The sequence below is a fragment of the Spirillospora sp. NPDC127506 genome, from assembly GCF_040302145.1.
Classification (GTDB): domain Bacteria; phylum Actinomycetota; class Actinomycetes; order Streptosporangiales; family Streptosporangiaceae; genus Spirillospora.
Genome location: NZ_JBEORG010000015.1, coordinates 1 through 54,874, shown reverse-complemented (window position 1 = coordinate 54,874; position 54,874 = coordinate 1). Strand labels below are relative to the sequence as shown.

The window sequence follows — 54,874 nt, the reverse complement described above, 5'->3', positions numbered from 1 at the left end:
GCTCGCGGAGGTCGGCGCCCAGGGCCTGGACCGGCGCGTCTCCGTCCCGCCGACCGCCGACGAGATCCAGGGGCTCGCCGAGACGGTGAACGCCACGCTCGAGCGCCTGGAGGAGGCGTCCAACCGGGAGCACCGGTTCGTCTCGGACGCCTCGCACGACCTGCGGAACCCGATCACCGCCCTGCGGACGCGGCTGGAGGTCGCGCTGGACGAACCGGACGGCTACCCGTGGAAGACGATGGTCCGGTCCGCGCTGGCGGACGTGCAGCGGCTGAACGACATCGTCGCCGACCTGCTGGAGCTGTCCCGCCTCGACGCCCGCACCCCGCAGCCGGTCGAGCGGCTCGACCTCGCCGAGCTGGCGCGCCGCGAGCTGCCGCTGCACGGCGGCCGCGTCCCCATCGACGCCCGGCTGGAGCCGGGCGTCACCGTCACCGGGAACGGGGTGCGGCTGCACCGGGTGCTCGGCAACCTGCTGAACAACGCCGAACGGCACGCCCGGTCGCAGGTCACGGTGACCGTGCGGCGGGACGCCGGCGACGCGGTCCTGGAGGTCGAGGACGACGGCCCGGGCGTCCCCGCGGAGGCCCGCGAGCGGGTCTTCGAACGCTTCGCGCGGCTCCCGGAGTCGCGCGCCCTCGACCCGCACGGCACCGGGCTCGGCCTGCCCATCACCCGCGAGATCGCCGAGATCCACGGCGGGTCGCTGCGCATCGCCGACAGCCCGCGCGGCAGCCGGTTCGTCCTCCGCCTTCCGCTCAGCTGAAACCCGCCGGGAGGATCTCGGCCGCGTCGGGTGTTATCTCGTTCATAAGTGAGAGGGAGCCATGAGCGAGGATCTGGGCTACGGGTGGGAGAGCGAACTGCTGGATCTGCCCGCGTACCTGAAGCGGACCGGATATGACGGCACTCTGGAGCCGACCGCGGCGACGCTGCGGGCGCTGCATCGTGCGCACGTCACGTCCATCCCGTTCGAGAACCTGGAGATCATGCTCGGCCGGCCGGTCGAGCTGTCGCTGGACGCCGTCCAGGCGAAGCTGGTCCAGCGGCCGCGCGGCGGCTACTGCTTCGAGCACAACCGGCTGTTCGCGGCGGTGCTGGAGAAGCTCGGGTTCGAGGTGACGGCGCTGCTCGGGCGGGTCATGCTGGGCGCGGCGAGCCTCCGGCCGACGACGCACTCGCTGCTGCACGTCCGCGCGCCCGGCGAGCCGCGCGACGAGCCCGGCTGGATGTGCGACGTGGGGTTCGGCGCCGGGCCGTTGGAGCCGCTCCGGTTCGTCGACGGCGCGGAGGCCGTCCAGGACGGCTGGGGCTTCCGGCTCCGGCGCGGCCGCACCATCCGGACGTGGAGCCCCCACACCGCCGGCTGGGAACTGCACCAGACCTCGGAGAACGGCTGGGTCCGGCGGCACATGTTCGCGATGAACGAGGCGCTCCGCATCGACTTCGACGCGCTCAACCACTTCGTCTCCACCAGCCCCCGGTCGCCGTTCACGGCCCGCCCGCTCACGCAGAAGTTCTCGTCCGACGCCCTCCGCGTGCTGGACGGGACGACGCTGACCGTCACCCGCCCCGGCGGCTCCCGCCACACGCGCGCGCTCAAGCCCGAAGAGCTGCCGGAAGTGCTGGCGAGGGACTTCGAGATCGTCCTGGACGGCGAGGACCCCGCCCGCCTCGTCGCGTTCGTCCGCGCCCGAACGGAGGGTTGAACCCCGCCGGCCGGGTATCGCCCCAGTTCGAGCCGTGACGGGTTCGAGCCGTGAGGGGTTCGAGCCGTGACGGGTTCGAGCCGTGATGAGGAGGATGCCGATGACCGAGCCGGACGCCGGCCGGAACGAGGCCGACAAGCCGCTCGCCGACCGGCGGGCCGAGGCGGGCGCGCCGCAGGACGCGGACGCCGACTTCGCCGACGAGCACACCCCGAGCCCGACCGACCCGGCGATCGCCGAGGCCGAGACCCCGGGCGGCGAGGACGAGGGCTACAGCCCGCAGACCGAGGTCCCCTGACGGCTCACTCCTCGTCGTCCTTCTCGGAGCCGACCGTGACGCCGATGACGTCGTCCAGCTCGCTCAGGTGCGCGGTGAGGTCCGGGATGGAGCCCGTGCCCTCCAGCACCACCGACACCACCGCGTTGCCGGGACGGCGCCGCTCGGGCGGTTCGCGCCGGTCGCGGCGCTCGTCCCGGCCGCGGTCGGAGTCGTCCGGCAGGTAGTCGCGGTCGACGTTGACCTCCAGGATCACGAACCCGCGCTGCGTGCACTCCATCAGGACCCGCCGCAGCGCACCCCGCCCGTCCCGGTAGACGAGCCGCATCCGGGCGATGCCCGCCGGGCGGAACCGGTGCAGCGGCAGCCGCCGCGTCACGGCGCTCAGCCCGTAGACGACGAGGAAGTGCATCGCCGTCACCGCGACCGCCAGCACCCACAGCCCGCCGCCCGCCGCCATGCCGACCGCCGCCGTCACCCACACGACCGCCGCGGTCGTCAGCCCGCGCACCGCGTCCCGCCGGACGAAGATCAGCCCGCCGCCGATGAACCCGATGCCGGACACGATCTGCGCCGCCACCCGCGACGGGTCGAGCGACACGTTCCCCGGGACGTTCTCGAACCCGTACTTGCTGACCAGCATGAACAGTGCCGCGCCGACGCCGACGAGGGTGTGCGTGCGCAGCCCCGCGCTCTTGTTCCGCAGCCCCCGCTCCAGGCCGATGGCGGCGGACAGCACCATCGCCAGCAGCAGTTCGCCTATCTCGACGAGTCCCTGGCCCGGCGACAGCTCGATCACTACTTGTCCCTACCCTCCCGCCGCGTCCCACAAGCCACGCATGTGCGGGCCGCCCCGGTCTGCCCCGGAGCGGCCCGCGAGCCTTCCGCCTAGTCGGGGTTCGGCGTGCGGTCGCCTCCTAGGCGCTGGACGGCTGGGGACGCAGCGGGTCGTGCCCCACGCTCATCAGCGCGTGCCGCCACTGCTCGTCCCGCTCCGCGTTCGGCGGGCGGTTCTCCAGGCGGTCCTCCACGAAGTCGACGACCTCCGCCATGAGCTCGGTGTCGCTCTCGGTCAGGTCGACCTTGCGCTTGCGCAGGATGTCGACCACGCGGGCGCCGAGCTCGTTGACCCCCGGGCCGGGACCGTCCGCGGGGAACGCCTCCTCGCCGGAGGCGTCCGTGAGCAGCCACGTCCGCAGCTCGTCGGAGGTCATGTTGACGAGCCGGTGGAAGTCCTCCCAGGCCAGCTCCGCCTCGGCCGGTATGCGATCGTTCATGGTAGCTCCCTGTCGGCTGTACACGCCCGCCCTACCCGGTCACCGGCGCCGCATTCGTACCCGCCCGGCATCCCGGCCGTGCTGCCCGGCGAGCGGACCACCGCGCCCGTCGTGGACTACCTGCGCACCGGCGTCGACGGCGGCACGGTCATCCCGGACGGAGCGGACCCGGCGGTGAAGACGATGCGGGTGCTGATCGAGGACTTATGTAGTCCTCCAGGCGCGCGACGGCGAAGCCCTGCTTCCCGATGCGCTTGAGCATGTGGGCGAACATCTCGGTCATCGTCTCGCCCTTGAGCTGCTCCGGCCCCCTGAAGTGGGCCAGCAGGATGTCACCGGGGTGCAGTTTCTTGTTGGCGTCGTCGTACTGCATGTCGTGGATCTGCATGGACGCGCGCCACATGACGATCCCGTCGATGCCGCACTCGCGGGCCGCCTGCTGCATGGCCCAGTTCCACCGGCCGTAGGGCGGCCTCAACAGGGTGGGTTCCGTCCCGTACTGCTTGGTCAGCGCCTCCTGCGCCCCGCAGATTTCGTGCTTCTGACCGTCCAACCCGAGCAGCGGCAGGACGGGATGGGTCAGCGTGTGGTTCTGGACGTGATTGCCAAGCGCCTGCAAGGGCTTGAAGTACGCGTAGTCGTCCCGGACGACGTCATCGGTGAGGAACATGGTGACCGGCACCTTGAGGTCGGTCAGCATCTGCACGAACCTGGGGTCCTTCTCCTGCCCGTCGTCGATCGTGATGAAGACGACCCGCTCCTCCGTCGGAACCCGGTCGAAGACCTTCACCGGCCCCTTCCCGCCGAGCTTGAGGGGCTTGTCCTCCGGCGGGGCGGGCGCCGGCGGCAGCGGCTTGAGCCCCCACCCGCGCCACACTGCGGCCTCGTCCCGCACGACGGGAGTCACGCTGGGCGCGGGCCGCGCGGGCGGCGCGGGCCGGGCCGCCCTGCCCTCGACGGCCGGCCGGCAACCCCCGAACGCCGCCACCAAGACGGCGACCGCCGCCACACGAACCGCCCGCACCCCGAAACCCTCCCCCGCCCGGCTGATCAAAACCTATCGGCCCTCGTGAGGCGGCCGGACACCGCTGTGCCAGACTCCTATCCGGCAGCCGAGACGAGGAGCGACATGGAGCTGATCCACTCCGGGAAGGTGCGGGACGTCTACGCGGACGGCGACGAGCTGATCCTGGTGGCGTCCGACCGGGTGAGCGTCTACGACGTCGTGCTCCCCACGGAGATCCCCGACAAAGGCAAGATCCTGACGCAGCTCTCCCTCTGGTGGTTCGAGCAGTTCGCCGACATCATCCCGAACCATGTCATCTCCGAGGACGTCCCCGCCGAATGGGCCGGCCGCGCCATCCGCTGCCGCCGGCTCTCCATGATCCCCGTCGAGTGGATCGCCCGCGGCTACCTGACCGGCCTCGGCCTCAAGGAGTACCAGAAGGACGGCACCGTCTCCGGCATCTCCCTGCCCCCCGGCCTGGTCGACGCCTCCCGCCTCCCGGAGCCGATCTTCACCCCGACCACCAAGGCCGCCGAGGGCCACGACGAGTTCATCACCTACGCCGACGTCGTGGCCGAGATCGGCGCCGACACCGCCGCCCGCCTCAAGGACGTCACGCTGGAGATCTACAAGCGCGGCGCCGCCCTCGCCGCCGAGCGCGGCATCATCATCGCCGACACCAAGCTGGAGTTCGGCCGCGCCGCCGACGGCACCCTCGTCCTGGGCGACGAGGTCCTCACCCCCGACTCGTCCCGCTTCTGGCCCGCCGACGAGTGGGAGCCCGGCCGCCCCCAGCACTCCCTCGACAAGCAGTTCGTCCGCGACTGGAGCAGCACCCTCGACTGGGACCGCACCCCGCCCGGCCCCGCCATCCCCCAGGACGTCGTGGACGCCACCCGGGCCCGCTACATCGAGGTCTACGAACGCCTGACCGGCACCCCCTGGCCCTCCTGACGGCGGACGGTTCCGGCGCCGCCGGCGGTCAGAAGCGGGCGGGGTCGCTGGAGGAGACGATGTCGTGGCCGAGCGGGGTCAGCGAGATCGGGATCAGCTTGAAGTTCGCGATGCCGAACGGGATGCCGATGATCGTGAGGCAGAGCAGGACCCCGGTGACGAGGTGGCCGAGGGCCAGCCACCAGCCCGCGACGATGATCCAGATGACGTTGCCGATGAGGGAGCCGACGCCCGCGCCGCGCTTGGGGACGGTCGTGCGGCCGAACGGCCAGAGCGCGAAGGCCGCGATGCGGAACGACGCGATGCCGAACGGGATCGTGATGATGAGGACGCAGCAGATGATCCCGGCGAACACGTAGCTCAGCGCCAGCCAGAACCCCGCCAGAACCAGCCAGATGACGTTCAGCAACGTCCGCACGAGGGCCCTCCCGACACCGGCGCCATTGACGTCGAGCATAGATCGCCGGGCGGGAGGGCCGTCGCCGATCCGATCAAGTCCGCCGGGGCGTCAGAAATGGCCGTCCAGGGCGGCGAGGAGGGCGCGCTTGGGCTTGGCGCCGACGATCTGCCGGACGACCTCGCCGCCGCGGTAGAGGTTGAGCGTGGGGAAGCCCAGGACGCCGTAGCGGGTCACGATGTCGGGGTTCTCGTCGCCGTTGAGCTTCGCGACGGTCAGCCGGTCGCCGTGCTCCGCGTCGATCTGGTCAAGGATCGGCGCGATCATTTTGCAGGGCGGGCACCAGTCCGCCCAGAATTCGACCAGTACCGGCTTGTCGGCGCGGAGCACCTGCTCGTCGAAGTTCGCGCCGGTCAATGTGATCATTCGTCGCCTCCGTGGAGAGGGCGCAGCCCGGGCAGGCCCGCGCCAGCTGGCCGGCCACGTCCGCGCGCAGGCGGATCAGCGCGCGGATCTCGGCGTCGATCTCCGCGAGCCTGCGCTGGTAGACCGCGACGGACTCGGGGCAGGACGCCCCGTCGGCATGGCCCGCGCGCAGGCAGTCGACGAACGGGCGGGTGTCGTCCAGCGTGAACCCGGCCGCCAGCAGCGACCTGATCTCCTCGACGAGCCGGACGTCCGACTCCTCGTACTGCCGGTACCCGTTGGACGCGCGCCGCGCCGGCAGCAGCCCCTGCTGCTCGTAGTAGCGCAGCGTGCGGGTGCTGACGCCCGCGCGCGCGGCGAGTTCCCCGATCCGCATCCGTCCCTCCCTGTGGCCGTTTTCGACGCTACGCCTTCACACCGGCGTCAAGGTCAAGCCCGGTTCCCGGGGGCGGCCCGGCGCCGGGCCGCCCCCGGACCGTCACCGGCCCTGCAGGCCGCGGACGTTGTCGCCGAACGTCCAGCCCTTCGAGCCGTCCCAGTTGATGGACCAGGTCATCAGACCCTTCAACTGCCCGTTGAAGTGGTTCCATGCCTGCCCGACGAGGCCCGTCGACATGTAACCGCCGCCGGCGCCGGGCTGCGCGGGCAGACCCGGGACCTGCTTGTCGTACGGCACCCGGATGGTCGTGCCCTGGATGACGAGGCCGTTGTTCAGGCATTCGGTCTGCTTCACGAAGCCCTCGACCGTCCCGGCGGAGTAGGAGTCACCGGAGCACCCGTACATGCTGCCGTTGTAGTACTGCATGTTCAGCCACCACAGCCGGCCGTTGTCGGCGTACTTCTTGATGATCGGCAGGTAGGCGCCCCAGATGGAGCCGTAGGTGACGCTGCCGCCGGTCACGTACGCGGTCTCGGGCGCCATCGTGAGCCCGAAGTTGGACGGCATCTGCGCGAGCACGCCGTCGATGATGCGGATCAGGTTCGCCTGGGACGTCGACAGCCGATTGATGTCGCCGCTGCCCGACAGCCCCGTCTCGATGTCGATGTCGATGCCGTCGAAGTTGTACTTCTTCAGGATCGGGACGATCGTCTGGACGAAACGGTCCGCGACGCTGCTGGAGCTGAGGTCGATGCCCGCGGTCGCACCGCCGATCGACATCAGGATGGTGGCGCCCGCCGCCTTGGCCGCGCACATCTCAGCGGGGGTGGCGACCTTGACGGTCGAGTCCATGCCGTCCTCCCACAGGACGGTGCCGTCCGACCGGATGACGGGGAACGCAGCGTTGATCACGTTGTAGCCGTGCTGCCTGATGACGGGGTTGTCGATCGGAGTCCAGCCGAACGGCGGGTGGACGCCATTGGACGACCCGTCCCAGTTCTCCCAGTACCCCTGCAACACCTTGCCGCTGGGCCTCGACTTCACGGCACAGGTGCCGTCCCCGGGCGGCTGGGTGGTCGGCGGGGTCGTGGTAGGCGTTGTCGGGGGCGTGGTGGGCGGCGTGGTTGGCGGCGTGGACCCGTCACACGCCCCGAGGTCGCGCCACAGCGTCGGCGTGGACGCGGGGTTCCAGTTGGCGCCAGGCCACGCGGTGTGGGCGACGATCGCCTCGTAGCCGTGTCCGCTGTAGGTGACCTTGTCGCCGACCTTGTAGCTGTTGCCCTCGGCCCAAGCGGGATAGCCGCAGGCGACCAGAACGGTGGACTGAGCGGACGACGGCGCGGAAAGCACCACCATCGCACCCAGTGACAGGGCCAGCGCCGCCAAGGCCGAAGCCAACGCGGCGATGGCAGGGGACCATCGCTTGTACGTGATTCTCACGGGGACGACTCCTCCAGAACGGGGACAGAGGAGCCGGTGCAAGAGCCGAACAAGTCCCGCGAACGGAACTCTCCCAGGCGCAAGGCGCAAACGACCGGCATGGACGCCACCTGAAGAGTAACCGCGCCGCCCTACGCCCGGAAGCCCCCGCCCCAACCGGCGCCCCCACGCGTACGCACGTGCCGGTCGCCGTGCCGGCCCGCGAGCCAGCGGGCGGGGGGAACTCCCGGCTCACGGCGGGCCGGCCCGCTCGCGTCGGGCAGACCGGGCACCAAGGCGAGCGAGGCCGGCGACACCGCCGCCCCGGCGATGAACACTGTGCCGTAGCCCAGGCGGGTGCTCAGCCATACGCCCAGCGGCATGGCCACGACGGCGGGGACCCCGACGGCGACGCCGTACAGCCCGAGGGCCTCACCGCGTCGACTCTGCCGGCGTGGACGTGGCCGGCCAGGTGTCGGCGGTAGAACGTCGTCTTTCCGGACGCCTGGAGGCCGATCAGGATGGCCGATTCGGGCATCAGCGTGGCGTCAGGGCGCGTACCAGGTCGGCGGCGGGGGCTTCGGTTGTCCTGTGGAAGGACTCGCCTGCCCACAGGTTGACGCCTTCCGGGTCGCCTTGCGCGACGGAAGCCTTGCGCAGCGGCGATGTCACGTAGTGGACATCCGGGTAGGCGGCCGGTGCGTGCGGTGAATGTTCCGTGAGGAAGCGGTTGACCAGGCCGCGGGCGAGGCGTCCGCTGAAGGCCCGGGTCAGTGCGGTGGAGGTGAAGCGCGGGTCGGACAGGGCGGCCTTGTGGACGGCGTTGGCGCCGCTCTCCGGGCAGCGGACGAAGGCCGTCCCGAGCTGGGCCGCGGCGGCGCCCAGCCCGAGTACCTCGCCGACGTCGGCGGACGTCGCGAGGCCGCCGGCGGCGATGAGGGGCTGGGACGTCATCGCGCGCACGGAGTGCAGCAGGACGCGCAGCGGCAGCGGCTCGTCAGCGGTGTTCGTGAACGACCCCCGGTGCCCGCCCGCCTCGGAACCCTGCAGGCAGAGCGCGTCGGCGGACGCCGCTTGGCGGGCCTCGTCCACGGACGTCACGGTGACGATCACCACGGTTCCGCGGGCCTGGAACGCCTGGATGACGTCCGAAGACGGGCAGCCGAAGGTGAAGCTCACGAAGGCGGGCGGATCGGACAGCAGGTCGGCGATCTTCGCCTCGTAGGCGTCGTCGCGGGGGCCCGGGGTGCCGGGGGCGACGCCGAGGCGTTCGGCCTCGGGCGCGAGGCGGTCGCGGTAGGTGGCGACTTCGGCGGCGTCGATCTCGTCCAGGGACGGCATGAAGACGTTCATCCCGAACGGGCGGGACGTCAGCCTCCGGGTCGCGGCGATGTCGGCGCGCATGGCCTCGGGCGTCTTGTAGCCGGCGGCGAGGAAGCCGAGGCCGCCCGCCTCCGACACGGCGGCGGCCAGTTCGGGCGTCGACGGGCCGCCCGCCATCGGCGCCTGCACGATCGGGGCGTCCGTCCACATCGCGTCACCTCGCCTCCGGTCGGGTGGGCGCTCCGAGCAGCCACCGCCAGCGCGGCTGTTCGAGGACGACGACGCCGAGGCAGAGAGCCGTCACGACGATCGCGACCGGCGCCGGCCAGGCCGCCCAGGACGCGGCCACCGCGGCGGCGAGTTGCAGCAGGACCAGCGCGATCGTGACGATCCCCGGCACCGCGACGACCGTGCGGGCCTTGTCGCCGGGTGTCGAGAACACGGTCGGCAGGCCGATCAGCACCACGACCGAAGCGACCGCCAGCGGGACGGAGTGCGGCGCCAGCGCCCACGGCGTCGCGATCCAGGCGATGAGCTCGGCTAGGAAACGCAGGGCGGACGCCGTCCGGCCATCCGGGGCCGCTCCCCCGGGACTCGTTCTCATGGTCCGCACGATAATCCGGTGGGAAGATCGGGCGCCGACCCGGGGTTCCACGAACGGACGGAAGGGGACGGCATGCGGGTGCTGCTGCACTATGACATGGACCATGAGGAGCCCGGCCTCGACATCGTGAGCTGCTCCGAGCAGGACGACGCCCGGTTCGCGGAGCTGCTGCCGGACACCGAGGTCATCTGGCACGTGCTGCGCCCCCTCACCGCCGCCGACATGGACCGGGCGCCGAAGCTCAAGCTGATCCAGAAGCTCGGCACCGGCGTGAACACGATCGATCTGGACGCGGCGAAGGAGCGGGGCATCGCGGTCGCGAACATGCCGGGGCAGAACGCGCAGGCGGTCGCGGAGACGTCCCTGCTGCTGATGCTGGCGGCGCTGCGCAGGGTCGTCGCGTTCGACGCGCGGACGCGGCGCGGCGAGGGCTGGCCCGCCGACCGCTCCCTGGTGGGCGGGGAGATCGCCGGGCGGACGGTCGGGCTGCTCGGCGGTGGCGAGATCGCCACTCTGCTGAGAGGCATGCTGGAGGCGATCGGGGCGAACGTCCTCTACACGTCCCGGCGTCCGCGCCGCGACGACCCGGCCTGGCGGGAGCTGGACGATCTGCTGCGGGCGAGCGACATCGTGTCGGTGCACGTCCCGCTGACCGGCGAGACCCGCCATCTGCTGGACGCCGGGCGGCTCGCGCTGCTGCCGGACGGCGCGATCGTGGTGAACACGGCGCGCGGCGCGGTCATCGACGAGGCGGCGCTGGTGGCGGAGCTGCGGTCGGGCCGGCTGGGCGGCGCCGGCCTCGACGTGTTCGAGCGGGAGCCGGCGGACGCGTCCAACCCGCTGCTCGCCCTGGACAACGTCGTCGTCATGCCGCACGTCGCCTGGCTGACCCGCGAGACCTGGGACCGCTACTTCGCGGTCGCGGCGGAGAACTGCCGCCGCCTGGCCCGCGGCGACGGCCTCCTCCACCGCGTCGTCTAGGGGACCAGGACGGGCTTCACGACCTTCCCGGACGCGGTGTCCTGCTCGGCCTGGTTGATCTGGTCGAGCGGGTAGGCGGTGATGAGCCGGTCGAACGGGAACCGGCCCTGCCGCCACAGCTCGATCAGCTTCGGGATGAACGTCTGCGGGACGGCGTCGCCTTCGATGATGCCCTTCACCGTCCGGCCCATGAGCAGGAGGTTCGCGTCGAGGGTGTACTCGGCGGCGCCGACGCCGACGAGGCCGCAGACGCCGGTGGTGCGCAGCGACGCGACCGCCGTCGAGACGACCGCGGGGACGGCGGTGGTGTCGAACGAGTACTGCACGCCCTCGCCGCCGGAGATCGCCCGGATCTGCCCGGCGATGTCGTCGTCCGCCCCGTTCAGCGCGTGCGTCGCGCCCAGCTCGCGGGCCAGGTCGAGCCGCGACTCGTGCAGGTCGACGGCGACGATCGTGGCGGCGCCCGCGACCCGCGCCGCCATCACGGCGGCCAGCCCGACCGCGCCGGTCCCGAAGACGGCGATGCTGTCGCCGGCGCGGACGCCGAGGGAGATCAGCACCGAGCCGGCGCCCGTCTGGATGCCGCAGCCGAGCGGCCCGAGCCGCTCGATCGGCACGTCGCGGGTCACCGGCACGACGTTGCGGGCGGTGCCGAGCGCGTGGCTCGCGAACGACGACTGCCCGAACCAGCGCGTGTGGACGGCCTCGCCGTCGCCGGTCGTGGCGCGCGGCGTGCCGTCCAGCGGCGCCGCGAACATGTTGAGCGCCATCATCTGCGGGCAGGCGCCGGGGTTCCCGGCGCGGCAGTTGTCGCACGTCCCGCACGAGTCGAACGACATGACCACGTGGTCGCCGACGGTGACGCCGGTGACGTCCGGGCCGACCGCCTCGACCACGCCCGCCCCCTCGTGGCCGAGCACGACCGGCTTCGCGACGAGGTCGCCGGGGACGCGGCCGAGCATGTCGGTGTGGCACATCCCGGTACCCGCGATCTTGACGAGGACCTCGCCGGGGCCGGGGTCGGCCAGGTCGAGCCGCTCGACCGTGTACGGGGCGTCTGCGGCGCGCAGCACCGCGGCGTTGATCTGCACCGGTGGTTCCTCCGGGCTCAGGCGATGGAGTACCGGATCGGAAGGCGCTTCAGGCCCCCGACGAAGGTGGTGGCGAGGCTCTCCGGCGTCCCGGCGAGTTCGATGGAGTGGAGGCGGGGCAGCAGTTCCTCGAAGAACGCGCGGATCTCCATGCGGGCGAGTGCCGCGCCGAGGCAGTAGTGGACGCCGAAACCGAACGCCAGGTGCTTGTTCGGGTCGCGTCCGGCGTCGAAGCGGAACGGCTCGTCGAAGACGTCCTCGTCCCGGTTCGCGGACGGGTAGGAGAGCAGCACCGCTTGGCCCTCGCGAATGGTGACGCCGCGCAGTTCGTAGTCCTGCGCGGCGGTGCGCATGAACTCCTTGACGGGCGTCACCCAGCGGATCATCTCGTCCACCGCGAAGGGCATCAGCTCCGGCTTGTCGCGGAGGCGTTCGAGCTGGTCGGGGTGCTCGATGAGGGCATGCAGGCCGCCGGAGATCGTCGCGCTGGTGGTGTCGTGCCCGGCCGTCGCGATGATGACGTAGTAGGAGGCGGTGTCGAAGTCGTTGAGCGGCTCCCCGTCGACCCGCGCGTTCGCGATGGCGGACGCGAGGTCGTCGGTCGGGTTCTTGCGGCGCGCCTGCGTCAGCTCCTGGAAATAGGCGAAGAAGTCGAGGAGGACCTGCAGTTTCTCCTCGTTGGTGGTGCCGCGTTGGAACTCCGCGTCATCGCCGCCGAAAAGCTCCTGCGTCAGCTTCAGCATGCGGCCGAAGTCGCTTTCGGGGAGCCCGAGCAGCGACAGGATCACGTACAGCGGGAAATGGACGGCGATCTCCTGCGCGAAGTCGCATTCGCCGCCGAGGTCGACCATCCGGTCGACGTACCGCTTCGCGAGTTCCCTGATGCGCGGCTCCAGCGCCCGCATCGCGCGCGGCCGGAACCAGTCCGCGCCGATCGCCCGGATGACCCGGTGGTCGGGGTCGTCCATGTGGATCAGCGTGCGCAGCGCGATGCCCTGCTCGGCGCGCTGCCGGTTCATCTCGTCGAACTCGGTGGTGCCGAGCAGCGGGCGCGGCGCGTTGAGGAAGATCTGGTGGTTGCGCTCGATCTCCAGGACGTCCTCGTGCCGGGTGATCGCCCAGAAGGGGGTGTAGCCGGGGGCGTCCACCCAGTGCACCGGCGACTCGCGGCGCAGCAGGGCGAGCGACGCGTGGAACCGCCGGTCGTCCGCGTAGGCCATCGGGTCGGCGAGGTCCAGCCCCGCGCGTTCCACGGTGAGCGTCATCGCTCTGCTCCTCGGTCGTGACTGCCGCCACACGAGAACCTACGGGACCGAATCTGATTCGGTCAACGTTTTTCGAACGTTCCGGCGCGCGGGATGCGGCGCCTCCCGCCCCGGCGTACGGACGTCCTGCGCGCGGACCTCCGGACGCGGACGTCCGGACGCCCGGCGCGCGGGGTCAGATGTCGGTGAAGTCGCCGTGGCGGCCGCGGCCGTCCGCGAACCGGGCGGCGCCCTCGGCGGCCTCGGCCAGCGAGCCGATCCCGTACCGGTACTCGACGGCGATCGCCTCGTCCTCGGGGCGCCCCTCCGCCTCCAGCAGCGACATGCGGTCGTTGCGCAGGCACGCCTGCGGGAACGCGGACAGCTCCGCGGCGAGCCTCTCGGCGGCCTCCCGGGACGCGCCCGGCGGGACGAGCCGGTTCACCAGCCCGATCTCGAACGCCTCCTTCGCGGGCACCGGGCGCCCGGTGAGGATCAGGTCCATCGCGCGGCTCGCGCCGATCAGCCGGGGCAGCCGGAACGTCCCGCCGTCCACGAGCGGGACGCCCCAGCGGCGGCAGTAGACGCCGAACGTCGCGTCCTCCTCGGCGACCCGGAGGTCGCACCAGAGGGCCAGCTCCAGCCCGCCGGCGACCGCGTGGCCCGCGACCGCCGCGATCACCGGCTTGGACAGCCGCATCCGCGTGCAGCCGAGCGGGCCGTCCGCGGGGGGCGGGTCGACGCGGGGGCTGCGCCCGGTGCCGATCGACTTGAGGTCGGCGCCGGAGCAGAACGTCCCGCCCTCGCCCCACAGGACGGCGACGGCGGCGGACCCGTCCGCGTCGAACGCGCGGAACGCCTCGGCCAGCTCGCGCGCCGTCGCCCCGTCCACGGCGTTCCGGGTCTCCGGACGCGACATGATCACTGTCGTGACCGGCCCGTCCCGCTCAACACGTACTCCCACGCGTCCTCCTCACCTCGTCGACTTGCGGCGTGTTGCCCCTATGAGCGCGCCGATAAGGCCAACACGCCGCGTGTCAACGCACCTGGTGAACGCTAGTCCGCGGTGAACGCGCCGTCGGCCAGGTCCTTGAAGCGTTCGAGGTCCTCGGCCGGGGCGTCGATCCCGCGCAGCGGGCCGGTGTCGGCGAGGTGCGTCCGAGCGTAGAGGCGGGCGACGAGCGCCTTGCGGTCGGCCCCGGAATCCTTATGCTCCCAGCCCGCCTGCTCAAGCAGGAGCGCCGCCGCGTAGACGTCCGCCATGTACTGGGCGAGCGGGAAGAGCCGCGCCTCGGCGACGGTCCGGTCAAGGCCGCGCCATACTTCTATGGTCTCGCGGAGCTGCTCGATGCGCTGCGCGACCAGGGCGGCGGTCGCGTCGTCCCCGGGCGGCGCCTTCTGGACGGCCTGGGTCAGCCGGTCGAGGAACGGCTCGTGCGCGTCCTGCCGCTCGATGGCCCGGCGGACGTCCAGGCACAGGATGTTGTCGCCGCCCTCCCAGATGGGGTTGACCTGCGCGTCCCGCAGGATGCGCGCCACCGGCCACTGCTCGATGTATCCGTTGCCGCCGTGGATCTCGATGGCGTCGCTCGCCGCCGTCACGCCGAGCCGGGACGCCCGCAGCTTGATCAGCGCGGCGCCCATGCGCAGCCTGGGCCGGCCCAGGTACCCGTCGAACACCAGCGCCTGGACGGCCTCGGTCTCCACGATCAGCTCGGCCAGCTTGCGCCGCATGAGCGGCTGATCGATGAGCGCGGCCCCGAACGCCTCCCTCGCCCGCGCGTAGCACAGCGACTCGACCAGCGCCCTGCGCGCGCACCCGAGCCCCATCATCGAGATGCCGAGGCGCGCGCCGTTCGTCAGCTCCATCATGCGGGCGAGGCCCTTGCCGTCCCCGCCCTGGCCGGCGCTCGCGGCCGGGGCCAGCAGGAACGCCTCCGCGTCCGTGAACTCGATCTCCGCCGACGCGACCGACCGCGTGCCGAGCTTGTCCTTGAGCCGCCGGACGCGGACGCCGTTGCGCGACCCGTCCCGCCGCTCCTTCAGGACGAGGAACGGCGCGATGCCCCGCACCCCGTCGGCCGCGCCCTCCGACTTCGCCAGCACCACGAACGCCGACCCGTTGGCGTTGGACGCGAACCACTTGAGCCCGTTGAGCCGCCAGGCGTCCCCGTCCTTGGACGCCGTCGACTCCAGCGCGCCCAGATCGGACCCGCCCGACCGCTCCGTGAGCATCTGCGCGGCCTCGCCGGACATCTCCCCGGCGGCGAACAGCTCCCGCACCCGCTCCTTCACGTCCTCGGGCGCGAACATCTCGGTCAGCCGGACGACCATGTCGCCGCCGGTGCCGAGCGCGCACGCCATCCCGATGTCGGCCTGGTCGAGCAGGTAGCTCCACGCCACGCCCAGCGGCGCGGGATCGACCCCGTTCGCCTTCGCCTCCGCGACGAAGTCGGGCCGCGTGAACGACGTCGCGACGAGATCCCTCCTGGCCGCCTCGAACGACGGCGGCATGACGACCTCGCTGATGTCGCGCCCCCACCGGTCGTACTTCTCCAGGCGCGGCGGGTTCCGGTCGGTCTCCTCGGCCCGCTCGGCGATCGGCCCGCCCATCAGCGCGCCCATCTCCTTCAGCCGCGGCTCGGCCCAGCCGAACCCGTCCCCGAGGTACCGCCGCATGAGGAACCGCAGTGTGGGGTCGCAGTCGTACCAGTTGCGGCCCACCGCGCCCTGGTAGCGCTCGGTCGCGTACCGGCGCGCCTTCTCCGCGCCGCCGAACGGAAGCCGGTCGAACGGCTCGATCAGATAGGACGTCATGCCCCCGACATTACGCTTTTCGGTCACATGATGGAAGACTGTAATCCCGGTAGGGTCGTAACCAGCCATGGACAGCCCGGAGATCCGCCCGCTCACCGCCCGCTCAGTCGTGCTGAGCACGCTGCTCGGCGTCCACCCGCCCCGCCTGCCGGCCCGCCACCTCGTCCGCGTCGGCGACCTGTTCGGCATCGCCGAGGGCACGATCCGGGTGGCGCTGTCCCGCATGGTGGCAGCGGGCGACCTCGTCCAGTCCGGCGGCGCGTACGCGCTCACCGAGCGCCTCCTCGCCCGCCAGGCCCGCCAGGACGAGGCCCGCCTCCCCCCGACCCGCCCGTGGGACGGCGCCTGGGAGATCGCCGTCATCACCGCCGAACGCCGCCCCGCCGCCGACCGCGCCGCGCTGCGCCAGGCCATGTCCGCCCTCCGCCTCGCCGAACTGCGCGAGGGCACCTGGCTGCGCCCCGCCAACCTGACCCGCGCCCGCCCGGACCCGGTCGTCCGCCAGTGCACGTTCCTGACGGGCCGCCCCGAAGAGGACCCGGCCCTCCTCGCCGCCACCCTCTGGGACCTGGACGCCTGGACGGAGAAGGCCGAGGCCCTCCGCACGGCCCTGACGTCCGCCACGGAGATGGCCGACCGCTTCACCCTGGCCGCCGCCGTCCTGCGCCACCTGCTGAACGACCCGCTCCTCCCCCCGTCCCTCCTCCCGCCCACCTGGCCCGGCCCCGCGCTACGCACCCTCTACGAGGCATTCGAGAAAGACTTCGAGCAACTCCTGACGACCCAGGTACTGACCTGAATGGCCGCCTTCGACAAAACCGATCTTACGAACGCCAAGATCACCGGAATGGCGGGCAGCGTGGTGGGCTCCATCCTCCTCGCCACCGAATAACGCCCGACCACGGCAATTGCCGGGTGGCGGGTCGGGTGGGTCAGGTATAGGAGCCGGTGCGGAGGTCGGTCAGGAGGGGCGGGGCGGTCGGGCGCCAGTCATAGTTCGTTTCCGCGCGGGTCGGGTCCAAGGGGGACGAGCGGGTCAGGACGTCGGCGAAGGGGCCGAGGAGGTCGCGGGCCTCGGTGCGGGTCAGAGAGATCGCTTCGGCGCCGGCCGTGTCCGCCACGGCGGCGGCGATGTCGCGCATCGGGGTGCGGGTCCGCGAGGCCGCGTTGATGATCGTCCGGCCGGACGGGCGGGCCGCCGCGGCGGCGTAGAGGGACGCCAGGTCGTCGACGTGGACGGAGGACCACTCGTTCGCGCCGTCCTCGACGTAGACGGTCACGCCGTTCTGCCGGGCGGACGCGAACATGCCCTCCAGGAGACCGGAGCCGCCCCGGCCGTAGATCAGCGCGGCGCGGATCACGGTGGCGTTCTCGGCCTGGAGCGCCTGGCGTTCGCCCAGCACCTTCCAGGGCTGCGGGGACGTCTCCGGATCGGTCGGGGTGTCCTCGGTGACCGGCTCCCCGCCGGTGTCCGGGTAGACGAGGCCGGTGCTCGTGTAGATCAGGGGCCTGGCGGCGGCGAGGAACGCGTCCAGGGCGGCCTCTTCGATCTCGCGCATGCGCGGGTTCATGTAGTCCACGGCGGTGTGGATGACCGTGTCCGACGAGCGGGCCGCCTCGCGCAGGGCGTCGACGGAGGTCAGGTCGCCGCGGACGGCCTTGGCCCCCAGGGCGGTGACGCGGGCCTCGGAGGCGTCCGAGCGGGCCAGTGCGGAGACCTCGTGGCCCGCCTTGATGAGGTGTTCGGCGACCACGCCGCCCAGGTAGCCGCTGGCGCCCGTCATGAAGATGTGCATTGCCGTTCCCTTCGGTGCTCGGCGTCCACGCTGCCCGCGCGGGTCGGGAGCGGCCAGGGACTGAGAGTGCCAGGCTGAGCGGGAAGGACCCGCCGTACTGTGGACGGCATGGACAAGCGCGCGCTTGCGGAGTTCCTGCGGGCCAGGCGGGAGCGGATCCGGCCCGAGGACGTCGGGCTGCCGCACGGGCCGCGGCGAAGGACCCCCGGGCTGCGCCGCGAGGAGGTGGCGCAGCTCGCGCACATCTCCGTCGACCACTACAGCCGGCTGGAGCAGGGACGGGGACGCAACCCGTCGCGGCAGGTGCTGCACGGCATCGCGCGGGCGCTGCGGCTGTCCGACCAGGAGCGGGCCCACCTGTTCGAGCTCGCCGGGGAGCGCGAGCGGGACCGCGTGGACGGCCCGTCCCGCGAGGTGGCGCCGGGCACGCGGAGCCTGCTCGGCCGGCTCACCGACGCGCCCGCCTTCGTGGTGGACGACACGTGCCGCGTGCTGGCCTGGAACCCGCTCGCCGCCGCCCTGTTCGGGGACTTCGCCCAGATGGGCGGGCCCGACCGGAACCTGCTGCGCCGGTACTTCCTCGACCCCGCCCGCCGTGTGGCCGACCGTTCCGAGTTCGTGGTCACGTCCGTCAGCTACCTGCGGGTGGCGATGGCCCGGTATCCGCGGAACCGGGAGATCCGGGCGCTGGTGGACGAGCTGGTGGAGGGCAGCGAGGAGTTCGCGCGCCTGTGGAAGTCGCAGGAGCTGCGGATCGAGCACCACGCACGGGAGCGGTTCGAGCATCCGCAGGTGGGCGAGGTCGCACTCGACTTCGACATCCTCACCATCCCCGGCCAGGACCAGCAGCTGATCATCTTCACGGCGGAGCCGGGGTCTCGGGAGTACGAGACCCTGCGGCTGCTCAAGGTCATCGGGACGCAATCCATGGACGTCCCCGCCTGACCATGCCGAGGGCCGCTCCCGCTCTCGTCGAGACGCGGGTTCCGGCCCGGGCGGTCGCGGTCAAGCGGGGGTTTCCGCGGTTGCTGTGAGGACGGCTCAGTCGCCGGTGAAAGTGATCAGCTGGCGGACGGCTTGGGCGGTGTGGAGGGTGTCGAAGCCCTCGTTGATGTCGTCCAGTGGGAGGCGGCCGGAGAGCAGGGCGTCCACGGGAAGGGCGCCGTTGCGGTACATGGCGATGAAGCGCGGGACGTCGCGGCGCGGCACGCACGACCCCAGGTAGCTGCCCCGAAGGGTCTTCTCCTCCGCCACCAGGGTGAGTGCGGGGAGAGTCAGCGGGACGCCGGGCGCGGGCAGGCCGACGGTGACCGTTGTCCCGCCCGCACGGGTGGCGGCGTACGCCTGCTCCAGGACGGGGACCACGCCGGTCGTGTCGATGACCTTCTCCGCGCCGCCGGAGGTCAGGTCGCGGAGGGCTTCGGTGGCGTCCGCGCCGCCCTCGACAGGGTGCGCGCCCAGCTTCTCCGCGAGGTCGAGTTTGTCCGGGACGAGGTCGATCGCGTAGACCGTCGCGGCTCCGGCGGCCTTGGCGGCGAGGACGGCGGAAAGCCCGACGCCGCCCAAGCCGAACACGGCGACCGTGTCGCCCGGAACGACGGCGGCGCTGTAGAGAGCGGCACCGGCGCCGGTCAGCACGGCGCAGCCGAACAGCGCGGCGATGTCGAACGGCAGGTCGGGGTCGATCTTCACGGCGGAGCGGGACGACACGACGGTGTACTCGGAGAACGCCGACACGCCCAGATGGTGGTGTGGACGGCCGCCGTCCGGGGCGATGAAGCGCCTCCCGCCGCCGAGGAGGGTGCCCGCGCCGTTGGCCGCCGCACCCGGGCCGCACAGCGCGGGACGTCCGGCGACACAACGCTCGCAGTGGCCGCACGCCGGGACGAACGCGAGAACGACATGGTCACCCGGGACGAATTCGGTCCCCGGCCCGGTCTCGATCACCTCACCGGCGGCCTCGTGGCCGAGCGCCATCGGGAGCGGGCGCGGGCGGGAGCCGTTGATGACGGACAGGTCGGAGTGGCACAGCCCGGCGGCCCCGATCCGCACCAGCAGCTCGCCGGGGCCGGGCGGGTCGAGGCGCAGGCCGGCGATCTCCAGCGGGCGGGAGGCGGCGTACGGGGCGGGCCGCCCCGACTCGACGAGGACGGCGGCGCGGGTCTCGATCATGGGGTGAGCAGCTTCTCCATCTCGGTGCGGACGGCGCCCGCGATCTCCACGGGGCGGCGGGTGCGCCGGTCGACGAAGACGTGCACGAAGTGGCCCTCGGCGATGAGCGCCCCGTCGGACGCGCGGAACATGCCGATCTCCCAGCGCACGCTGGACCGGCCGAGCCTGCCGATGCGCAGGCCGACCCTGATCGCGTCCGGGAACGACACCTCGGCCTTGTACTCGCAGTGCGACTCGACGCACAGGCCGATGGCGGCGGACTCCGCGGGGTCGAAACCGGCCGTCCGGATCATCCACTCGTTGATGACGGTGTCCATGAGCGAGTAGTGGACGACGTTGTTGACGTGCCCGTAGACGTCGTTGTCCTTCCACCGCGTGGGGACGGTCTCCCAGTGCTGGTACTCGCCGGTCATGAAGGGCAGCCTATGGGCGTCCCGGCCCCGGCGCCGCACCGGCTCGGCAGGACGGTGACCACGCAAAACGGCGGGCGGGGTCGCCAGTGCCCCCGCCCAATCGGGAACCCGCCGCCGGCCCGCGAGAAGGCCCGCCCCGGAAGGCGGGACGGGCCTCGCAAGCGGGGGCGTCAGCGGCGGCGGCCGCCGCCGCCTCGGAATCGGGCCAGCAGGCCGCGCATTTTGGCCTGCGTGCGCGGGTCGCGGGCGTAGCGTTCGGCCTTCGCCCGCATCCGGCGGGCCTGCGGGCTCCGGGCGTACCTCATGATCCGGTTGACGACGGAAGGCATGCGTCCTCCTCGGCCTAGGTCTCCGTTCAACGAGTGCCCAGCCGCGGAAGTTCGGAACGCCCGGTCGGGAGCGGAGCCGGCCCCGGATTCGCCTGGGGTCCGCTCTTACGACGCCCCCGCCGCGGACGGCGGGGGCGTACCAGCACGGGATTGAAACCCTACATCTAGTCGGCGATCTATGTGCAACCCCAAGATGTTGGGCGTGTCGGCGAGTTGGTGGGGGCGGCTGCACGGCCGGCGACCGTGGTGGCACGATGGTGCCGTCATGTCCGAGCGTCCCCGCAGGCCCTGGTTCCGGACCGCACGCGCGGTGGTCTTCGCCACCGTGTGCGTCGCGCTGGCCATCCTCGGGCACGTCCTCGCAGGCGGGGCCGCGGTTCCGCCGTGGGCCGGGGCGACCGGGTTCTGCGCGGTCCTCGGCGTCACGATGATGCTGGCGGGCCACGAGCGCTCGCTGGCCACGATCCTGGGCGGGCTCCTCGGCGGGCAGTTCGCGCTGCACGCGCTGTTCACCAACGCGTCGGCGGCGCACCCCGTGCCCGCGGTCGCGCCCCCCGGCGCCACAGCGGCGCACATGCCCGCGATGGCGGACCACACGCCCGCCATGCACGCGGCCATGGCGGACGGTGCGCAGACGATGGCGGCGCACGGCGGCGGCAACGGCCTGATCATGATGCTCGCGCACTGCGTGGCCGCGCTGGTCGCCGCATTGTGGCTGCGGCGCGGCGAGCGGGCCACGTGGACGATGGCCCGCTGGGTCGCGGCCGCGGCCGACCGCCCCATCGGGCTGTTGCTCGCCCTGCTGACCATCGAGGAGGCGGCGCCCCCGCGGCCGGTCCCGGTGGTCCCGGCCGCACCGGTCGGCGAGGCCGTCGGCCGGGTGCTGCGGCACCAGGTCGTCCGGCGGGGTCCCCCGCCCCGTTCGAGGGCGCTCGCACACCTCTGAGGCTCTGAGCCGCTGAGGCGGGCGCCGTACGCCACCCCGGACGCCGATCCGCGTCCGGTGATCCCCCGTACGACTCGAACGGAGTTCCCTCATGCCCTTCTTCCCGCATGCGCGCCGGATCGGCGCCATCGCGTCCCTGGCCGCCCTGTCCGTCGCGGGGCTCGCGACGGCCGCGTCCGCCCACGTCACCGCCAACCCGAAGTCCGCCGAGCAGGGCTCGTACGCCAAGGTGTCGTTCCGGGTCCCGAACGAGCGCGACGGCGCCGCCACCACGAAGGTGGTGGTGCACCTGCCCGTCGAGCACCCGCTGGCGTCGGTGTCGGTCCGTCCCACCCCCGGCTGGAAGGTGAAGGCGGAGAAGTCGAAGCTGCCGAAGCCGGTCAAGTCCCACGGCGGCGAGCTGACCGAGGCGGTCACCACGATCACCTGGTCCGGCGGCGAGATCGAGCCGGGCCAGTTCCAGGAGTTCGAGGTGTCGATGGGCCCGCTCCCGGACGACACCGACCAGTTGATGTTCAAGGCCGACCAGACGTACTCGAACGGCGAGGTCGTCAAGTGGGAGGAGGAGCCGGCCGAGGGCGCCGCCGAACCGGAGCATCCCGCGCCGACGCTCAAGCTCACCCCGAAGGACGCCGCGCCGACGGCCGGCCTGACCGCCCAGCGGGAGCCGGCCGAGAAGGCCGCGGCGTCTACCGATGACGGGACGGCGCGGCTGCTCGGCGGGATCGGCATCGCGGTCGGCGCGGTCGGTCTCGGCCTCGGCGGCTACGGCCTGAGCCGCGCGCGGAGCCGGGCATGATGCGGCGGCTCGCGGCGGGCGCCCTGGCGGTCGGCACGGCCCTCGCCCTGACGGCGGCCCCGGCCTCCGCCCACACCTCGCTCACGTCGGCCAGCCCGGCGAAGGACGCGGCGGTCGCGGCGCCGTCCCAGATCGTCCTCACCTACGCCGATCCGGTGCGGCTGCCGCGCGTCGTCGTGATGGACGCGTCCAAGAAGCAGTACCAGTCGGGGCCGGCGAAGGCGGTCGACAACAAGGTCACGCAGGCGGTCGGCGGCGCGCTGCCGAACGGCGAGTACACGGTGGGCTGGCGCGTCGTGTCCTCGGACGGGCATCCGGTCGAGGGCACCTACACGTTCACCGTGAAGGGGTCGTCCGCCACCGCGCAGGACCCGGCCCCGGCCTCGTCGCCGGCCGCCGCCCCGGCGGCCGGGAAGTCGTCCGGCTCGTCCGGCTGGCTCTGGATCGGCCTGATCGTGCTGGTCATCGCGCTGGCCGCCGGAGCGGTCGCCTGGCTGCGCCGCTCCTCCGCCGCCAAGGGCTGATCGCCGGGCTTCCGGCCGGGTGATCGGGCAGCACGCCGATCACCCGGCCGGGCGCCCCCGGCTGCTTCACCGCACCGCCGGTGATGCCGGACCGGATGCCCGGCACGGCGCCCCCGGCGAGGAGTCTCCGGCCGCAACGGTGGACTCTCACCGCCACTCGTGAACTTCCCCCAGCTCACCGTCAAATGAGCACAAACGCGCTTCCGAGCGGGTGATTACAGCATTACAGTGATTACCTGACCCGGAAGCACCCTTGGGGGCGTCGTGATCGTCGAGTACATCCGCTACCGCATCGACCCGCAGCGGGCCGACGAGTTCGAGGCGGCCTACGCCCGGGCCTCCGTCCCGCTCTCCGCCGCACCGCAGTGCGTGGACTACGAGCTGACCCGCTGCGTCGACGAACCCTCGTCGTACATCCTGCGCATCGGCTGGACTTCCGCCGACGACCACATGCGGGGCTTCCGCGGCGGCGAGCACTTCCCCGCCTTCTTCGCCGAGATCAAGCCGTACGTCCAGCAGATCGAGGAGATGCGGCACTACGAGCCGACGCCCGTGCGCGGCGCCGGCTCGTCCGTCCCGACGATGTACGACTGGGCGGGCGGACGCGAAGCCTTCGAGCGCCTCACCGAGGTCTTCTACACGAACGTCCTCAAGGACGACCTGCTCCTCCCCCTGTTCGAGCACATGGCGCACGACCACCCGAAATGGGTCGCGGCCTGGCTGAGCGAGGTCTTCGGCGGCCCCGAGCGCTACAGCGAGGAGCGCGGCGGCTACCACCACATGGTCCGGCAGCACCTCGGCCGCGGCATCACCGAGCAGCAGCGCCGCCGCTGGGTCTCCCTCCTGATGGACGCGGCGGACGAGGTGGGCCTCCCCGACGACCCGGAGTTCCGCGCCGCCTTCGCGTCCTACATCGAGTGGGGCACCCGCATAGCCCTGGCCAACTCCCAGCCGGACGCGACCCCGCCCCTGGAGGCCCCCATGCCCCACTGGGGATGGGGCGTGGCCCCGCCGTACATCCCTTCCAGCTAGGCGTCGCGGGCGGAGCGACCGCTAGACGACCGTGCCTTGTACCGCCCAAACCCTCGCAGTGAGTGAGATCGAAGCGGCGGAGCATGGCCATGCCTCGTTCCACAACGCGGCCTCAGGCCGGGCGGGAGAGGTCGGTGATGATCCGCGAGATCTCGCCGAGGGCGAACGAGGCGATCCGGCGCTGCGCGGCCTCGGCGTCCTCGCGGGTCTCCTCCAGGTCGCCGAGGACGATGATGTTCTCGTCGTTCAGCGTCGTGGCCGGGGCGGTGTAGTTGAAGCTGCCCGCGATCACGAGGCGCTCGTCGCTCACCATGAGCTTGTGGTGGACCTTCCGGACGCCGGTGCCGGGCTTGTTCGCGAACAACTCCACCCCCGCGGCCTTCAAAGGGTCGGTCGCGGCCCACGCCTGCGCGCCCTGGCCGCGGTCCAGGACGCCGCGGATGCGCGCCAGCGACGGCGCGAGCCGGATCATCGTGTCGTCGATGCCGGACGACCTGGCGAAGGTGAACATCGCGAAGTCCACGCTCGCGGCCGCCTTCAGCATCTGCTTCATGATCTCCATCTCCGGCCCGTGCCGCGGCGCGAACAGCGGCTTGACGCGGACCTGCCCCAGCCGGAACTCCGCCGGGCGCGGCTCGACCCGCTCGTGCATGGCCCCGAACGTGCCCGAGCGCATCCGGAGGAACTCCTCCAGGTAGAGGGCGGCGGCGCGGCGGCCGTGCAGCACCAGGACGTGGTTGAGGTTGTTGCCCGCCTTCGCCGCCGAGCCGCCGGCCGGGTTGGTGCCGGTGTCGGTGAGCGTGAAGTTCGCCGACCCGGTCAGCACCGCCGCCGTCGACTCGCCGGAGTCGCGCACGATGAACTTCTGGTGGAAGATCGCGGGGTTCAGGTCCGTGACGACGTCCACCCCCGCTCGCAGCAGCGCGGCGTGGATGAGGCGGTTCTCCTCGTTGGCCCCCGCCGGCGCCCACGGGTCGGCAGGGGACCGGTCCTCCCGCAGGTAGTCGCCTTCGAGGATGACCTGCACGCGGACGCCGCGCGCCCGCGCCGCGAGGATCGCCTGCGCGATCGGCCGGGAGTCCAGCTCCTGCACGGCGACGCGCAGCGTGTGGCGCGCGCCGCCGACGAACTCGCGGATCACCGCGTCCAGGTCGTCGGGCCCGCCCAGCAGCGCGGGTCCCGCGTGCAACTCGATCCCACCGGCCCGTACCGGCATGACGCCCCCCACCTCACCGCCGCCATCTCCCTTCATTTCCGCACAAAACGGGACGATCCGCCAGAGCAGCGCCCGGGGGACGCTTCCCCACGCTCCCGGGGCATCGGAACCCCTCCCACCTGGGCAGATGCGATCGCCCGAAAAAATCTTGAAGAAAAATCCGGCGGGATGTCGATCCGGGCGAGGGCCGTGCGACGCGTCAGTGAAAGGCCGATGAGACGCACCGCACGGAAGGACCACCGCCATGACCGCTCAGACCGCCCGCACCGCCCCGTCCGCCACCGCCGTCCGCGGCACGCGCCGCAAGGCGCTGTGGGTCGCGCAGATCCTGCTCGCGGCGTTCCTGCTGATCGCCTCCGGGCTCCCCAAGCTGATGGGCCAGGCCGACGCCGTCGAGTCCTTCGAGCAGATCGGCTGGGGCCAGTGGTTCCGCTACGTCACCGGCGTCGTCGAGGTCGCCGGCGCGATCGGCCTGCTGATCCCGCGCCTGGCCGGCCTCGCCGCGGCCGGGCTGATCGGGTTGATGGCCGGCGCGATCCTCACCCAGATCCTGGTGCTGGACCCGGCCTGGAGCGCGATGCCCGCCGCCTTCGCCGTCGTGTTCGCCGCCATCGCGTGGGACCGCCGCGCCGAGACCCGCGAGCTGCTGCGCTCCCTGAAGCGCTGACCGGACCGGCGAGCCCCCGGCCGCACCCGCGGCCGGGGGCTCGCGCATGCCCGGGTCAGGCCGCGAGCGCGGCGATCTTGCGGTGGTGGGCGGTCGCGTCCTCGGCGGCCGTCTCGGTGATGAGCTCGGCGGTGGCCGCGACGGCGCGGTCGACGGCCTGGGCGGCGAGGCCGAAGCCGTGGCGCGCCGCGAGGCTGACGGCGCCAGCCCGGTCCGTCCCGTAGGCGTCGGCCAGGACGGTCCGCATCCACGGCGCCTGCTCGACGCACAGCTCCTCGAACTCCGGCGCCCAGTCCGGGACCCGCGCCCGAACCGCCTCATCGGCGTGCAGGCGCAGCACATGGGCGCCGTGGAACGCCCAGTACGCCGACACCGGCGAGAAGACGTTCCCTCCGCTGGTGTAGGAGGCGGGAAGCTCCCGCGTCACGCTGTAGAGCGGGACGTACGGTGCGCCGAGCGGCGTGCTCACCGCCTGCCAGATGAGGGCGGCGAGCTCGGGCGGCATGGCCGGGTCGAGCGTGATGATGTGGCTCTCCGCCGTCTTCTCGTAGCCGATGGGACGCTCGGCCACGCCGTCCAGCACGGTGCCCTTGTACGTCGCCCGGAGCACGCGCATCACGTCGGTGACCCGCATGGGCGCGTCGGGGCGGAGGAACAGCGGATACCGCGGGAGCCGCGGGCGCTGGTGGAGCGAGGGGGTCAGGATGGACTGCGCGAGCCAGATCCGGTCGACGTTGTAGGGGACGCCGGGAATCCCGAACGCCTGCGCGAAATCGAAGGAATGCCGGTCGGGATGCGCGAGGAGGCGGTTGTCGCGCACCCAGTCGAAGAGCCCGGCCGAATGGAGCGTGCCGTCGGCGTCCAGATCGACGCCGTGGACGCGCATGCCGTTGGCGACCGCGATGTAGGCGTCGCCGGGGACCCGGACCGCTATCCAGTGGTGGCCCGAGCCGATCTCGACGTACCAGCATTCGTCGAGATCGGCGATCAGGACGCCGTTCGGCTCCTGCGCGCCCCTCTCCTCGACGTAGGAGCCGAGAAGTCGCACGCCGTGGCGCGCGGTGTGCGCCTGCGGCAGGATCAGCGTGGGGATGACGGACTCCGCGACCCCCGGCGACACGAACGGGTCCGCCTGCTCGGCACGCTCGTTGGACGTCATGGAGTTGGTCGCGGAGACGGCGACGTTGCGCCCGTTGACACCGCGCTCCTCGAAGTAGAAGCCGTCGCCGATGCCGCTGCTCGCCTCGCTCGCGCCCGCCGCGTCGGGCATGGCGCTGTAGGGATGCGCCGCCTCGGGCACCGGCACCGCCAGGCCGTTGCCGAGCGTCCACACCCCGCCGGCGACCGACGGCGTGCCGGGGACCTTGTACTGCGGCAGAGGTCGGTAGGTGAGGTACTTGTTCCAGTTGTTGCGGACGAAGTCCTCGTTCCTGGAGACGATCGCCACGCCGCCGGCCGTCGCTTCCTTGCCGGCCATGATGCTCGTGCACATGGCGCCTGTTCCTTTCAGCGGGGTGCGGGCGGGCTTCCCGTCGCGCGGTTCAGGCCGGCACCTGGGCGCGCGACCAGGCGTCGATGACGTCCCTGGGCACGCCGTGGGTGCGGCAGTGCAGGGCGTCGGTGCCGAGCCACGGCGTGTCCGGCTTGCTGGGGATCCCGACGATCTCGTGGTCGGGAAGGGCCTTCCGGTAGGCGTCCAGCGCCGCCTGGTCGTTCTCCTCGTGCGGATGCCCGGCGAGCGGCACGTACACGTGGTCGTTGAGGATCAGGCTGTTGGTGTAGGCGGCCGTCGTCGCCGCCTGGTCCGGGGTGACCTGCGGGATGTACACGTCCTGGCACATGACCCGGGTGACGTCGAAGCCGTTCTTCTGGAAGAACGCGCATATCTCGGCGAACTTGGCGCTGATGTCGGGATCCTCGGAGTCGGCGATGAGGATCTTCCCGGGGGCGAGGAACTTCCCCCAGCAGTCGATGTGGCCGATGTAGGTTCCGGTCGGGTCCTGGGCCGCGTAGTAGGTGTGCGAGCCCATGAACCGGTTGAACTGGTCGAGGATGTACTTCATCCGCTCGGCGAGGACCTCGGCGCTCGGCGGGCCGTCGGACGGCCCCTTGCCGGCGACCGGCAGCTCGTTCTGCGTGGCGACCAGGTAGGTGGACGCGACGGCGTCGCCGTCGGTCACCATGTAGTTCCCGCCGACCTCCAGCAGCCCGGTGCAGTACCAGTCGTGCGGCGGTATCGGGGCCAGCTTCTTCTGATGCCCGTCCCCGCCCCAGTGCGCCGCGTTCCAGGCGCGTATCGGCGCGTTGAGGTAGTCGGAGAACTTGGCGGCGCCGGAGTCGTCGTTGGGCCGGAAGATGCCGAGGCCCTCGCGCGCGGTGACGTGCTCCGCGCCCTCCACCAGGCCGACGGAGCCGCCGCCGAGGCTGGTGTAGATGTGCTTGGCGATGCCGTAGCGGCCGCTGTCCTCGTTCTTCACCCACCAGGGGCCGTAGTCGCGCGTCCAGTACGTGTCGGTGTCCCAGGGCACGAAGTGGATGAGGTCCGGGTCGTAGGGCAGGTCCATCGTCTCCGCGACGCGGCCCAGCCTCTCGCGGACCGCCGGGAGCTCGGCCGCGTCGTCGCACAGGACGAAGATGTGCACGGGCCGCTCGGCGTCCGCCTGCTGCATCCGGATGATGAGCTCGTCGGGGATCCCGAAGGTCCGGGGTCCCGTCGGCGGCAGCTGGATGTGCGAGGTCGGCTGCGCGACGGTGCCGGGGTAGGCGATGAGGACGCCGCCCATGTCGGCGAACTCGGGTACCGCGTGGACCGGCGACGGCGTGTCGTTCCGGTAGGTCGCCGACGGCGGCGGTTCGTACTTCCTGCCCGTCTGCCGTTCGAACAGCTCGGCCAGCAGCGCGGGCGGGCGGCTCCGCACCCGGTGGCGCGGGTTCGCGGCCGGCGGGTTCGCGGCCGGCGGGTTCGCGGCCATCCGGTTCGTCATGGTGCGGTTCATGAGCGGACCACCCTTCCGATCGCCGAGTTCACGAAGATGTTCTTGGCGTGCAGGCTCGGCCGCTGGCCGTGGAAGTCGAAGCGGATGTTCGTCTGCGGGCGGAAGATCAGGCAGTGGGTGGACCCGCCGAAGTGGAACATCCCGAGCTGGTCGCCCTTCCGCACCCGCTGGCCCTCGTACACCGTGATCTCGCAGGTGGAGACCTCGGCCATGCCGACCGGCAGGAAGCACATGAGCCCGATCTCCGGGTTGTCCGCCTCGATGAAGATCATCGCGCGGGTGGCGACCTCCGTGATGTACCCCTGCGAGTCGTTCGGCGCCGCGGGGTCGAAGCCCTCCGCGGGCGTCTCGGAGTAGTACGTGCCGTCCTGGACGTAGGCCTTGACGACCCGGCCGTCGACGGGGCTGTGCCACCGGTGGTAGCTGAAGGCGCTCAGGAACGCCTGGTAGACGGTGCCGCCGGCGAACTCGTCCACCAGCGGGTCGTTCGCGAGCATGTGCGCCAGCGAGTACGGCTGGCCCTTCACCCAGAAGTCGTCGTGCCTGCGCACCCCCGTGCTGAGGCGGTACGGCGCGGACTCGCACGCGTTCACGATGACGTCCTGGTCCGCCGGGTCGGCGACCGGCCGGACGCCTTCGCGGAAACGCCTCGTGAAGAAATCGTCCCACGAGGTGAACCCGTAGTGCGGCTGCGACGGGTCGCACACGAACTCCTCGGCGAATTTCGGCATCTTCTTCTTCGCGTGCGGACCGAACCAGCCGTGCTCCGAGGTGTTGAGCACCGACGTCGAGTCGGGGGACTTCAGGAACCTCCCCCACTCGTTCAGCATCTTCTTGAACTGCGCGTTGACCTTGTCGTTGAGGAACGCGGCGAATCCGGCGTGCGTCCCCATCGCCCAGTCGAGGATCGCGTTGATCGGGAATCCGACGAGACCGCTCTCGTTGAACTCCGGAGCGTGCGTCATGATGTGGTTGAACAGCTTGAGCATCTGCTCGACCGTCTTGACCTGCGGATCCCCGGTCGGGGTGTGCTTCCTCGTCACCTGGGTGAGCATGAAGGTGAAGAGCATGTAGACCTCGGGGTCGTCCTCGATCAGCCGCCGGAAGTCCGCCACGACGGGCAGCAGCGGGACGTCGCCCTGCGCCTCCACCCGCTCGATGAGATCGTCGAGCCATTCGCCGAGAAATTGCGAGTCGGACGGAAGCCATTCGCCGACGCGGAAGGGAGCGGCCGCTTTCGCGGTGGCCATAGTCATGATCTCTTCCTTTCCCCTGGCGTGCCGCGGTGGGCGATGTCCCGCTCACCAGGAAAAACGCTACCTTCCACCGCTCCGGCACGCCCGGCGCCGGCGCACCAAGCTTTAAAAAATCATCCTTGACTGGCATTCCTTGAATTTTCATGAATTCGGCGGCGGCCGTCGCGGACGGGACGGGCACGGGTGGGACGGGCGCGGGCTCGCCGAGGAAGCCGGGGCGGGCGCGGTCGGCGCACGTGGCGGGCGGGTAGGACCGTCTCTACTACCCCCGTTCGGGGGTGGCGCAGGTCACTCGAATGGCCAACCATCCTTGTGACCGGGTGTCCGTGCGGCTACGAGGAGAGACCATGCCCGCAGTCGAGTTCCGCGCGGCGCGCGACTTCCTGCTCGCGCATCGCGACGACTACGCGACCGCGTACGAGAAGTTCCGCTGGCCGGTGCTGACCGGGTTCAACTGGGCGCTGGACTGGTTCGACAAGATCGCCGAGGGCAACGACTCGCCCGCGCTGTGGATCGTCGAGGAGGACGGCTCCGAGGCGAAGTACTCCTTCCTCCAGTTGTCGCGGCGGTCCAACCAGGTCGCGAACATGCTGCGCCGGGCGGGCGTGCGGCGCGGCGACCGGGTCATCCTGATGCTCGGCAACCAGGTGGAGCTGTGGGAGACCGTGCTGGCGACGATGAAGATCGGCGCCGTCATGATCCCGTGCACGCCGCTGCTGGGCACGGCCGACCTGCAGGACCGGATCACCCGGGGCAAGGCGCGGCACGTGGTCGTCGGCTCGGCCGACACCGGCAAGTTCGACGGGGTCGAGGGCGACTACACGAAGATCGCCGTGGGCGAGCCCGTCGAGGGGTGGGTCGCCTACGGGGACGCCTACGAGGAGGCCGAGGGGTTCACCCCGTACGGGCTGACCATGTCGCAGGACACGCTGCTGCTGTACTTCACGTCCGGGACGACGGCGCAGCCGAAGCTGGTCGAGCACACGCACGCGTCCTACCCGGCCGGGCACCTGTCCACGATGTACTGGATCGGGCTGCGGCCCGGGGACGTCCACCTGAACATCTCGTCGCCCGGCTGGGCGAAGCACGCGTGGAGCAACATCTTCGCGCCGTGGGACGCCGAGGCGTGCGTGTTCATCTTCAACTACACGCGCTTCGACCCCGACCGGCTGCTCGACACGCTGGACCGGTGCGGGGTGAGCAGCTTCTGCGCGCCGCCGACCGTGTGGCGGATGCTGATCCAGGCCGACCTCGGCCGGCTCGCCGCCCCGCCGCGCGAGGTCGTCGCGGCAGGCGAGCCGCTGAACCCCGAGGTCATCGAGCGGGTGAAGGCGGCCTGGGGCCGCACGATCCGGGACGGCTTCGGGCAGACCGAGACGACCGCCCAGATCGCCAACACGCCCGGCCAGCCGGTCAAGCCGGGATCGATGGGGCGTGCGCTGCCCGGCTACCGGGTCGCGCTGATCGACCCGCTGACCGGCGAGCCCGGGGACGAGGGCGAGATCTGCCTCGAACTGGAGGACCGCCCGCTCGGGCTGATGACCGGCTACCACGGCGACGAGGCCCGCACCGACGAGGCGATGGCGGGCGGCTACTACCACACCGGCGACATCGGCTCCCGCGACGAGGACGGCTACATCACCTACGTCGGGCGCGCCGACGACGTGTTCAAGGCGTCCGACTACAAGATCTCGCCGTTCGAGCTGGAGAGCGTGCTGATCGAGCACGAGGCGGTGGCGGAGGCCGCCGTCGTCCCGTCGCCCGACCCGGTCCGGGCGGCCGTCCCGAAGGCGTACGTGACGCTGGCGAACGGCTGGGAGCCGACCGCCGAGACCGCGCGGGCGATCTTCGCGCACAGCCGGGCGCAGCTGTCCCCGTACAAGCGGATCCGGCTGCTGGAGTTCGCCGAGCTGCCGAAGACGATCTCCGGCAAGATCCGCCGGGTCGAGCTGCGCGCCAGCGAGATCGACAAGCACCCCGGCGCGGGCGACCGCCCGGAGGGCGAGTTCCGGGAGGAGGACCTGCGATGACACTCTCCTACGCATCCGGCGTTTCGGCTACGCCGCTGCTCGGTGACACCATCGGCGCGAACCTCGACAAGACGGTCGCCGCCTATTCCGAGCGGGACGTGCTCGTCGACAGGACGTCCGGCCGGCGCTGGACGTACGAGCAGTTCGCCGACGACGTGGAGGCGGTCGCGCTCGGCCTGCGCGACCTTGGCGTCGTCAAGGGCGACCGGGTCGGGATCTGGGCGCCGAACTGCGCCGAGTGGATGCTCGTCCAGTACGCGACGGCGAAGCTGGGCGCGATCCTCGTCAACATCAACCCCGCCTACCGGGTGCACGAACTTGAGTTCGTCCTCAACCAGGCGGGCATCCGGACGCTGGTGTCGGCGTCGTCGTTCAAGACGTCCGACTATGCGGCGATGGTGGACGAGGTCAGGCCGAAGTGCGCCGCCCTACGCGACGTCATCTTCATCGGCACGCCCGGCTGGGACGCCCTCATCGAGGCGGGGCGCGCCTCCGACCCGGCCGTCCTCACCGACATCGCCCGGACGCTCACCGCCGACGACCCCATCAACATCCAGTACACGTCCGGGACGACGGGCTTCCCCAAGGGCGCGACGCTGTCGCACCACAACATCCTCAACAACGGCTACTTCGTCGGCGAGCTGTGCGGCTACGACGAAGAGGACCGCGTGTGCGTCCCCGTGCCCTTCTACCACTGCTTCGGCATGGTGATGGGAAACCTCGCGGCGACCAGCCACGGCGCGTGCGTCGTGATCCCGGCGCCGGCGTTCGACCCGAAGGCGACCCTGGAAGCGGTCGCGGCCGAGCGCTGCACGTCGCTGTACGGGGTGCCGACGATGTTCATCGCCGTCCTGAACGAGCCCTCGCTGGACGGCCTCGACCTCTCCACGCTCCGCACCGGGATCATGGCCGGGTCGCCGTGCCCGGTGGAGGTGATGAAGCAGGTCATCGAGCGGCTCGGGATGAGCGAGGTCGCGATCTGCTACGGCATGACCGAGACGTCCCCGGTCTCGACGCAGACCCGGGCGGGCGACTCGCTCGACCGGCGCGTCTCCACGGTCGGCACCGTCCTGCCGCACCTGGAGATCAAGATCATCGACCCGGAGACCGGTGTGACCGTCCCGCGCGGCACCCCCGGCGAGTTCTGCACGCGCGGCTACTCGGTGATGCTCGGCTACTGGGAGGAACCGGACAAGACGGCCGAGGCCATCGACGCCGCCCGGTGGATGCACACCGGCGACCTCGCCGTGATGGACGACGACGGCTACGTCAACATCACCGGCCGCATCAAGGACATGGTGATCCGCGGCGGCGAGAACATCTACCCGCGGGAGATCGAGGAGTTCCTCTACACCCACCCCGACATCGTGGACGCGCAGGTCATCGGCGTCCCCGACGAGAAGTACGGCGAGGAGCTGATGGCGTGGGTGCGCCTCCGCGAGGGCGTGCCCGGCCTGACCGCCGGGGAGCTGCGCGCGTTCTGCGAGGGCAAGCTCGCCCACTACAAGATCCCCCGCTACGTGCACGTCGTGGACGAGTTCCCGATGACGGTCACCGGGAAGATCCGCAAGGTGCAGATGAGGGCCGAGGCCATCGACATCCTGGGCCTGGAGGACGTCGCCTCGGCCAGGCACGCGTGAGTTTCTGAGCGGGTGACCTTTCGTGACGGCGCGTGGCAGGGCATGCTCGGGAGCATGGATGCGCCTGCACTGGGAGGCACGGGGAGTCGCCCCGGAATGACGCGCGACGACGCGGGAGCCGTCCGGGCCGCGGTGCTGACCCTGCACCGCACGACCGGCCTGCCCATGGTGTTCGGCGGCGCGCTGAGCGGCCAGGACAGGCTGCGCATCACCGAGCTCGTCGGGAACACGACCGACTCGCTGGACGGCCTCGTCGTGCGGCAGGGCAACGGGCTCGGCGGCAAGGCGATGGCGCTGGGACGGCCCCTCTGGGTCAGTAACTATCCGTGCGCGGCGTCGATCAGCCACGACTACGACAAGCCCGTCGGGCGCGAGGGCCTGCTGTCGATCGTCGCGGTCCCGGTCGTCGTCCGCCGCCGCGTCCGCGGGGTCATCTACGGCGCGCTGCGCGAGCCGCTGGGCCTCGCCGACCGGGTCGTGGGCGCGGCCGTCCAGGTGGCCCGCGACCTCGAACAGGACCTCGCCGTCCGCGACCGGGCCGACGACGCGCTGGCCCGCGCCGAGCCCTGCACGTCCACGGCGCGCTGGGAGGAGGTGCGGGCCGTCCACGCGGAGCTGCGGGCGCTGGCCGAGCAGGTCGACGACCTGCCGACCCGCGACCGGCTGCGCCGGGCGTCGCTGCGCCTCGCCGCCGCCGGGCTGGACGAGTCGCGCACCGCGCCGCGCCCGGTGCTGTCGCCGCGCGAGCTGGACGTCCTGTCGTACGTGGCGATCGGCTGCACGAACGCGGAGGCCGCCGAGCGCCTCGGCCTGCTGCCCGAGACGGTGAAGAGCTACCTCCGCTCCGCGATGCGGAAGCTGGACAGCCACACCCGGCTGGAGGCGGTGACCGCCGCCCGCCGCGCCGGCCTGCTCCCCTGACGCCCGCGCCGCCCGGGACTGGGGGGAGGCCATGGGTCGACCCCGGCGACCGCCGATGGGTTGCGGGGGGAGCCGGGAAGGCGGGTGGGGACCGCGGGGCCGCGCGGTGTTCCCTTGCGATCGGGGTTCGTCGATCGGGCCCGGCGACGGGGTCAGCGCCGCGCCGTGGACGTCGTCCAGTGCAGATCGGCCCCCGCGGCGCACTGCCTGGACGGAACGTTCACCAACGCCGGCTGCGCCGGGCCGTGATCGCACGGCCGTCCCACCTGTACCGGCAGGGACGTCCGGCCCCCGATTGCACACAGAACCGTAACACTACGGCGAACACGGTTGTTCGCAGTAAAGGGATTTTCCTCGGAAAACCCGAACTCGTTGGTAGCTTGTGCGGGTGGAGTCCGACGGCCCGACCCCGCTGCCGCGCGGACGCCATCACCTGACCCGCGAGCAGGTGTCGGCGTCCCAGCGGGAACGGCTGCTGCGGGGCATGACCCAGGCGGTCGGCGAGAAGGGGTACGCCGAGACGACGGTCGCGGACGTGCTGAAGCGGGCGCACGTGTCGCGGGAGACCTTCTACCAGCACTTCGCCGACAAGCAGGCGTGCTTCCTCGCGGCGTACGAGGCGGCCGCGACCCGGATCATGGGCGTCGTCGACGACGCGCTGGCGGCCGGCGGCGGCCCGGTGATGCAGCGGCTCGAACGGGCGCTGCGCGCCTACCTGCGGGAACTGGCCGCCGACACCGGGGCCGCCCGCACGTTCCTGCTGGAGATCTACGCGGCGGGCCCGGCCGCGGCGGCGCTGCGGTACCGGATGCAGCGCGGCTTCATGGAGATCATCGACGCGCTGCTGACCGAGGACGAGCGGTTCCGCGCGCTCCCCGATCCGCAGTTCGCCTGCCGGATGCTCGTCGGCGGCGTCGCGTCCCTCGTCACCGGCAAGGTCGCGATGGGCGAGACCGCCGGGCTGCCGAAGCTGTGCGCCCCGATCCTGGCGCACGTGAGCGCGCTGCTCGAACGCTAGAGGCGGTCACGCGGGCGCGGGCGCGCCGCGCTCATCCGCCGCCCAATAGGCCCGATTGTGATGCCATAGCGCACTCCTACCCGGTTAAAACCTCGATAGCGTGGGACTTGTGGAGGTTGATGAGTCAGGTGGGACATCCCGCCGCAAAGCACTCTGGCTGCTCGGCGCGGCCGCCGGACTCACCGCGCTCGGCGCGGACGCCGCACGCTCCCCGGGCGGTTCCCCGGCCGCGGCCTCGCCCGCGGCGACGCCCCGCGCGAGACCGGTGATCCATCCGACGCCGACCCCGACGCCGACCCCCACCCCGCGGCCCGCGTCCTGGACGCCCGGCAAGCTCGCGGCCCTCGACAAGCCCGTCCGCGAACTCTCCGACCTGGCGCCGCCCGCGCCCCCGAAGTCGATCGCCCTCACGATCGACGACGGCCCCAGCCCCACCTGGACCCCGAGGATGCTCGACCTCCTGGCCGAGCACGAGGTCCGCGCGACCTTCTTCATCATCGGCGAGCAGGTGAAGGAGCACCCGGGCCTCACCCGCCGCATCGCCGACGCCGGCCACCAGATCTGCAACCACACCGAGACCCACCCGATCACCATCGCGAACCTGTCGAAGAAGCGCGTCCGCAAGGAGATCGTCGAGGCCCGCGACCGGATCGCGGACGTCACCGGCGTCGTCCCCCAGTTCTTCCGCTCCCCCGGCGGCGCGTGGTCGAAGACGGTGCTCGACCTCGTCGCCGAGCACGGCATGCTCCCCGTCGACTGGGCCGTGGACCCCCGCGACTGGGCCCGCCCCGGCGTCGGCCACATCCGCCGCGCCCTCCTGAAGGGCAAGGAGAACAGCATCCTCCTCTGCCACGACGGCGGCGGCGACCGCAGCCAGACCATCAAGGCTCTGAAGACCGTCATCCCGAAACTGAAGAAGCGCGGCCTCACCTTCGTCGCGCTGTAGAGGCTCCGCGGCCGCCCGTCGGCGGGGGCCGCGGAGCCTATCTCGTTCGCGGTCAGCGGGTGACGCGCAGGTTGGCGTCCTCCGCCTTCTCCACCGCGTCCCGGATCGCCGGTAGCGGCTCGCCGGACTCCCGCAACGTGAACTGGACGATGACGTGGCGCCCGTCCTTCGACACCAGGTCCGGGCGCATGTCCGTGATCGCGCCGGTGGCCCGGACGTTCGCCCGGACGTCCGCCACCGCCCGCCTCATCTCGGGCGAGTCCGCGGCGGCGCCCCAGAGGAGCACGGTCTCGTGGTCGGGGTCGTCGACGCCGGCCTCGGCGATGATCTGCTCGGCCCGCGCCGACTGCCCGGTGCCCTGCTCGTGGTCGGCCATCGTCACCTGGCCTGCCGCGCCGCCGAGCACCGTGGCCAGGACGACGAACAGCAGCCAGCCGAGGATGGCCGCCGTACGGTGCCGCGCGCTCCAGCCGCCGAGCGTCGCCGCGATGTTTCGTTTCATGGGGTCCCCTGGTCGAAGTGGTCTGCGGGGTGACACCCAACGACGCTAGGAAGCGCGCACCCGGGCCGACATGGCTCTAACCGGCGTCCCGGGGTGGACATAGGTACACCCCCTCTCGGGTTGCGGGCACACTGTGGACGTGAGGGCGCGCCAGAAGACTGGACTCCGGATGGCAGGCAGACCACGGAGGATCCGGTGAGCGGTGGATTGGTGAAAGAGGCACGCTGGCTGCGCCACGCGAAGGCGCCCTGGCGCGGGCTGGCGCTGTGGCTGCTGGCCTTCCCGGCGACGCTCGTCGGGCTGTGGTTCATCACGGTCGTCTCGATGATCACGAGCTTCATCGGGGTGCTGCTGTTCCCGTCCGCGGTGATGCTGCTGCGCACGCAGCTGGACGCGTACCGGGAGCGCATCAACAAGTGGACGGACGCGAACATCCAGCGGCCGTACCTGCCCGAGCCGGAGGACGAGCCCGGCCTGCACGGCATGTTCAAGCGGTTCATCGCGCTGATCTCGGACCCGGCCACCTGGCGGGACTACCTGTGGGTCGTCGCCGACCCCTTCGTCGCGCTGTTCACGGCGGCGCTGCCCGCGATGCTGATCCTTTACGGGGTCTGGGGCTACCTGCTGGCCGCGTTCGCCGGCGACCTGATCGGCCAATACGGCGGCAGCGACTGGTACACGTACATCCACGTCACGCGCGGGTACGGCCGGGACTCCGGGCGCGTCCTGTCCACCGTGGTCGTCGCGACCGCCTGCATCGTGATCGGGTACGCGATCGGGCCGAAGATGATGTCCGCCTACGGGCGCTGGGGCCGCGCGATCCTCGGGCCGACGAAGAAGTCGCAGCTCGCGCTGCGCGTCCGGCACCTGACCGAGACCCGGTCGGAGGCCGTGGACGCGTCCGCCGCGGAGCTGCGCCGCATCGAGCGCGACCTGCACGACGGCGCGCAGGCCCGGCTCGTCGCGATGGGCATGACGCTCGGCGCGATCGAGCACCTGCTCGACAAGGACCCGGAGAAGGCGCGGCTGCTGCTCGCCGAGACCCGCGCGACGTCGGCGAAGGCGCTGCACGAGCTGCGCGACCTGGTCCGCGGCATCCACCCGCCGGTGCTCGCCGACCGGGGGCTCGGCGACGCGGTGAAGGCGCTCGCCCTCGACAACCCGATGCGCGTCGAGGTCAGCGGGGAGCTGCCGGGGCGGGCCGAGCCGCCGGTCGAGTCCGCCGCGTACTTCGCGGTGTCGGAGATCCTCACCAACGCCGCGAAGCACTCCGGCGCGTCCCGCGTCTGGATCGACCTGCGGTACGAGGACGGCATGCTGCGCGTCACGGTCACCGACGACGGGCGCGGCGGCGCCACCCTGGACGGCGGAACGGGCCTGCGCGGCATCGAGCGGCGAATCGGTACATTCGACGGCGTCCTCGCCCTCAGCTCGCCCCCGGGCGGCCCGACGATCGTGACGCTGGAGCTGCCGTGCGCGTTGTCCTCGCCGAAGACCTCGCCCTCCTGAGGGAGGGCCTGGTCAGCCTGCTGGAGTCGCACGACTTCGAGATCGCGGCGGCCGTCGACAACGGCCCCTCGCTGCTGAAGGCGCTGCTCGACCACCGCCCGGACGTGGCGGTGGTCGACGTGCGCCTGCCGCCGTCGTTCACCGACGAGGGGCTGCAGGCGGCGCTGGAGGCGCGCCGCCGGGTTCCGGGCCTGCCGGTCCTGGTGCTGTCGCAGTACGTGGAGCAGCTCTACGCCCGCGAGCTGCTCGCGGACGGCACCGGGGCGATCGGCTACCTGCTGAAGGACCGGGTGTTCGACGCGGCCCAGTTCGTGGACGCGGTCCGCCGGGTCGCGGCGGGCGGCACCGCGATGGACCCGGAGGTCATCTCGCGGCTCGTCGCGAGCAACACCCGGGACACCCCGCTGAGCCGGCTCACCCCGCGTGAGACGGAGGTCCTGGAGCTGATGGCGCAGGGGCGGTCCAACGCGGCGATCGCCGAGCGGCTCGTCGTCACCGAGCGGGCCGTCACCAAGCACACCGCCAACATCTTCGCCAAGCTCGACCTGCCCGTGACCGGCGACGACAACCGCCGCGTCCTGGCCGTGCTCGCCTACCTCAACGGCCGGCGCTAGCTCCCGCCGCGCCGGAACCGTCCGGGTGATCTTCGCGGCCGCCGCGGGCCGTACCGGGCGGTACCGGTGGCATAGTGTGCTCCGCGAGACGGCCCGGGGAGGGCGCGATGACGGTGGTTCTGGTGTTGCTGTGCCTGGCGATCGCCGGCCGGGAGCTGTACCTGGCGTTCGAGCGCCGCCGCTCCCCGGGCGCGCCGGAGATCGCCGACATCCGCGCCCGGCTCCGCGAGCTCACCGGCACCCGGGACGAGCTGGAGGGCTTCCGCGCGGCGCAGCGGGAGCGGCTCGACCGGCTCGCCGCCGAGCAGGAGCGCGACCGGGAGGCCCTCGCCGCCGCCGGCGCGCGGATCGGGTCGCTGGTCGCGCAGATCAACGAGCGGCTGCTGCCGGACGTCGGCGGGCGGCTGAAGCAGCAGCGGGAGGCGGCCGACGAGCAGCGCGCGGCCCTCGACCGGCTGGCCGCCGAGGTCGCCGCGCTGCGCGCGCACCTCGTCGGGCGGCTCGACCAGGCCGTCGCCGCGTCCCTCGGGGCCGAGCCCGCCGAGTTCGTCGCCGGGTGCCTCACCGCCGACCCGGCGGGCGCGCGGCCCGCGCTGGCCGGCCCCTACGAGCGGTTCGCCGAGCACTGCGGGCTGCGCGTCGAGCTGACCGACCGGGACCGCTACTACCTGTCCGGGCGCAGCCCGCGCGCCCTGGAGCGCGACTTCGTCGACCTCGTCGCCGCGCTGCGCGCGGGCTGCCGGGAGACCACCGGGAAGGCGCGCGGCCTGCTGGGCGCGCTGCGCGGCGCCGAACGGGGCGGCGCGCAGATCGGGCCGCTCCTCATCGTCCGGACGCCGGAGTCGCTGGTGTGCGGCGTGCTGCCGCTCGCCGAGCTGCGCGGCGCCCCCGGCGGCCTGCTCGCCGACCCGGCCGCCGCCGCGCGGCGCCTGCACCGGCTCCCGGAGGGACGGTTCTGCGCCCTGCCGGACCGGCCCGCCGTCGACGGCGCGAGCCTCAACGAGCGGGAGACGTCCAGGTGAAGGCGGGCGGGCGGCGCTCCAGGAACGCGGCGACGCCCTCCTCGGCCTCCCCGCTCGCGGCGACCTCCGCCAGCCACCTGGCCGTCCTCTCCTCGACCGGGCCGGCGGCGGCGATGGCGTCCACGATGTCCTTGGTCGCCTGCTGGGTGAGCAGCGAGCGGGACGCGAGCGTCGCGGTGAACGCGGCGACCCGGTCGCGCAGGCCGCCGGCCGGGACGACCTCGTCCAGCAGCCCGATCCGCAGCGCGTGCTCCGCGCCGACCAGGTCCGCGGAGAACAGCAGGTACTTCGCGGCGGACGGCCCGACCAGCCGGACCAGCCGGGTCGTCGCCGCGGCCGGGTAGACGATGCCGAGCTTGGCCGGGGTGATCCCGAACCGGGCGTCCGCGGCGGCGAAGCGCAGGTCGCAGGCCGCCGCGAGCTGGCAGCCGCCGCCCACGCAGTACCCCTCGATCGCGGCGAGCGTCGGCTTCGGGAACGCGGCGAGCGCCCGCTCGGCGACCGTCGACAGATGCGAGTCGTCGTCGCGGTGGATGTCGCCCAGCTCGGCGATGTCGGCGCCCGCGCAGAAGTTCCCGCCCGCGCCCGTCAGCACCGCGACGCGGACGGCGTCGTCCTTCGCCAGGTCGTCCAGGATGCCCGGCAGCGCCCGCCACATGTCCGCCGACATGGCGTTCCGCTTGGCCGGCCGGTCGATGGTGATCGTCCCGACGCCTCCGGCGACCTCGACGCCGAGCCCGGCGGCCATGCTCATTCTCGGCTCCCCTTTCCGGCTGCGACCCGGCTCATCGTACGGAGCGCGTTTCCGCCGGTCGTTCCCGGGGCATCTGAACCGAGCGGAACCCCCACCGCGTTCGCGGAGTCATAACCGGCATCGGACGGCAGCGCGCGTCGGGGGACGCGCGCCTGCGACACTCCGCCGCGCCACGTCGTCACAGGGGGATCGGCCTGCATGAACGCAATCGGCGGCAGCCGGGGAATGCACAACCCGCGTCGAGTGCTGTACTGTCGAGACATCGTCTTCGGATTTTCGCGAATCGCCTCGAAGGCGTTTCTTCCCCGCCCGGGCCATCTGAGCGCCCGGTGACTTTCCCGGCCCGGAGCGCGCACACCGCCGTCCCGGACCGCTGCACAAGGGAGCCGACGACAGCCCGGTGAACCGAGCTGCATCTTTCGCATTCCTCTCGCGTACGCGCCGCGGGTTCCGCCGCCGTACCCGGGAATCGACCCCAGGCGGCGCGGACCGCTCCGCACCCGCCTGAGAAGGGACCCGCATGTCCACTTCCACCCTCACCACCGAACGCCCCGCCACCGGCCGGCGGGCGCAGGCGCACACCGTGCCCGCGCAGAACGGCCGGAAGGGCGGCCGGCAGAGCGACCAGCAGGACGGCCGGCAGCAGGGGCGTCCCGCCGACGACGCGCCCGTCGTCCCGTTCCACGGCATCCTCGCCGTCCAGGACAAGCACGCCTTCATCCGCACCTCCGGGTACCTCCCCGGGCCGGACGACGTGCACGTCTCCCTCGCCCAGGTCAGGGCGCACCACCTGCGCCCCGGCGACGCCGTCGCGGGCACCGCGAAGGCGCCCAAGTCGAACCGGGAGAAGTTCGCCTCCCTCGCCCGCGTCGAGACCGTGAACGGCCTCCCGGCGGCGGAGGCGGCGCACCGCCCCGAGTTCGCCAAGCTGACCCCGCTGTTCCCGCACGAGCGGCTCCGCCTCGACACCGGTCCCCTCGCGACCCGCGTCATCGACCTGGTCGCGCCGATCGGCAAGGGGCAGCGCGGGCTCATCGTGTCGCCGCCCAAGGTCGGCAAGACGATGGTCCTGCAGGCCCTCGCGAACGCGATCGCGCAGAGCAACCCCGAGGTCCACCTCATGGTCGTGCTCATCGACGAGCGGCCGGAGGAGGTCACCGACCTGCAGCGGTCCGTGCGCGGCGAGGTCGTCCACTCGACGTTCGACCGCCCCGCGCAGGACCACACCGCGCTCGCCGAGCTCACCGTGGAGCGCGCCAAGCGGCTCGTCGAGCAGGGCCACGACGTGGTCATGCTGCTCGACTCGATCACCCGGCTCGGCCGCGCCTACAACCTCGCGGCGCCGTCCAGCAGCCGCATCCTCGCCGGCGGCGTCGCGACGACCGCGATCTACCCGCCGAAGAAGTTCTTCGGCGCCGCCCGCAACATCGAGAACGGCGGCTCGCTCACCATCCTCGCCACCGCCCTCGTGGAGACCGGCTCCCGCATGGACGACGTCTTCTTCGAGGAGTACAAGGGCACCGGAAACATGGAGCTGAAGCTCGACCGGGGCCTCGCCGACCGCCGCGTGTTCCCCGCCGTCGACATCGAGGCGTCCGGCACCCGCCGCGAGGAGCTGCTCATGTCCGCCGAGGAGCTCGCGCTCTCCTGGCGCCTGCGCCGCGCCCTCCAGGGGCTGGAGAAGCAGCAGGCCGTCGAGCAGCTTCTGGAGAAGATGAAGGGCACCTCCTCCAACGCCGAATTCCTCCTCCGCCTCCAGCAGACCACCTGACGCCCCTCACGCCGGTCGTCCTCAGTCGCCCTTCTCCGGCCGGAAGGATTTCAGGACCTTGTCGTAGAGGCGCTGGCCCGGCGTCCAGTCCGGGTCGGACGCGTAGAAGCAGAACTCGTACCCGGCCGCTCTGCTGCACAGGACGTGCCTGACGCCGTCCTCGCCGCCGGCGTGCCGGTCGTCCCGCCAGGTGAACTCCCATTCGGCGGCGCCCGCGACGACCTCTGGGGCGGGCTCCAGCCGCAGGCGGCGGTAGTCCGGATAGCGGTGCTCCGCGACCGCGCGGCGCTCCTCGGCGCGCAGCCCGGCCAGCGCGTCACCGGTGGCCGGGGCGATGCGCAGGCCCCGCCCGGACGACGCGTCCTTCCAGGTCATGACCGAACCCCGCCGCTCGGCCTGCCAGCCCGCCGGCACGCGCACCGAGTAGGCGCCCGCCTCGCGGTACTTCGACGTCTTGGCCGTCACGCCCGCCGCCGGGCGCAGCGCGAGCGCGTCGCTCCGGCCGATCGACGTCCAGCCGGGCCGGCTCGCCCACGTGCCGGCGCCCGCCGCGGCCACGGCGAGCGCGGCGACGCTGACGAGCGCGCGCGGCCGGACCCGCCGGTCCCGCGGCGGCCTGCGGGGACGCCGCGAACCGCGCGGCGGCGCACCGCCGGGGCCGCTGCGCAGCGTCCACGGGACGCGGGGGCCGCGGAGTGCGCGGCGCGCGGCCGGGACCCGCACCTGCTTCGGGACCGTCGCCCGCGTGATGCCCGGTTCCGGGAGGGAGCCGATGACGTCCCGCAGGAGGTCGGCGGTGGCCTCGGCCGTCAGCCGGTCCTCCGGCCGCCGGCGCAGCAGCCCCTCGATGACGGGGGTCAGCGGGCCCGCGCGCACCGGCCGCGCGTAGTCGCCGAGCAGCACGGCCATCATGGACGCGAGCGCGTGGCAGCGCAGGAACGGGGAGAAGCCCTCGACCGCCATGTAGAGCGTCGCGCCGAGCGACCACAGGTCGGACGCCTCCACGCTCGGCTGCCCGTCGATCCGCTCCGGCGGCAGGTAGGCGGGCGACCCCTCGATGCCGGCGGGCATCGTGTCGGCCAGTTCCTGGCCGTTGCTCATGTGCACGGCGAGCCCGAAGTCGCTCAGCAGGACGCGCCCGTCGTCGCAGATCAGCACGTTGCTGGGCTTGACGTCGCGGTGCAGGATGCCCGCCGCGTGCGACGCGCGGAGCACCGAGAGGACCGCCGCGCCGATCTCCGCCGTCCGCCGCACGCCGAGCGGCCCGTTCTCGGTGACGAGGCGGTTCAGCGACGACGACTCCAGGAACTCCATGACGATCCAGGGCCGGCCGTTCTCGATGATCAGGTCGTGCACGGCGACCACGCCGGGATGCCGCAGCGCGGCGGTGGCGCGCGCCTCCGCGAGCAGCCGCCGGCACATCACCCGGCGCTCGCTCTGGGTGATGCGCGGCGGCAGATGGACCTCCTTGACCGCGACGTCGCGGTCGAGCATCTCGTCGTACGCCCGCCAGACGGTGCCCATGCCGCCCCTGCCGACCACAGAGAGCAGGCGATACCGTCGCGCGAGCGGTATCAACCGATCCCCATTCATGCCGGGGATATTCGCCGGAACGCGCCCAAGACACGCCCCTTCGGCATCAATTGATTTTTGACCGCTCGGCGGCGGGAAATGCGGGCGCAGCCGTGGTATAAGCGCGCGCGGCGCATTTACCCGGCCGCGCCGGGTCCGCCGGCGGCCGCTATGCGAACACGCTGTGCGCCCACTGGTAGTCGGACTTGCCGACGGCCGTGCGCCGCACCTCGTCCACCAGCGTGATCTGCCGGGGCAGTTTGTATCCGGCGAGGCGGCCGCGGCAGTACTCGGTGAGCTGCTCCAGCGTGACGGACGCGCCGGGGCGGGGCGCGACGACGGCGGCGACGCGCTGCCCGAACCGCTCGTCCGGAAGGCCGACGACGACCGCGTCGTACACGTCGGGGTGGTCCTTCAGCGCGACCTCGACCTCCTCGGGGTAGACCTTCTCCCCGCCCGTGTTGATCACGAGGGAGCCGCGGCCGAGGAGGGTGATCGTGCCGTCCTCCTCCAGGCTCGCGAAGTCCCCGGGGATGGACCAGCGGGTGCCGTCCGCATCGGTGAAGAACGTGGACGCTGTCTTCTCGGGGTCGTTGTAGTAGCCGAGCGGGATGTGCCCGCTGCGGGCCAGCCTGCCGACCTCCCCGGGCTTCACCACGTTCAGGTCGTCGTCCAGGACGGTGATTCCCGGCTTCATCATGAACCGGGCCGTGCCCTCCTCGGCGCCGACGGACGGCCCGCACGTGCCGGTCTCGGAGGCCCCGTAGTTGTCGAGGAACATGATGTTCGGAAGGTGCTCCTGGAGCGCCTGCTTGGCGCCCTCGGTGAGCGGCGCCCCGCCCGACGCGATCGCGAGCAGCGGGGAGGTGTCGTAGCCGCCGTTAGCCAGCGCCTTCGCGACCGGCCGCGCCATCGCGTCCCCGACCAGCATCAGCACGTTCGCCTGCTCCTCGGCGAGCAGCCGCAGCGCCTTGTCGGCATCGAACGCGCGGTCGGTGTAGAGGACGACCTTGGCGCCGCCGAACAGGCTCATGAGCGCGACCCACTGGCCTGCGCCGTGCATGACGGGCGCGCAGTCGAGGACGGCCGCCTCCGGCTGGCTCGCGTTGGCGGCCAGCTCCTCGGGGCTGCCGACCGGGTCGCCGAGGATGTTCCCGCCGCCGAGCGCGCCGAAGAAGATGTCCTCGCAGCGCCACTCGACGCCCTTCGGGTACCCGGTCGTGCCGCCGGTGTACATGATGTAGCGGTCGTCGCTGGACCGTGCCGGGAAGTCGTCGCCCGGGCCGGCCGCCGCGAGCGCCTTCTCGTACTCGACCGCGCCGGGGATCTCACCCTCCGGGCCGCCGGAGGGCGCCCCGTCCTCCAGGACGACGACGTGCCGCAGCTTCGGCAGATCGCCGCGGATCTCCTGCACCTTCGCCAGCAGCGAACGCTCGCCGATCAGCGCGACGGAGTCGGAGTCGGCGAGGACGTGCCGCAGTTCGGCGGCGACGTAGCGGAAGTTCACCGGGATCGGCACGGCGCGGATCTTGAACGCGCCGAGCATCGCCTCGATCCACTCGGCCCGGTTGTAGGACAGGATCGCGACGTGCTCGCCGGGCCGCACCCCGGCCGCCGCCAGATGGTGCCCGACCCGGCTCGCCCGCTCGCTGAGCTGCCGGTACGTCCGCCGCTCGTCCCCCGCGACCAGGGCGGGACGGTCCGGCCCGGCCTCGGCCAGGATCTCGATCAGGTCGGCCAGGTTGTAGCTTCGCGCCATGCCACGTCCTCGCGGTGGTCGGGGTGGGACGGTACCGATCCTGCTCGCGCACGGCGGACGAACTCAATGCCTATTGGCATTCCGTCTAATGAGATGAGTCACACCCCACATCGCCTCATCCGGCCACTCACGGGGTCCTTACACGGCTCTTATCTGGGTACCGGCATGCTTGGCCGTAACGATTCAGTATCAGACGGGGGTAGTGGTGAGCGCAGGCGCGATGGCGTGGACCCCGCCGACGTGGGAGGAGATCGTCAGCGAGCACTCCACGAGGGTGTTCCGGCTGGCGTACCGGCTGACCGGCAACCGGCACGACGCCGAGGACCTGACGCAGGACGTCTTCATCCGGGTCTTCCGCTCGCTGTCCTCCTACAGCCCCGGCACGTTCGAGGGCTGGCTGCACCGGATCACCACGAACCTGTTCCTCGACCGGGCCCGCCGCAAGCAGCGCATCCGGTTCGACTCCCTCGGCGACGAGGCCGCCGAGCGCCTGCAGGGCCGCGAGCCGACGCCCGCGCAGGCGTACGACGACCGGCACCTGGACGCCGACATCCAGCGGGCGCTGGACGCGCTCGCTCCCGAGTACCGCGCCGCCGTCGTCCTGTGCGACATCGAGGGGCTCTCCTACGAGGAGATCGCCGCGTCCCTCAACGTGAAGCTCGGGACCGTCCGCTCCCGCATCCACCGGGGCCGCGCCCAGCTGCGCGCCGCCCTGGAGCACCGCCGCCCCGCCGAATGCGCGCAGTGACGAGCATCACTAGTGACCGCTAAGTAACTTCCGGCCTACTCTTCGGCCGTGGACATCGTCTTCGATCGCCGGGGCGAAGGCCCGCCCCTCGTCCTGCTGCACGGCATCGGGCACCGCCGCCAGGGCTGGGCGCCCGTCATGGACCTGCTCGCCGAGGAACGCGACGTGATCGCGGTCGACCTCCCCGGTTTCGGCGACTCCCCGCCGCTCCCGCCCGGCACCCCCTACACGATCGACACCGTCATCTCCGTCCTCGCCGACTCGTTCGCCGAGCTCGGCCTGGACAGGCCGCACATCGCGGGCAACTCGCTGGGCGGCCTGTTCGCCCTCGAAGCCGCCGACCGCGGCCTCGCCAGCTCCGCGACCGGGCTGTCCCCGGCCGGCTTCTTCAACGCGGCCGAGCTGCGGTACGCCGCGTCCGTCCTGCGCGCGTCCCGCCTCGGCGCCCGCGTGCCCGACGGCGTCCTGACCCGCCTGGCCCGGTCCCCGCGCCGCCGCGCCGCGATGTTCGGCATGATCTACGGGCGCCCCGACCTGATGGACCTGGAGGCCCTCACCGGCGACGCCCGCGCGATGCGCGAGGCGCCCGGCTTCGAGCCGACCCTGCGCGCGGGCCGCACCACCCGCTTCCTCGGCTCGTGCGCGGACGTCCCCGTCACGATCGCCTGGGGTACGAAGGACCGCCTGCTCCTGCGCAGCCAGGCCATCCGCGCGCAGCGCCGGCTGCCGAACGCCCGGTTCGTCTGGCTGGAGGGCTGCGGCCACGTCCCCATGGCCGACGACCCGGCCCTGGTCGCCCGGACGCTGCTGGACGGCAGCGCCCACCCCCTCAAAACCCGGGCCGCCACCTGATCGACGCCGCCGGGACGCCGGGTTAGCATCCGGATCATGGGCTCTGGCTATCGGATTCTCAGCGAAGACCAGGTAGAGCATTTCCTCGACCGGGGATTCGTCGTCATCAGGGACTGCTTCACCCCGGAGGCCGCCGAAGAGTACACCGGAACCATCTGGACCCGGCTCGGGTACGACCCTGACGACAGGTCGACCTGGGCGGAGCCCGCGATCCATTTGCCCGTCCATCGGGAAGTGGACATCAAGGAGTTCGCGCCCAAGGCGTGGGACGCCGTCTGCGACCTCGTGGGCGGCGAAGACCGGATCGAGCAGCCGTACAACTGGGGCGACGGCTTCGTGGTCAACCTGTCGAAGGGGTCGGAGCTGCCCTGGTCGCCGCCGACGGCCCAGTCGCCCGAATGGCACAAGGACGGCGACTTCTTCCGGCACTTCCTCGACTCGCCCGAGCAGGGCCTGCTCACGCTCGTCCTCTGGTCGGACGTCCGCCACCAGGGCGGGGCGACGTTCGTCGCCGCCGACTCGGTCGGGCCCGTCGCCCGCTTCCTCGCCGAGCACCCGGAAGGCGTCCTGCCCGACGAGTTCCCGTACCCCGACCTGGTCGGCCAGTGCTCCGACTTCGTGGAGGCCACCGGCCGCACCGGGGACGTCTACCTGCTGCACCCGTACATCCTGCACGCCAAGGCCCAGAACCTGCTCCGCCTGCCGCGCTTCATCACCAACCCCCCGGTGACCCTGGCGGAGCCGATGAGATTCGACCGGCCGGACCCGTCCCCGGTGGAGCAGGCGGTCCTTCGCGGCCTGGGCGTCGACCGCTACGAGTTCACCCCGGCCGCCCCGCGGGAAGAGGTGGTCCCCGAACGCGTCCTCCGCCAGGCCCGCATGAAGGCCGAGGAGGAGGCCCGTCTCGCCGCCCGGTCCGGCTGACCGGCGCGGCGGCGGTCAGGCGGCCTGGATCGTCCCCAGGACGAGCACGGCGAGGCTGAGGAGGCCGATCGAGGCGCGCAGCAGGCCGGCGCTGCGCGCTCCGCGCCGCACGCGGGCCGCGAGCGGCGCGTCGCCGGGGCGGGCCAGGGCGTCGCGGCGGAGCCGGGTCATGCGGCGCGCCTGCAGGACGCCGAAGGCGAGCGCGGCGACGAGGGCGGCGGCCAGCACGGCGGTCGCGGTGAGCGTGCCGTCCCAGGGCCGGCCGGCGGCCAGGGCCGCGCCGCTGCCGAGGGCCAGCGCCAGCGCGGTGGTCCCGACGATCAGGTAGCTGCGGCCCAGCGCGCGGAAGAACGCGACGCGGGCGGACGGGTCGAGGGTCCGGACGGTGACGCGGGCGACCACGGCGATGGCGACGAACCCGCCGACCCACACGGACGCGGCGATGAGGAGGACGCAGGCGAGGGCGACCTCGACTCCATGGGGCATTTGCACCACTCGTCTTCTCAGGGTGGGGATGGTCGCCTCTTTTTTTACAAGATTGACTGTGTAAATACAAGTCACCGCTGTGCGCTACCCCCGCGCAGGCGGTCGGTCAGGAAGGCGAGGATCTCGTCCCTGGCCCGCAGCGTGGGGTGCCCGTCCTCGTCGACGAGGTGGGCGGTGACGACGCTGTGCGGGGTCCCGACCACGTCGCGGAAGAACGGCGGCGGGTCGGCGTTGGCGGCGCCGCCAGGCAGGACGCGGCCGTCGAACGCGTCGCCGAGGAGGTCCCGGTAGGCGGCGAAGCGCTGCCCGGTGCACCAGCGGTCGCCGTCGAAGCGGTAGGCGAGGACCGTCAGCCCGTCGCGCGCCACGCGGTCCCGGATCGCGCGCGCGTCGGCGTCGCCGAGTTCGAGCGCGGCGGGGTCGTCCAGCGGCAGCGACGGGTGGTTCACGACCGGCGCGATGACGGCCGGTTCGAGCGTCATGGCGAGCGCGAAGTTGCCGGTGAAGCACAGCCCGATCGCGCCGACCCCCGGGCCGCCGCACTCGGCGTGGGCCTGGCGGGCGAGCCCGCGCAGCCACGCGGTGACGGGGCTGGTGCCGCCCCCGGCGAACGCCCGGAACTCGGCGCTGACGCACGCGCGGCGGACGACCCGCTCGCCGTCCTCCGCCGTGGGATACGCCCCGTCCCTCCCGAAGAGCGAGGGGACGAGGACGGTGAAGCCCGCGTCGCGCACCCAGCGCGCCAGGCGGAGGACGTCGGGGCTGATGCCGGGCATCTCCGGCATCAGCACGACGGCGGGGCCGGAGCCCGCGGTGTAGACCGCCTTCCGCACGCCGTCCACGTCCACGAGCCGGCGGGAGAAGTCGGTGATCGGGTCGTCGGTGCTCATGAGCGCCAGCATCGGCCGCGGGCGCGCACGTCGGGATAGGCCAGATCGCCATGTTCAGGGGTAATCTCGCCACATGAGCGCCCTGCGGGTCGGTGTCCTGGCCTATCCGGGCTGCTTCGCGTCCGAGGTGTTCGGCGTCCCCGACCTGCTGACGATGGCGGCGCACGTCGCCGGGCCGGAGCACGACGGGTACGAGGCGGCGGTCCTCTCGCCCCGCCGCCGGGTCGCCGCGTCCGGCGGCGCGGTGCTGGCCGCCGCCCCGCTGCGCGAGGTCGACGTGCTGGTCGTGCCGGGGTTCGCGCTCGTGCCGGGCGCCGACGTGGACGCGGAGCTGGCGCCCCTCGGCCCCGAGATCGCGGCGATCCGCGCGCACGCGGCCGCGGGCGGCGCCGTCGTCTCGATCTGCGTCGGCGCGTTCCTGCTCGCCGAGGCCGGCCTGCTCGCCCGCCGCCGCGCAACGACGGCCTGGCTCCTCGCGGACGAGCTGGCCCGGCGCTGCCCGGAGGCCGACGTCCGGGCCGAGTCCCTCGTCGTCACCGACCGGGGGGTGACGACCACGGCGGCGTTCAGCGCCATGTACGACTTCGCGCTGGAGCTGATCCGCCGGCACAGCGGCCCCGGCGTGGCCCGGACGACCGCGCGCGTCGCGCTCGTGGACGACGCGAGGTCGTCCCAGGCCCCCTACGTCGACCCGCGGCTCCTCCCGCAGCCCGGAGACGCGTTCTCCCGCAGGGTGATGCGGCGGCTCGACCAGAACCTCGGCGCCCGGTACGACCTGGCCGCCCTGGCGGCGGAGTTCGGCGTCAGCACCCGTACGCTGCTGCGGCGGTTCGCCGCGGAGACCGGCCGGAGCCCGCTGGAGCACCTGCAGGCGTCGCGCGTCCGCCGCGCCCGCCACCTGCTGGAGACCACGGACCGGACGGTCGCCGCCGTCGCCGCCGCGGTCGGCTACCGGGACCCGGGCACCTTCGCCGCGCTCTTCGCCCGGCACACCGGGCGGCGCCCGGCGGCCTACCGGACGGCCTTCCGGCGCGGCTCCGGCTGAGCCGGCGGCCCGGCGCGCCCCGCCGGGAAACCGTTCCGGCGCCCGCGGAACAATCCGGGATTGACAAGTGTTTGAACCCTCAACTAACCTACGACAGGTCGTTGAAGTTTCAAGCAACTATAGCGGGAGTCATCCATGAGCATCGCCGCCGTCGCCCCCGAGCTGACCGCCGGAACCTGGAACATCGACCCGAACCACTCCGAGGTCGCCTTCGTGATCCGGCACCTGATGACCAAGGTGCGCGGCACGTTCACCGAGTTCACCGGGGCCGTGCAGATCGCCGAGGAGCTGGCGGAGTCGACCGCGACGGCCGAGATCCAGGTCGCATCGATCGACACCCGCAACCCCGAGCGGGACGCGCACGTGCGCACCTCCGACGTCCTCGACGCCGAGAAGTACCCGACCATGACCTTCGCCACCAAGGGCGTGCGCGTCGAGGACGGCGAGTACCTCCTGGACGGCGAGCTGACGATCAAGGACGTCACCCGTCCGATCACGCTCACGGTCGAGTTCAACGGTGTCGGCGAGGACCCCTGGGGTGGGACGCGCGCCGGGTTCTCCGCCGCCACCACCATCAACCGCAAGGACTGGGGCGTCGAGTTCAACGTCCCGCTGAAGGGCGAGAAGGCCCTGCTCAGCGACAAGGTCGACATCCAGCTGGAGATCCAGGCCGTCCGCGCCTGAGCGACCGCGCAAAGTCTTCGCCAAGAAGGGCCGCCCGAAACCGGGCGGCCCTTCCGCGTCTTCAGGCGCGGTCGTCCGGTTTCGCGCGGGCCAGCGGGAGGCGGAGGACGAACCGGGCGCCGGACGGGGCGTCCTCGACCCGGAGCGTCCCGCCGTGGGCCCGCGCGATCTCGCGGGCGATGGCGAGGCCGAGGCCGGTGCCGCCGGCGTCCCGGCTGCGGGCGGTGTCGAGGCGGGTGAACCGCTCGAAGACGCGCTCCCGGTCGGCGGACGGGATGCCGGGGCCGTCGTCGGCGACGGTGAGCAGCGCCTGGCCGTCCAGCCGGGCCGCCCCCACCGTGACGGTGGAGCCGGCGTAGCGCTCGGCGTTGTCCAGCAGGTTGCCGAGCAGCCGGACGAGCTGCATCCGCACCCCGCGGACCGGCACCTCCGGCGCCAGCTCCGTGACGATCCGCACGGCGCCCGCGCGGCGGCGGACCTCCGCGCCGGCCAGCTCGGCCAGGTCGATCGGCTCATGCACCGCCGTCCCGCCGGTGCCGATGCGGGCGAGCAGCAGCAGGTCGGTGACGATCGACTCCAGCCTGTCGGTGTCGCGCAGCGCCGACCGGACGACCTCCCGGAGGTCGTTGTCCTCGGGGTGCGCGGCGGCGTCCTCCAGGTTCGCGCGCAGGCCGGCGAGCGGGCTGCGCAGCTCGTGCGAGGCGTCCGAGGCGAACTGCCGCTGCCGCCCCACCGCCCGTTCCAGCCGGTCGAGCGTCGCGTTCGCGGTGCGGGCGAGCTGCGCGATCTCGTCCTGGCCGGGCGGCTCGGGGACGCGGCGGCTCAGGTCGGTGGCGCTGATCTCGGCCAGTTGCGCGCGGATCGCCTCGACCGGGCCGAGGGTGCGGCCGACGACCCGCCAGGTGACCCACGCGGCGGTCCCGGCGAGCAGCAGGACGCCGGCCGCGAGCACCCCCTCCAGCAACCCGTTCACCAGATAGGACGGCAGCCGCTCCGACGCGTACACCACGACGGAGTCGGCCGCGGTGCTGACCCGGATGGCCTCGACGACATAGCAGTCGCGGCCCGGCCAGGAGCCGTGGCACTCGGTGAAGTCGCGGACGCGCAGGTTGCTCGACGGCCATAGTCTGCTCACCGGCGGACGTCCCGTGGCGGCGGCCGTGGCGTTCGCCACACGGCCGCCCGGTTCGACGACCTGGATCAGGATGCGGCCGCGGGTGTCGTCCGGGATCGTGCCCTCCAGCGACCCGTCGCGGACGGCGCCGCTCACCCGGCGGGCGTCGACCTGGGTCTGCCGGAGGTGATCGGCCTCGACCTCCGCGCGCAAGCCGACGTCGGCACCGGCCGCCGTGACGCCGAAGACGAGCGCCGCGATCACGGCGGCGGCGAGCGTGTCCCTGGCCCGGATGGACCGGGGGCGCATGCGCATGCTCCCTCCCGGGCACACGTTATCCGTCGCTCACTCCCGGGGAGCCCGAAAACCGATGTCGGGTTTTCACCTTCCCTCACCGGGACATCCCGTTTTATGACGGTTCCTCCGAAGCACAGGGACGGACACATGGGCAGGGACGTGGCTTCGGTCACCATCAGTGGCGAGGACCGGCGGCGGTATCGCGAGAAGGTACGCAGGTGCCTTGACGTGCTGGCCCGCATGCTGGGCGAATCCCAGTTCGATTTCGAGCGCCCCCACATCGGGCTGGAGATCGAACTCAATCTGATCGACGCGATCGGCGATCCGCTAATGCGCAATGCGGATGTCCTCAAAGCGATCGCCGACCCGGCCTGGGCAACGGAGCTCGGCCAGTTCAACCTGGAGATCAACATTCCGCCCCGCGAACTCGGCGGGGAGAGCACCGGCGAACTGGAGACGGAGGTCCGCGACCATCTGGAGCACGCCGACGGCCGCGCCCGCGAGGTCGGCGGCGGCCTCGTCATGATCGGCATCCTGCCGACGCTGCGGCGCTCCGACATCGGCGAGGAGACCCTCTCGTCCAACGCCCGCTACAAGATGCTGAACGACCAGATCTTCGCCGCGCGCGGCGAGGAGATGCGCATCGACATCGACGGACCCGAGCCGCTGCGCATGCACGCCGACACGATCATCCCCGAGGCCGCCTGCACGAGCGTCCAGTTCCACCTCCAGGTCAGCCCCGACCAGTTCGGCGCCTACTGGAACGCCGCCCAGGCCATCGCGGGCGCCCAGGTCGCCGTCGGCGCCAACTCGCCGTTCCTGTTCGGGCACCGGCTCTGGCACGAGACCCGGATCACCCTGTTCGAACAGGCCACCGACACCCGTCCCGACGAGCTGAAGACGCAGGGCGTCCGCCCCCGCGTCTGGTTCGGCGAACGCTGGATCACGTCCGTGTTCGACCTGTTCGAGGAGAACACCCGCTACTTCCCATCACTGCTGCCGCTCTGCGACGACGAGGAGCCCCGCGAGGTCCTCGACGCCGGCCGCATCCCCGAACTCGGCGAACTCACCCTCCACAACGGGACCATCTACCGCTGGAACCGCCCCATCTACGCCGTCGTGAAGGGCCGCCCCCACCTGCGCGTCGAGAACCGCGTGCTGCCCGCCGGGCCGACCGCCGCCGACGTCGTCGCCAACGGCGCCTTCTACTACGGCGTCGTCCGCATGCTCGCCGAGGCCGACCGGCCCGTCTGGACCCGCATGTCGTTCGCCACCGCCGAAGAGAACCTCCACCGCGCCGCCCGCGACGGCCTCGACGCCACCCTCTACTGGCCCGGCATGGGCGAAGTCCCCGCCGCGGAACTCGTCCTCCGCAAACTCCTGCCCCTCGCCCACGAGGGCCTCGACCGCTGGGGCGTCGACCCGGCCCGCCGCGACCGCCTCCTCGGCATCATCGAACGCCGCTGCGTCACCGGCCAGACCGGCGCCGCCTGGCAGATCGCCACCGTCGACGCCATAGAGGAGTCCTACGGCACCCCGCGCCACGACGCCCTCCGCATGATGACCCGCTCATACGCAGAACGAACACGCGACAACGTCCCAGTGCACCTGTGGCCCATAGGGCCGTGATTCCCAGGGGGGCGACCCCCTGGAACCCCCGTTAGCGACGCAGGCGATCCTCGCTCCTTTGTTGCGGTCTGTCGTGCCTGTGACGGGCGTGTGCGGG

At 72.2% G+C, this 54,874-nt stretch carries 54 protein-coding genes and 1 pseudogene (1 of these 55 cut by a window edge); 27 read left to right on the top strand and 28 right to left on the bottom strand.

What is annotated here, in order from left to right; genetic code table 11:
- From ABTW95_RS16650 to ABTW95_RS16640, 3 genes are all read left to right on the top strand, one after another.
- A protein-coding gene (locus ABTW95_RS16650) for a sensor histidine kinase (RefSeq protein WP_500226691.1) crosses the window boundary here: on the top strand, positions 1–766 show its 3' portion. It extends 614 nt beyond the left edge of the window; the window shows 766 of its 1,380 coding nt (coding positions 615–1,380); its start codon lies off the left edge, out of view; it ends in the stop codon at positions 764–766.
- A gap of 61 nt (positions 767–827) precedes the next feature.
- Positions 828–1,709: an arylamine N-acetyltransferase family protein gene (locus ABTW95_RS16645; RefSeq protein ID WP_500226690.1), complete on the top strand. Its 882-nt coding sequence runs from the start codon at positions 828–830 to the stop codon at positions 1,707–1,709.
- A gap of 100 nt (positions 1,710–1,809) precedes the next feature.
- The gene (locus ABTW95_RS16640) at positions 1,810–2,007 is read left to right on the top strand and encodes a hypothetical protein (protein WP_396447985.1); all 198 of its coding nucleotides are present in this window, start codon (positions 1,810–1,812) and stop codon (positions 2,005–2,007) included.
- Positions 2,008–2,011: 4 nt separating this feature from the next.
- On the opposite strand, the gene ABTW95_RS16635 is transcribed toward ABTW95_RS16640, so the two are convergent.
- From ABTW95_RS16635 to ABTW95_RS16625, 3 genes are all read right to left on the bottom strand, one after another.
- Positions 2,012–2,785 (bottom strand): MgtC/SapB family protein, encoded by a 774-nt coding sequence (locus ABTW95_RS16635; RefSeq protein ID WP_396447984.1) that lies wholly within the window; start codon positions 2,783–2,785, stop codon positions 2,012–2,014.
- A 118-nt stretch (positions 2,786–2,903) separates the two neighbouring features.
- Positions 2,904–3,263, bottom strand: coding sequence for a DUF3140 domain-containing protein (locus ABTW95_RS16630; RefSeq protein ID WP_396447983.1), 360 nt, complete (start codon positions 3,261–3,263; stop codon positions 2,904–2,906).
- A gap of 148 nt (positions 3,264–3,411) precedes the next feature.
- Positions 3,412–4,287 carry a polysaccharide deacetylase family protein gene (locus ABTW95_RS16625; protein WP_396447981.1) on the bottom strand — a complete coding sequence of 292 codons (876 nt, stop codon included), beginning with the start codon at positions 4,285–4,287 and terminating at the stop codon, positions 3,412–3,414.
- Between the two features lie 105 nt (positions 4,288–4,392).
- Between ABTW95_RS16625 and ABTW95_RS16620 the strand changes: the two genes are divergently transcribed.
- Positions 4,393–5,223, top strand: a complete 831-nt coding sequence (locus ABTW95_RS16620) for a phosphoribosylaminoimidazolesuccinocarboxamide synthase (RefSeq protein WP_396447980.1) — start codon at positions 4,393–4,395, stop codon at positions 5,221–5,223.
- 28 nt (positions 5,224–5,251) lie between these two features.
- Here ABTW95_RS16620 and ABTW95_RS16615 read toward each other — a convergent pair whose 3' ends face one another.
- From ABTW95_RS16615 to ABTW95_RS16590, 6 genes are all read right to left on the bottom strand, one after another.
- Complete coding sequence (locus ABTW95_RS16615) at positions 5,252–5,680, bottom strand: YccF domain-containing protein (RefSeq protein ID WP_500226689.1); 429 nt, start codon at positions 5,678–5,680, stop codon at positions 5,252–5,254.
- A gap of 51 nt (positions 5,681–5,731) precedes the next feature.
- Positions 5,732–6,046, bottom strand: coding sequence for a thioredoxin (gene trxA / locus ABTW95_RS16610; protein ID WP_396453958.1), 315 nt, complete (start codon positions 6,044–6,046; stop codon positions 5,732–5,734).
- The gene (locus tag ABTW95_RS16605) at positions 5,928–6,422 is read right to left on the bottom strand and encodes a MerR family transcriptional regulator (RefSeq protein WP_500226688.1); all 495 of its coding nucleotides are present in this window, start codon (positions 6,420–6,422) and stop codon (positions 5,928–5,930) included. Before ABTW95_RS16605 ends, trxA begins: the two co-directional genes overlap by 119 nt.
- Before the next feature lie 102 nt (positions 6,423–6,524).
- Positions 6,525–7,781 (bottom strand): carbohydrate-binding protein, encoded by a 1,257-nt coding sequence (locus ABTW95_RS16600; protein ID WP_500226687.1) that lies wholly within the window; start codon positions 7,779–7,781, stop codon positions 6,525–6,527.
- Positions 7,782–8,381: 600 nt separating this feature from the next.
- Complete coding sequence (locus ABTW95_RS16595; RefSeq protein ID WP_396447976.1) at positions 8,382–9,377, bottom strand: nitronate monooxygenase; 996 nt, start codon at positions 9,375–9,377, stop codon at positions 8,382–8,384.
- A gap of 4 nt (positions 9,378–9,381) precedes the next feature.
- Entirely contained in the window at positions 9,382–9,771 is a 390-nt protein-coding gene (locus tag ABTW95_RS16590) for a hypothetical protein (protein WP_396447975.1), read from the bottom strand.
- An 18-nt stretch (positions 9,772–9,789) separates the two neighbouring features.
- Between ABTW95_RS16590 and ABTW95_RS16585 the strand changes: the two genes are divergently transcribed.
- Complete coding sequence (locus tag ABTW95_RS16585) at positions 9,790–10,752, top strand: NAD(P)-dependent oxidoreductase (RefSeq protein WP_396447974.1); 963 nt, start codon at positions 9,790–9,792, stop codon at positions 10,750–10,752.
- Here ABTW95_RS16585 and ABTW95_RS16580 read toward each other — a convergent pair.
- The 4 genes from ABTW95_RS16580 to ABTW95_RS16565 all read right to left on the bottom strand — a co-directional run bounded on the left by ABTW95_RS16580 (position 10,749) and on the right by ABTW95_RS16565 (position 15,904).
- Positions 10,749–11,843: an NAD(P)-dependent alcohol dehydrogenase gene (locus ABTW95_RS16580; RefSeq protein ID WP_396447973.1), complete on the bottom strand. Its 1,095-nt coding sequence runs from the start codon at positions 11,841–11,843 to the stop codon at positions 10,749–10,751. The genes ABTW95_RS16585 and ABTW95_RS16580 overlap by 4 nt on opposite strands.
- A 17-nt stretch (positions 11,844–11,860) precedes the next feature.
- Positions 11,861–13,108 (bottom strand): cytochrome P450, encoded by a 1,248-nt coding sequence (locus tag ABTW95_RS16575; RefSeq protein ID WP_396447972.1) that lies wholly within the window; start codon positions 13,106–13,108, stop codon positions 11,861–11,863.
- Between the two features lie 175 nt (positions 13,109–13,283).
- Positions 13,284–14,051, bottom strand: coding sequence for a crotonase/enoyl-CoA hydratase family protein (locus tag ABTW95_RS16570; RefSeq protein ID WP_396447971.1), 768 nt, complete (start codon positions 14,049–14,051; stop codon positions 13,284–13,286).
- 92 nt (positions 14,052–14,143) lie between these two features.
- On the bottom strand, positions 14,144–15,904 hold the full coding sequence (locus tag ABTW95_RS16565; protein WP_500226686.1) for an acyl-CoA dehydrogenase family protein: 1,761 nt from the start codon (positions 15,902–15,904) through the stop codon (positions 14,144–14,146).
- Positions 15,905–15,971: 67 nt separating this feature from the next.
- Between ABTW95_RS16565 and ABTW95_RS16560 the strand changes: the two genes are divergently transcribed.
- Positions 15,972–16,703, top strand: coding sequence for a PaaX family transcriptional regulator C-terminal domain-containing protein (locus ABTW95_RS16560; protein WP_396447969.1), 732 nt, complete (start codon positions 15,972–15,974; stop codon positions 16,701–16,703).
- A 133-nt stretch (positions 16,704–16,836) separates the two neighbouring features.
- Here ABTW95_RS16560 and ABTW95_RS16555 read toward each other — a convergent pair whose 3' ends face one another.
- On the bottom strand, positions 16,837–17,700 hold the full coding sequence (locus ABTW95_RS16555) for an NAD-dependent epimerase/dehydratase family protein (RefSeq protein WP_500226685.1): 864 nt from the start codon (positions 17,698–17,700) through the stop codon (positions 16,837–16,839).
- A gap of 108 nt (positions 17,701–17,808) precedes the next feature.
- On the opposite strand from ABTW95_RS16555, the gene ABTW95_RS16550 reads away from it, so the two are divergent.
- A complete protein-coding gene (locus ABTW95_RS16550; protein WP_500226684.1) occupies positions 17,809–18,645 on the top strand; it encodes a helix-turn-helix transcriptional regulator in 837 nt (278 codons plus the stop codon).
- 96 nt (positions 18,646–18,741) lie between these two features.
- Here the strand turns inward: ABTW95_RS16550 and ABTW95_RS16545 are convergent, their stop codons facing one another.
- From ABTW95_RS16545 to ABTW95_RS16535, 3 genes are all read right to left on the bottom strand, one after another.
- Positions 18,742–19,872, bottom strand: coding sequence for a zinc-dependent alcohol dehydrogenase family protein (locus ABTW95_RS16545; RefSeq protein ID WP_396447966.1), 1,131 nt, complete (start codon positions 19,870–19,872; stop codon positions 18,742–18,744).
- A complete protein-coding gene (locus tag ABTW95_RS16540; protein ID WP_396447965.1) occupies positions 19,869–20,285 on the bottom strand; it encodes an acyl-CoA thioesterase in 417 nt (138 codons plus the stop codon). The genes ABTW95_RS16545 and ABTW95_RS16540 overlap by 4 nt, the downstream gene beginning before the upstream one ends.
- Positions 20,286–20,455: 170 nt before the next feature.
- Positions 20,456–20,614, bottom strand: coding sequence for a hypothetical protein (locus tag ABTW95_RS16535; protein WP_396447964.1), 159 nt, complete (start codon positions 20,612–20,614; stop codon positions 20,456–20,458).
- Between the two features lie 265 nt (positions 20,615–20,879).
- Here ABTW95_RS16535 and ABTW95_RS16530 point away from each other — a divergent pair, with 265 nt between their 5' ends.
- The 4 genes from ABTW95_RS16530 (at position 20,880) to ABTW95_RS16515 (ending at position 23,915) form a co-directional block, all read left to right on the top strand.
- Positions 20,880–21,560, top strand: a complete 681-nt coding sequence (locus tag ABTW95_RS16530; RefSeq protein ID WP_500226683.1) for a hypothetical protein — start codon at positions 20,880–20,882, stop codon at positions 21,558–21,560.
- Positions 21,561–21,651: 91 nt separating this feature from the next.
- Positions 21,652–22,359 carry a YcnI family copper-binding membrane protein gene (locus tag ABTW95_RS16525; protein WP_396447961.1) on the top strand — a complete coding sequence of 236 codons (708 nt, stop codon included), beginning with the start codon at positions 21,652–21,654 and terminating at the stop codon, positions 22,357–22,359.
- The gene (locus tag ABTW95_RS16520; protein ID WP_396447960.1) at positions 22,356–22,883 is read left to right on the top strand and encodes a copper resistance CopC family protein; all 528 of its coding nucleotides are present in this window, start codon (positions 22,356–22,358) and stop codon (positions 22,881–22,883) included. Before ABTW95_RS16525 ends, ABTW95_RS16520 begins: the two co-directional genes overlap by 4 nt.
- Before the next feature lie 264 nt (positions 22,884–23,147).
- The gene (locus ABTW95_RS16515; protein ID WP_396447959.1) at positions 23,148–23,915 is read left to right on the top strand and encodes a group II truncated hemoglobin; all 768 of its coding nucleotides are present in this window, start codon (positions 23,148–23,150) and stop codon (positions 23,913–23,915) included.
- Between the two features lie 112 nt (positions 23,916–24,027).
- Here the strand turns inward: ABTW95_RS16515 and ABTW95_RS16510 are convergent, their stop codons facing one another.
- On the bottom strand, positions 24,028–25,131 hold the full coding sequence (locus tag ABTW95_RS16510; protein WP_500226682.1) for a phospholipase D-like domain-containing protein: 1,104 nt from the start codon (positions 25,129–25,131) through the stop codon (positions 24,028–24,030).
- Between the two features lie 244 nt (positions 25,132–25,375).
- On the opposite strand from ABTW95_RS16510, the gene ABTW95_RS16505 reads away from it, so the two are divergent.
- On the top strand, positions 25,376–25,798 hold the full coding sequence (locus ABTW95_RS16505; RefSeq protein ID WP_500226681.1) for a DoxX family protein: 423 nt from the start codon (positions 25,376–25,378) through the stop codon (positions 25,796–25,798).
- Between the two features lie 55 nt (positions 25,799–25,853).
- On the opposite strand, the gene ABTW95_RS16500 is transcribed toward ABTW95_RS16505, so the two are convergent.
- The 3 genes from ABTW95_RS16500 to ABTW95_RS16490 are packed head-to-tail and all read right to left on the bottom strand — an operon-like array spanning position 25,854 to position 30,050.
- The gene (locus ABTW95_RS16500; protein ID WP_500226680.1) at positions 25,854–27,290 is read right to left on the bottom strand and encodes a C69 family dipeptidase; all 1,437 of its coding nucleotides are present in this window, start codon (positions 27,288–27,290) and stop codon (positions 25,854–25,856) included.
- Positions 27,291–27,339: 49 nt separating this feature from the next.
- Positions 27,340–28,794 carry an agmatine deiminase family protein gene (locus ABTW95_RS16495; protein WP_500226679.1) on the bottom strand — a complete coding sequence of 485 codons (1,455 nt, stop codon included), beginning with the start codon at positions 28,792–28,794 and terminating at the stop codon, positions 27,340–27,342.
- Positions 28,791–30,050: a phosphatidylserine decarboxylase family protein gene (locus ABTW95_RS16490; protein ID WP_396447952.1), complete on the bottom strand. Its 1,260-nt coding sequence runs from the start codon at positions 30,048–30,050 to the stop codon at positions 28,791–28,793. The genes ABTW95_RS16495 and ABTW95_RS16490 overlap by 4 nt, the downstream gene beginning before the upstream one ends.
- 347 nt (positions 30,051–30,397) lie before the next feature.
- Between ABTW95_RS16490 and ABTW95_RS16485 the strand changes: the two genes are divergently transcribed.
- From ABTW95_RS16485 to ABTW95_RS16465, 5 genes are all read left to right on the top strand, one after another.
- On the top strand, positions 30,398–32,080 hold the full coding sequence (locus ABTW95_RS16485) for an AMP-binding protein (RefSeq protein ID WP_396447951.1): 1,683 nt from the start codon (positions 30,398–30,400) through the stop codon (positions 32,078–32,080).
- A complete protein-coding gene (locus tag ABTW95_RS16480; RefSeq protein ID WP_396447950.1) occupies positions 32,077–33,720 on the top strand; it encodes an AMP-binding protein in 1,644 nt (547 codons plus the stop codon). Before ABTW95_RS16485 ends, ABTW95_RS16480 begins: the two co-directional genes overlap by 4 nt.
- A gap of 96 nt (positions 33,721–33,816) precedes the next feature.
- On the top strand, positions 33,817–34,641 hold the full coding sequence (locus ABTW95_RS16475; RefSeq protein WP_396447949.1) for a helix-turn-helix transcriptional regulator: 825 nt from the start codon (positions 33,817–33,819) through the stop codon (positions 34,639–34,641).
- Positions 34,642–35,029: 388 nt separating this feature from the next.
- Positions 35,030–35,659, top strand: coding sequence for a TetR/AcrR family transcriptional regulator (locus tag ABTW95_RS16470; protein ID WP_396447948.1), 630 nt, complete (start codon positions 35,030–35,032; stop codon positions 35,657–35,659).
- Between the two features lie 109 nt (positions 35,660–35,768).
- A complete protein-coding gene (locus ABTW95_RS16465) occupies positions 35,769–36,605 on the top strand; it encodes a polysaccharide deacetylase family protein (RefSeq protein WP_500226678.1) in 837 nt (278 codons plus the stop codon).
- Between the two features lie 52 nt (positions 36,606–36,657).
- Here ABTW95_RS16465 and ABTW95_RS16460 read toward each other — a convergent pair whose 3' ends face one another.
- Positions 36,658–37,107: a hypothetical protein gene (locus ABTW95_RS16460; protein ID WP_500226677.1), complete on the bottom strand. Its 450-nt coding sequence runs from the start codon at positions 37,105–37,107 to the stop codon at positions 36,658–36,660.
- 195 nt (positions 37,108–37,302) lie between these two features.
- On the opposite strand from ABTW95_RS16460, the gene ABTW95_RS16455 reads away from it, so the two are divergent.
- From ABTW95_RS16455 to ABTW95_RS16445, 3 genes are all read left to right on the top strand, one after another.
- Positions 37,303–38,616 (top strand): sensor histidine kinase, encoded by a 1,314-nt coding sequence (locus tag ABTW95_RS16455; RefSeq protein WP_500226676.1) that lies wholly within the window; start codon positions 37,303–37,305, stop codon positions 38,614–38,616.
- Positions 38,580–39,230 (top strand): LuxR C-terminal-related transcriptional regulator, encoded by a 651-nt coding sequence (locus ABTW95_RS16450; RefSeq protein ID WP_396447944.1) that lies wholly within the window; start codon positions 38,580–38,582, stop codon positions 39,228–39,230. Before ABTW95_RS16455 ends, ABTW95_RS16450 begins: the two co-directional genes overlap by 37 nt.
- Before the next feature lie 107 nt (positions 39,231–39,337).
- Positions 39,338–40,252, top strand: coding sequence for a hypothetical protein (locus ABTW95_RS16445; protein WP_396447943.1), 915 nt, complete (start codon positions 39,338–39,340; stop codon positions 40,250–40,252).
- Here the strand turns inward: ABTW95_RS16445 and ABTW95_RS16440 are convergent.
- Positions 40,227–41,006 (bottom strand): enoyl-CoA hydratase/isomerase family protein, encoded by a 780-nt coding sequence (locus tag ABTW95_RS16440; RefSeq protein WP_396447942.1) that lies wholly within the window; start codon positions 41,004–41,006, stop codon positions 40,227–40,229. The genes ABTW95_RS16445 and ABTW95_RS16440 overlap by 26 nt on opposite strands.
- 598 nt (positions 41,007–41,604) lie before the next feature.
- On the opposite strand from ABTW95_RS16440, the pseudogene rho reads away from it, so the two are divergent.
- Positions 41,605–42,777 (top strand): annotated as a pseudogene (gene rho, locus ABTW95_RS16435) (transcription termination factor Rho); the annotation flags it as partial.
- 21 nt (positions 42,778–42,798) lie between these two features.
- Here rho and ABTW95_RS16430 read toward each other — a convergent pair.
- Positions 42,799–44,370, bottom strand: a complete 1,572-nt coding sequence (locus tag ABTW95_RS16430) for a serine/threonine-protein kinase (protein WP_396447941.1) — start codon at positions 44,368–44,370, stop codon at positions 42,799–42,801.
- 148 nt (positions 44,371–44,518) lie between these two features.
- On the bottom strand, positions 44,519–46,108 hold the full coding sequence (locus ABTW95_RS16425; RefSeq protein ID WP_500226675.1) for an acyl-CoA synthetase: 1,590 nt from the start codon (positions 46,106–46,108) through the stop codon (positions 44,519–44,521).
- A gap of 220 nt (positions 46,109–46,328) precedes the next feature.
- On the opposite strand from ABTW95_RS16425, the gene sigE reads away from it, so the two are divergent.
- The 3 genes from sigE to ABTW95_RS16410 are packed head-to-tail and all read left to right on the top strand — an operon-like array spanning position 46,329 to position 48,632.
- Positions 46,329–46,856, top strand: a complete 528-nt coding sequence (gene sigE / locus ABTW95_RS16420) for an RNA polymerase sigma factor SigE (RefSeq protein WP_500226730.1) — start codon at positions 46,329–46,331, stop codon at positions 46,854–46,856.
- A 48-nt stretch (positions 46,857–46,904) separates the two neighbouring features.
- Positions 46,905–47,708, top strand: a complete 804-nt coding sequence (locus ABTW95_RS16415; RefSeq protein ID WP_500226674.1) for an alpha/beta fold hydrolase — start codon at positions 46,905–46,907, stop codon at positions 47,706–47,708.
- Positions 47,709–47,744: 36 nt separating this feature from the next.
- Positions 47,745–48,632: a phytanoyl-CoA dioxygenase family protein gene (locus ABTW95_RS16410; protein WP_396447938.1), complete on the top strand. Its 888-nt coding sequence runs from the start codon at positions 47,745–47,747 to the stop codon at positions 48,630–48,632.
- A 15-nt stretch (positions 48,633–48,647) separates the two neighbouring features.
- On the opposite strand, the gene ABTW95_RS16405 is transcribed toward ABTW95_RS16410, so the two are convergent.
- Both ABTW95_RS16405 and ABTW95_RS16400 read right to left on the bottom strand, forming a co-directional pair.
- A complete protein-coding gene (locus ABTW95_RS16405; RefSeq protein WP_396447937.1) occupies positions 48,648–49,118 on the bottom strand; it encodes a hypothetical protein in 471 nt (156 codons plus the stop codon).
- 71 nt (positions 49,119–49,189) lie between these two features.
- Positions 49,190–50,008: a dienelactone hydrolase family protein gene (locus ABTW95_RS16400; protein WP_500226673.1), complete on the bottom strand. Its 819-nt coding sequence runs from the start codon at positions 50,006–50,008 to the stop codon at positions 49,190–49,192.
- A gap of 73 nt (positions 50,009–50,081) precedes the next feature.
- Between ABTW95_RS16400 and ABTW95_RS16395 the strand changes: the two genes are divergently transcribed.
- Both ABTW95_RS16395 and ABTW95_RS16390 read left to right on the top strand, forming a co-directional pair.
- The gene (locus ABTW95_RS16395) at positions 50,082–51,053 is read left to right on the top strand and encodes a GlxA family transcriptional regulator (protein WP_396447935.1); all 972 of its coding nucleotides are present in this window, start codon (positions 50,082–50,084) and stop codon (positions 51,051–51,053) included.
- A gap of 135 nt (positions 51,054–51,188) precedes the next feature.
- Positions 51,189–51,737: a YceI family protein gene (locus tag ABTW95_RS16390; protein ID WP_396447934.1), complete on the top strand. Its 549-nt coding sequence runs from the start codon at positions 51,189–51,191 to the stop codon at positions 51,735–51,737.
- Positions 51,738–51,798: 61 nt separating this feature from the next.
- Here ABTW95_RS16390 and ABTW95_RS16385 read toward each other — a convergent pair whose 3' ends face one another.
- Complete coding sequence (locus tag ABTW95_RS16385) at positions 51,799–53,166, bottom strand: sensor histidine kinase (protein WP_500226672.1); 1,368 nt, start codon at positions 53,164–53,166, stop codon at positions 51,799–51,801.
- A 210-nt stretch (positions 53,167–53,376) separates the two neighbouring features.
- Between ABTW95_RS16385 and ABTW95_RS16380 the strand changes: the two genes are divergently transcribed.
- The gene (locus ABTW95_RS16380; RefSeq protein ID WP_396447932.1) at positions 53,377–54,777 is read left to right on the top strand and encodes a glutamate-cysteine ligase family protein; all 1,401 of its coding nucleotides are present in this window, start codon (positions 53,377–53,379) and stop codon (positions 54,775–54,777) included.
- Positions 54,778–54,874 lie beyond the last annotated feature (97 nt).

Excerpts from the sequence above, each read along its gene's own strand:
- ABTW95_RS16645 (WP_500226690.1), top strand. The coding sequence starts at position 828 with ATGAGCGAGGATCTGGGCTACGGGTGGGAGAGCGAACTGCTGGATCTG.
- ABTW95_RS16640 (WP_396447985.1), top strand. The coding sequence starts at position 1,810 with ATGACCGAGCCGGACGCCGGCCGGAACGAGGCCGACAAGCCGCTCGCC.
- ABTW95_RS16630 (WP_396447983.1), bottom strand. The coding sequence starts at position 3,263 with ATGAACGATCGCATACCGGCCGAGGCGGAGCTGGCCTGGGAGGACTTC.
- ABTW95_RS16620 (WP_396447980.1), top strand. The coding sequence starts at position 4,393 with ATGGAGCTGATCCACTCCGGGAAGGTGCGGGACGTCTACGCGGACGGC.
- ABTW95_RS16615 (WP_500226689.1), bottom strand. The coding sequence starts at position 5,680 with ATGCTCGACGTCAATGGCGCCGGTGTCGGGAGGGCCCTCGTGCGGACG.
- trxA (WP_396453958.1), bottom strand. The coding sequence starts at position 6,046 with ATGATCACATTGACCGGCGCGAACTTCGACGAGCAGGTGCTCCGCGCC.
- ABTW95_RS16605 (WP_500226688.1), bottom strand. The coding sequence starts at position 6,422 with ATGCGGATCGGGGAACTCGCCGCGCGCGCGGGCGTCAGCACCCGCACG.
- ABTW95_RS16600 (WP_500226687.1), bottom strand. The coding sequence starts at position 7,781 with ATGGTGGTGCTTTCCGCGCCGTCGTCCGCTCAGTCCACCGTTCTGGTC.
- ABTW95_RS16595 (WP_396447976.1), bottom strand. The coding sequence starts at position 9,377 with ATGTGGACGGACGCCCCGATCGTGCAGGCGCCGATGGCGGGCGGCCCG.
- ABTW95_RS16590 (WP_396447975.1), bottom strand. The coding sequence starts at position 9,771 with ATGAGAACGAGTCCCGGGGGAGCGGCCCCGGATGGCCGGACGGCGTCC.
- ABTW95_RS16575 (WP_396447972.1), bottom strand. The coding sequence starts at position 13,108 with ATGACGCTCACCGTGGAACGCGCGGGGCTGGACCTCGCCGACCCGATG.
- ABTW95_RS16565 (WP_500226686.1), bottom strand. The coding sequence starts at position 15,904 with ATGACGTCCTATCTGATCGAGCCGTTCGACCGGCTTCCGTTCGGCGGC.
- ABTW95_RS16560 (WP_396447969.1), top strand. The coding sequence starts at position 15,972 with ATGGACAGCCCGGAGATCCGCCCGCTCACCGCCCGCTCAGTCGTGCTG.
- ABTW95_RS16555 (WP_500226685.1), bottom strand. The coding sequence starts at position 17,700 with ATGCACATCTTCATGACGGGCGCCAGCGGCTACCTGGGCGGCGTGGTC.
- ABTW95_RS16550 (WP_500226684.1), top strand. The coding sequence starts at position 17,809 with ATGGACAAGCGCGCGCTTGCGGAGTTCCTGCGGGCCAGGCGGGAGCGG.
- ABTW95_RS16545 (WP_396447966.1), bottom strand. The coding sequence starts at position 19,872 with ATGATCGAGACCCGCGCCGCCGTCCTCGTCGAGTCGGGGCGGCCCGCC.
- ABTW95_RS16540 (WP_396447965.1), bottom strand. The coding sequence starts at position 20,285 with ATGACCGGCGAGTACCAGCACTGGGAGACCGTCCCCACGCGGTGGAAG.
- ABTW95_RS16535 (WP_396447964.1), bottom strand. The coding sequence starts at position 20,614 with ATGCCTTCCGTCGTCAACCGGATCATGAGGTACGCCCGGAGCCCGCAG.
- ABTW95_RS16530 (WP_500226683.1), top strand. The coding sequence starts at position 20,880 with ATGTCCGAGCGTCCCCGCAGGCCCTGGTTCCGGACCGCACGCGCGGTG.
- ABTW95_RS16525 (WP_396447961.1), top strand. The coding sequence starts at position 21,652 with ATGCCCTTCTTCCCGCATGCGCGCCGGATCGGCGCCATCGCGTCCCTG.
- ABTW95_RS16520 (WP_396447960.1), top strand. The coding sequence starts at position 22,356 with ATGATGCGGCGGCTCGCGGCGGGCGCCCTGGCGGTCGGCACGGCCCTC.
- ABTW95_RS16510 (WP_500226682.1), bottom strand. The coding sequence starts at position 25,131 with ATGCCGGTACGGGCCGGTGGGATCGAGTTGCACGCGGGACCCGCGCTG.
- ABTW95_RS16505 (WP_500226681.1), top strand. The coding sequence starts at position 25,376 with ATGACCGCTCAGACCGCCCGCACCGCCCCGTCCGCCACCGCCGTCCGC.
- ABTW95_RS16500 (WP_500226680.1), bottom strand. The coding sequence starts at position 27,290 with ATGTGCACGAGCATCATGGCCGGCAAGGAAGCGACGGCCGGCGGCGTG.
- ABTW95_RS16495 (WP_500226679.1), bottom strand. The coding sequence starts at position 28,794 with ATGAACCGCACCATGACGAACCGGATGGCCGCGAACCCGCCGGCCGCG.
- ABTW95_RS16490 (WP_396447952.1), bottom strand. The coding sequence starts at position 30,050 with ATGACTATGGCCACCGCGAAAGCGGCCGCTCCCTTCCGCGTCGGCGAA.
- ABTW95_RS16485 (WP_396447951.1), top strand. The coding sequence starts at position 30,398 with ATGCCCGCAGTCGAGTTCCGCGCGGCGCGCGACTTCCTGCTCGCGCAT.
- ABTW95_RS16480 (WP_396447950.1), top strand. The coding sequence starts at position 32,077 with ATGACACTCTCCTACGCATCCGGCGTTTCGGCTACGCCGCTGCTCGGT.
- ABTW95_RS16475 (WP_396447949.1), top strand. The coding sequence starts at position 33,817 with ATGACGCGCGACGACGCGGGAGCCGTCCGGGCCGCGGTGCTGACCCTG.
- ABTW95_RS16460 (WP_500226677.1), bottom strand. The coding sequence starts at position 37,107 with ATGAAACGAAACATCGCGGCGACGCTCGGCGGCTGGAGCGCGCGGCAC.
- ABTW95_RS16445 (WP_396447943.1), top strand. The coding sequence starts at position 39,338 with ATGACGGTGGTTCTGGTGTTGCTGTGCCTGGCGATCGCCGGCCGGGAG.
- ABTW95_RS16440 (WP_396447942.1), bottom strand. The coding sequence starts at position 41,006 with ATGAGCATGGCCGCCGGGCTCGGCGTCGAGGTCGCCGGAGGCGTCGGG.
- ABTW95_RS16430 (WP_396447941.1), bottom strand. The coding sequence starts at position 44,370 with ATGAATGGGGATCGGTTGATACCGCTCGCGCGACGGTATCGCCTGCTC.
- ABTW95_RS16425 (WP_500226675.1), bottom strand. The coding sequence starts at position 46,108 with ATGGCGCGAAGCTACAACCTGGCCGACCTGATCGAGATCCTGGCCGAG.
- sigE (WP_500226730.1), top strand. The coding sequence starts at position 46,329 with ATGGCGTGGACCCCGCCGACGTGGGAGGAGATCGTCAGCGAGCACTCC.
- ABTW95_RS16410 (WP_396447938.1), top strand. The coding sequence starts at position 47,745 with ATGGGCTCTGGCTATCGGATTCTCAGCGAAGACCAGGTAGAGCATTTC.
- ABTW95_RS16405 (WP_396447937.1), bottom strand. The coding sequence starts at position 49,118 with ATGCCCCATGGAGTCGAGGTCGCCCTCGCCTGCGTCCTCCTCATCGCC.
- ABTW95_RS16400 (WP_500226673.1), bottom strand. The coding sequence starts at position 50,008 with ATGAGCACCGACGACCCGATCACCGACTTCTCCCGCCGGCTCGTGGAC.
- ABTW95_RS16395 (WP_396447935.1), top strand. The coding sequence starts at position 50,082 with ATGAGCGCCCTGCGGGTCGGTGTCCTGGCCTATCCGGGCTGCTTCGCG.
- ABTW95_RS16390 (WP_396447934.1), top strand. The coding sequence starts at position 51,189 with ATGAGCATCGCCGCCGTCGCCCCCGAGCTGACCGCCGGAACCTGGAAC.
- ABTW95_RS16385 (WP_500226672.1), bottom strand. The coding sequence starts at position 53,166 with ATGCGCATGCGCCCCCGGTCCATCCGGGCCAGGGACACGCTCGCCGCC.